This window comes from Bacillus sp. NMCC4 (assembly GCF_002998555.1).
Classification (GTDB): Bacteria; Bacillota; Bacilli; order Bacillales; family Bacillaceae; genus Bacillus.
Genome location: NZ_PVRA01000012.1, coordinates 1 through 57,671 on the forward strand (window position 1 = coordinate 1; position 57,671 = coordinate 57,671).

Annotated in this window: 49 protein-coding genes, 7 tRNA genes, 1 rRNA gene and 5 pseudogenes (1 of these 62 running past the window's edge); 48 read left to right on the forward strand and 14 right to left on the reverse strand. The window is 40.2% G+C overall.

Going from position 1 to position 57,671, the window contains the following annotated elements:
* Positions 1-139 precede the first annotated feature (139 nt).
* The 5 genes from rrf (at position 140) to C6Y02_RS17310 (ending at position 3,268) form a co-directional block, all read left to right on the forward strand.
* Positions 140-255: ribosomal RNA gene (gene rrf, locus C6Y02_RS17290) — 5S ribosomal RNA — on the forward strand.
* 42 nt (positions 256-297) lie between these two features.
* Positions 298-372: transfer RNA gene (locus C6Y02_RS17295), tRNA-Asn, on the forward strand.
* Position 373: 1 nt separating this feature from the next.
* Positions 374-446 (forward strand) — tRNA-Thr (locus C6Y02_RS17300).
* A gap of 355 nt (positions 447-801) precedes the next feature.
* Positions 802-2,241: a SulP family inorganic anion transporter gene (locus tag C6Y02_RS17305; protein ID WP_106031848.1), complete on the forward strand. Its 1,440-nt coding sequence runs from the start codon at positions 802-804 to the stop codon at positions 2,239-2,241.
* A 46-nt stretch (positions 2,242-2,287) separates the two neighbouring features.
* A complete protein-coding gene (locus C6Y02_RS17310) occupies positions 2,288-3,268 on the forward strand; it encodes a bile acid:sodium symporter family protein (protein ID WP_095285878.1) in 981 nt (326 codons plus the stop codon).
* 40 nt (positions 3,269-3,308) lie between these two features.
* On the opposite strand, the gene C6Y02_RS17315 is transcribed toward C6Y02_RS17310, so the two are convergent.
* The 6 genes from C6Y02_RS17315 to murQ are packed head-to-tail and all read right to left on the reverse strand — an operon-like array spanning position 3,309 to position 11,039.
* Positions 3,309-4,556 carry an exo-beta-N-acetylmuramidase NamZ family protein gene (locus C6Y02_RS17315; protein ID WP_106031849.1) on the reverse strand — a complete coding sequence of 416 codons (1,248 nt, stop codon included), beginning with the start codon at positions 4,554-4,556 and terminating at the stop codon, positions 3,309-3,311.
* An 11-nt stretch (positions 4,557-4,567) separates the two neighbouring features.
* Complete coding sequence (locus C6Y02_RS17320) at positions 4,568-6,487, reverse strand: glycoside hydrolase family 3 protein (RefSeq protein WP_106031850.1); 1,920 nt, start codon at positions 6,485-6,487, stop codon at positions 4,568-4,570.
* Between the two features lie 13 nt (positions 6,488-6,500).
* The gene (gene pbp4b / locus C6Y02_RS17325; RefSeq protein ID WP_106031851.1) at positions 6,501-7,856 is read right to left on the reverse strand and encodes a penicillin binding protein PBP4B; all 1,356 of its coding nucleotides are present in this window, start codon (positions 7,854-7,856) and stop codon (positions 6,501-6,503) included.
* Positions 7,857-7,875: 19 nt separating this feature from the next.
* On the reverse strand, positions 7,876-9,249 hold the full coding sequence (locus C6Y02_RS17330) for a PTS transporter subunit EIIC (protein ID WP_106031852.1): 1,374 nt from the start codon (positions 9,247-9,249) through the stop codon (positions 7,876-7,878).
* Positions 9,246-10,115 carry a MurR/RpiR family transcriptional regulator gene (locus tag C6Y02_RS17335; protein WP_060595393.1) on the reverse strand — a complete coding sequence of 290 codons (870 nt, stop codon included), beginning with the start codon at positions 10,113-10,115 and terminating at the stop codon, positions 9,246-9,248. Before C6Y02_RS17335 ends, C6Y02_RS17330 begins: the two co-directional genes overlap by 4 nt.
* A 12-nt stretch (positions 10,116-10,127) precedes the next feature.
* On the reverse strand, positions 10,128-11,039 hold the full coding sequence (gene murQ / locus C6Y02_RS17340; RefSeq protein WP_095285883.1) for an N-acetylmuramic acid 6-phosphate etherase: 912 nt from the start codon (positions 11,037-11,039) through the stop codon (positions 10,128-10,130).
* Positions 11,040-11,259: 220 nt separating this feature from the next.
* On the opposite strand from murQ, the gene C6Y02_RS17345 reads away from it, so the two are divergent.
* The 17 genes and pseudogenes from C6Y02_RS17345 to C6Y02_RS19820 all read left to right on the forward strand — a co-directional run bounded on the left by C6Y02_RS17345 (position 11,260) and on the right by C6Y02_RS19820 (position 23,676).
* Positions 11,260-11,334: transfer RNA gene (locus C6Y02_RS17345), tRNA-Glu, on the forward strand.
* 6 nt (positions 11,335-11,340) lie between these two features.
* Positions 11,341-11,416, forward strand: a tRNA-Val gene (locus tag C6Y02_RS17350).
* Positions 11,417-11,419: 3 nt separating this feature from the next.
* Positions 11,420-11,492: transfer RNA gene (locus C6Y02_RS17355), tRNA-Thr, on the forward strand.
* A gap of 28 nt (positions 11,493-11,520) precedes the next feature.
* A tRNA-Tyr gene (locus C6Y02_RS17360) sits at positions 11,521-11,605 on the forward strand.
* 4 nt (positions 11,606-11,609) lie between these two features.
* A tRNA-Gln gene (locus C6Y02_RS17365) sits at positions 11,610-11,681 on the forward strand.
* A 136-nt stretch (positions 11,682-11,817) separates the two neighbouring features.
* Positions 11,818-12,729: an arginase gene (gene rocF / locus C6Y02_RS17370; RefSeq protein WP_106031853.1), complete on the forward strand. Its 912-nt coding sequence runs from the start codon at positions 11,818-11,820 to the stop codon at positions 12,727-12,729.
* Positions 12,730-12,912: 183 nt separating this feature from the next.
* Entirely contained in the window at positions 12,913-13,476 is a 564-nt protein-coding gene (gene sigW / locus C6Y02_RS17375) for an RNA polymerase sigma factor SigW (protein ID WP_034664426.1), read from the forward strand.
* Between the two features lie 14 nt (positions 13,477-13,490).
* Positions 13,491-14,117, forward strand: coding sequence for an anti-sigma-W factor RsiW (gene rsiW / locus C6Y02_RS17380; protein ID WP_106031854.1), 627 nt, complete (start codon positions 13,491-13,493; stop codon positions 14,115-14,117).
* A gap of 217 nt (positions 14,118-14,334) precedes the next feature.
* Positions 14,335-15,156, forward strand: coding sequence for a diadenylate cyclase CdaA (cdaA, locus tag C6Y02_RS17385; protein ID WP_060595397.1), 822 nt, complete (start codon positions 14,335-14,337; stop codon positions 15,154-15,156).
* Positions 15,149-16,558 (forward strand): CdaR family protein, encoded by a 1,410-nt coding sequence (locus tag C6Y02_RS17390; RefSeq protein WP_060595398.1) that lies wholly within the window; start codon positions 15,149-15,151, stop codon positions 16,556-16,558. The genes cdaA and C6Y02_RS17390 overlap by 8 nt, the downstream gene beginning before the upstream one ends.
* A 25-nt stretch (positions 16,559-16,583) precedes the next feature.
* Positions 16,584-17,930, forward strand: coding sequence for a phosphoglucosamine mutase (glmM, locus tag C6Y02_RS17395; RefSeq protein WP_034664420.1), 1,347 nt, complete (start codon positions 16,584-16,586; stop codon positions 17,928-17,930).
* 570 nt (positions 17,931-18,500) lie between these two features.
* Complete coding sequence (glmS, locus tag C6Y02_RS17400; RefSeq protein WP_106031855.1) at positions 18,501-20,303, forward strand: glutamine--fructose-6-phosphate transaminase (isomerizing); 1,803 nt, start codon at positions 18,501-18,503, stop codon at positions 20,301-20,303.
* A gap of 61 nt (positions 20,304-20,364) precedes the next feature.
* Positions 20,365-20,652: a hypothetical protein gene (locus C6Y02_RS17405; RefSeq protein WP_106031856.1), complete on the forward strand. Its 288-nt coding sequence runs from the start codon at positions 20,365-20,367 to the stop codon at positions 20,650-20,652.
* 85 nt (positions 20,653-20,737) lie between these two features.
* Positions 20,738-22,321 (forward strand): annotated as a pseudogene (locus C6Y02_RS17410) (Mu transposase C-terminal domain-containing protein); the annotation flags it as partial.
* Positions 22,305-22,865: a hypothetical protein gene (locus C6Y02_RS19810; protein WP_189318279.1), complete on the forward strand. Its 561-nt coding sequence runs from the start codon at positions 22,305-22,307 to the stop codon at positions 22,863-22,865. The pseudogene C6Y02_RS17410 and the gene C6Y02_RS19810, both read left to right, overlap by 17 nt.
* Positions 22,793-23,005, forward strand: coding sequence for a hypothetical protein (locus tag C6Y02_RS19815; RefSeq protein ID WP_486187572.1), 213 nt, complete (start codon positions 22,793-22,795; stop codon positions 23,003-23,005). The genes C6Y02_RS19810 and C6Y02_RS19815 overlap by 73 nt, the downstream gene beginning before the upstream one ends.
* 137 nt (positions 23,006-23,142) lie before the next feature.
* Complete coding sequence (locus C6Y02_RS19820) at positions 23,143-23,676, forward strand: hypothetical protein (protein ID WP_486187573.1); 534 nt, start codon at positions 23,143-23,145, stop codon at positions 23,674-23,676.
* Between the two features lie 727 nt (positions 23,677-24,403).
* On the opposite strand, the gene C6Y02_RS17420 is transcribed toward C6Y02_RS19820, so the two are convergent.
* Positions 24,404-24,820: a MarR family winged helix-turn-helix transcriptional regulator gene (locus C6Y02_RS17420; RefSeq protein ID WP_106031857.1), complete on the reverse strand. Its 417-nt coding sequence runs from the start codon at positions 24,818-24,820 to the stop codon at positions 24,404-24,406.
* An 83-nt stretch (positions 24,821-24,903) separates the two neighbouring features.
* Positions 24,904-25,272 (reverse strand): winged helix-turn-helix transcriptional regulator, encoded by a 369-nt coding sequence (locus tag C6Y02_RS17425; protein ID WP_317615147.1) that lies wholly within the window; start codon positions 25,270-25,272, stop codon positions 24,904-24,906.
* A gap of 211 nt (positions 25,273-25,483) precedes the next feature.
* Here C6Y02_RS17425 and C6Y02_RS17430 point away from each other — a divergent pair, with 211 nt between their 5' ends.
* The 6 genes and pseudogenes from C6Y02_RS17430 to C6Y02_RS17455 form a co-directional block, all read left to right on the forward strand.
* Entirely contained in the window at positions 25,484-26,263 is a 780-nt protein-coding gene (locus tag C6Y02_RS17430; protein WP_223256613.1) for an MsnO8 family LLM class oxidoreductase, read from the forward strand.
* A 291-nt stretch (positions 26,264-26,554) separates the two neighbouring features.
* On the forward strand, positions 26,555-27,679 hold the full coding sequence (locus tag C6Y02_RS17435; protein ID WP_106031858.1) for an NtaA/DmoA family FMN-dependent monooxygenase: 1,125 nt from the start codon (positions 26,555-26,557) through the stop codon (positions 27,677-27,679).
* Between the two features lie 39 nt (positions 27,680-27,718).
* The gene (locus C6Y02_RS17440; protein WP_106031859.1) at positions 27,719-28,687 is read left to right on the forward strand and encodes an NAD(P)H-dependent flavin oxidoreductase; all 969 of its coding nucleotides are present in this window, start codon (positions 27,719-27,721) and stop codon (positions 28,685-28,687) included.
* A 43-nt stretch (positions 28,688-28,730) separates the two neighbouring features.
* Complete coding sequence (locus C6Y02_RS17445; protein ID WP_106031860.1) at positions 28,731-29,486, forward strand: SDR family NAD(P)-dependent oxidoreductase; 756 nt, start codon at positions 28,731-28,733, stop codon at positions 29,484-29,486.
* Positions 29,487-29,620: 134 nt separating this feature from the next.
* Positions 29,621-30,580 (forward strand): NAD(P)H-dependent flavin oxidoreductase, encoded by a 960-nt coding sequence (locus tag C6Y02_RS17450; protein ID WP_106031861.1) that lies wholly within the window; start codon positions 29,621-29,623, stop codon positions 30,578-30,580.
* A 417-nt stretch (positions 30,581-30,997) separates the two neighbouring features.
* A pseudogene (locus tag C6Y02_RS17455) lies at positions 30,998-32,962 on the forward strand (glycoside hydrolase family 3 C-terminal domain-containing protein); the annotation flags it as partial.
* A 456-nt stretch (positions 32,963-33,418) separates the two neighbouring features.
* Here C6Y02_RS17455 and C6Y02_RS19770 read toward each other — a convergent pair.
* Complete coding sequence (locus C6Y02_RS19770; RefSeq protein WP_106031862.1) at positions 33,419-33,646, reverse strand: HIRAN domain-containing protein; 228 nt, start codon at positions 33,644-33,646, stop codon at positions 33,419-33,421.
* A 748-nt stretch (positions 33,647-34,394) separates the two neighbouring features.
* Here C6Y02_RS19770 and C6Y02_RS17465 point away from each other — a divergent pair.
* The 20 genes and pseudogenes from C6Y02_RS17465 to C6Y02_RS17560 all read left to right on the forward strand — a co-directional run bounded on the left by C6Y02_RS17465 (position 34,395) and on the right by C6Y02_RS17560 (position 52,172).
* Entirely contained in the window at positions 34,395-36,404 is a 2,010-nt protein-coding gene (locus C6Y02_RS17465) for an ATP-dependent nuclease (RefSeq protein ID WP_106031863.1), read from the forward strand.
* A gap of 4 nt (positions 36,405-36,408) precedes the next feature.
* On the forward strand, positions 36,409-38,208 hold the full coding sequence (locus tag C6Y02_RS17470; protein WP_106031864.1) for an ATP-dependent helicase: 1,800 nt from the start codon (positions 36,409-36,411) through the stop codon (positions 38,206-38,208).
* A gap of 487 nt (positions 38,209-38,695) precedes the next feature.
* Positions 38,696-39,052 (forward strand): DUF2200 domain-containing protein, encoded by a 357-nt coding sequence (locus C6Y02_RS17475; protein ID WP_106031865.1) that lies wholly within the window; start codon positions 38,696-38,698, stop codon positions 39,050-39,052.
* Between the two features lie 161 nt (positions 39,053-39,213).
* Positions 39,214-39,405 carry a PLD nuclease N-terminal domain-containing protein gene (locus C6Y02_RS17480; protein WP_034664414.1) on the forward strand — a complete coding sequence of 64 codons (192 nt, stop codon included), beginning with the start codon at positions 39,214-39,216 and terminating at the stop codon, positions 39,403-39,405.
* 14 nt (positions 39,406-39,419) lie between these two features.
* The gene (locus tag C6Y02_RS17485; protein ID WP_106031866.1) at positions 39,420-40,337 is read left to right on the forward strand and encodes an ABC transporter ATP-binding protein; all 918 of its coding nucleotides are present in this window, start codon (positions 39,420-39,422) and stop codon (positions 40,335-40,337) included.
* Positions 40,334-41,098 (forward strand): ABC transporter permease, encoded by a 765-nt coding sequence (locus tag C6Y02_RS17490; RefSeq protein ID WP_106031867.1) that lies wholly within the window; start codon positions 40,334-40,336, stop codon positions 41,096-41,098. The genes C6Y02_RS17485 and C6Y02_RS17490 overlap by 4 nt, the downstream gene beginning before the upstream one ends.
* Before the next feature lie 10 nt (positions 41,099-41,108).
* Positions 41,109-41,374 (forward strand): annotated as a pseudogene (locus C6Y02_RS17495) (RidA family protein); the annotation flags it as partial.
* 239 nt (positions 41,375-41,613) lie between these two features.
* On the forward strand, positions 41,614-42,336 hold the full coding sequence (locus C6Y02_RS17500) for an ABC transporter ATP-binding protein (protein WP_106031868.1): 723 nt from the start codon (positions 41,614-41,616) through the stop codon (positions 42,334-42,336).
* On the forward strand, positions 42,329-43,750 hold the full coding sequence (gene skfF, locus C6Y02_RS17505; RefSeq protein ID WP_106031869.1) for a sporulation killing factor system integral membrane protein: 1,422 nt from the start codon (positions 42,329-42,331) through the stop codon (positions 43,748-43,750). Before C6Y02_RS17500 ends, skfF begins: the two co-directional genes overlap by 8 nt.
* A 19-nt stretch (positions 43,751-43,769) precedes the next feature.
* Positions 43,770-44,285 (forward strand): HEAT repeat domain-containing protein, encoded by a 516-nt coding sequence (locus C6Y02_RS17510; RefSeq protein WP_106031870.1) that lies wholly within the window; start codon positions 43,770-43,772, stop codon positions 44,283-44,285.
* A gap of 111 nt (positions 44,286-44,396) precedes the next feature.
* Positions 44,397-44,597 (forward strand): hypothetical protein, encoded by a 201-nt coding sequence (locus tag C6Y02_RS17515; RefSeq protein WP_223256615.1) that lies wholly within the window; start codon positions 44,397-44,399, stop codon positions 44,595-44,597.
* A gap of 148 nt (positions 44,598-44,745) precedes the next feature.
* Positions 44,746-45,873, forward strand: a complete 1,128-nt coding sequence (locus tag C6Y02_RS17520) for a DUF418 domain-containing protein (protein ID WP_106031872.1) — start codon at positions 44,746-44,748, stop codon at positions 45,871-45,873.
* A gap of 179 nt (positions 45,874-46,052) precedes the next feature.
* Positions 46,053-46,424, forward strand: a complete 372-nt coding sequence (locus C6Y02_RS17525; RefSeq protein ID WP_106031873.1) for a GntR family transcriptional regulator — start codon at positions 46,053-46,055, stop codon at positions 46,422-46,424.
* Between the two features lie 5 nt (positions 46,425-46,429).
* Entirely contained in the window at positions 46,430-47,311 is an 882-nt protein-coding gene (locus C6Y02_RS17530; protein WP_106031874.1) for an ABC transporter ATP-binding protein, read from the forward strand.
* Entirely contained in the window at positions 47,289-47,894 is a 606-nt protein-coding gene (locus tag C6Y02_RS17535) for an ABC-2 transporter permease (RefSeq protein ID WP_106031875.1), read from the forward strand. Before C6Y02_RS17530 ends, C6Y02_RS17535 begins: the two co-directional genes overlap by 23 nt.
* A gap of 177 nt (positions 47,895-48,071) precedes the next feature.
* Positions 48,072-48,275: pseudogene (locus C6Y02_RS17540) on the forward strand (AraC family transcriptional regulator); the annotation flags it as partial.
* A gap of 135 nt (positions 48,276-48,410) precedes the next feature.
* Entirely contained in the window at positions 48,411-49,043 is a 633-nt protein-coding gene (locus C6Y02_RS17545) for a TetR/AcrR family transcriptional regulator (protein WP_106031892.1), read from the forward strand.
* Positions 49,044-49,094: 51 nt separating this feature from the next.
* Positions 49,095-49,778 (forward strand): bacitracin ABC transporter permease, encoded by a 684-nt coding sequence (locus tag C6Y02_RS17550; RefSeq protein WP_106031876.1) that lies wholly within the window; start codon positions 49,095-49,097, stop codon positions 49,776-49,778.
* Positions 49,779-49,806: 28 nt separating this feature from the next.
* On the forward strand, positions 49,807-50,565 hold the full coding sequence (locus C6Y02_RS17555; protein ID WP_106031877.1) for a DUF4097 family beta strand repeat-containing protein: 759 nt from the start codon (positions 49,807-49,809) through the stop codon (positions 50,563-50,565).
* Positions 50,566-50,783: 218 nt separating this feature from the next.
* Positions 50,784-52,172 (forward strand): amino acid permease, encoded by a 1,389-nt coding sequence (locus C6Y02_RS17560; protein WP_058015168.1) that lies wholly within the window; start codon positions 50,784-50,786, stop codon positions 52,170-52,172.
* 39 nt (positions 52,173-52,211) lie between these two features.
* Here the strand turns inward: C6Y02_RS17560 and C6Y02_RS17565 are convergent, their stop codons facing one another.
* The 5 genes and pseudogenes from C6Y02_RS17565 to C6Y02_RS19570 form a co-directional block, all read right to left on the reverse strand.
* Positions 52,212-53,093 (reverse strand): glycerophosphodiester phosphodiesterase, encoded by an 882-nt coding sequence (locus C6Y02_RS17565; protein WP_060595417.1) that lies wholly within the window; start codon positions 53,091-53,093, stop codon positions 52,212-52,214.
* 92 nt (positions 53,094-53,185) lie between these two features.
* Positions 53,186-54,520, reverse strand: coding sequence for a glycerol-3-phosphate transporter (gene glpT, locus C6Y02_RS17570; RefSeq protein ID WP_034664381.1), 1,335 nt, complete (start codon positions 54,518-54,520; stop codon positions 53,186-53,188).
* Positions 54,521-54,745: 225 nt separating this feature from the next.
* Positions 54,746-55,516, reverse strand: a complete 771-nt coding sequence (locus C6Y02_RS17575; RefSeq protein WP_106031878.1) for a SurA N-terminal domain-containing protein — start codon at positions 55,514-55,516, stop codon at positions 54,746-54,748.
* Positions 55,517-55,668: 152 nt separating this feature from the next.
* On the reverse strand, positions 55,669-57,156 hold the full coding sequence (locus tag C6Y02_RS19670) for a thioredoxin domain-containing protein (RefSeq protein ID WP_317615148.1): 1,488 nt from the start codon (positions 57,154-57,156) through the stop codon (positions 55,669-55,671).
* Positions 57,157-57,240: 84 nt separating this feature from the next.
* Positions 57,241-57,671, reverse strand: a pseudogene (locus tag C6Y02_RS19570) (thioredoxin domain-containing protein); its annotated part runs 61 nt beyond the window's last position; the annotation flags it as partial.

Below are 57,671 nucleotides of genomic sequence, written 5' to 3' on the forward strand. Positions count from 1 at the left end.
ATCAGGTTGATAGGTCTGAGGTGGAAGCGTGGTGACACGTGGAGCTGACAGATACTAATAGATCGAGGACTTAACCTATATTCTAATGTGAAGCATGAACATTGTTATCTAGTTTTGAGAGAACATTCTCTCCATCAGGTTTGGTGGCGATAGCGAAGAGGTCACACCCGTTCCCATACCGAACACGGAAGTTAAGCTCTTCAGCGCCGATGGTAGTTGGGGGTCTCCCCCTGTGAGAGTAGGACGCCGCCAAGCTTTTTGTTTATATCCTTCCAATGGAAGAAGTTACTTTATCATTCCGCAGTAGCTCAGTGGTAGAGCTATCGGCTGTTAACCGATCGGTCGTAGGTTCGAGTCCTACCTGCGGAGCCATGCTTCCATAGCTCAGTAGGTAGAGCACTTCCATGGTAAGGAAGAGGTCAGCGGTTCGAGCCCGCTTGGAAGCTTTCCTCTAAATTATAATGATTAATGTTTAAGGTTTCTCGATGATGAGAAGGCTTTTTTTGTTTGTTTTAAAATGTTGAACTTGCTCAGTGACAAGTAGACTAATGAAAATGGAATAGATCGATTTATAAGGAAGCTTTGTATCAATTTTCTACACATTCCTTCTTTTTGTTCTTGATTCTTTAGTGCCTTTCTTATATTCTTACTAAAGTGATGATATCCTCTCTAACAAAAGACTCTGTACGTCCCTCTTCCCCCCCGAAAGTGAAGCATTATTTATTTTTCCTTTCTTCATCTCCAGGTTTGGTTGATCTTCTTTTTCCATGTTCGGTATGTATATAAAAAGGAGTAGATGGTTTGAAAGATTTATTTGTAAAGCAAGAATGGTTTGGGCATGTGCGTCAGGATGTGCTTGCGGGTATTTTAGTGGCTCTGGCTTTAATTCCTGAGGCGATTGCGTTTTCAATTATTGCGGGCGTTGATCCGAAGATCGGGTTGTATGCTTCGTTTTGTATTGCAATTGTGATTTCGTTTGTTGGTGGACGGCCAGGTATGATTTCGGCCGCTACAGGGGCTATGGCTCTGGTCATGGTTAATTTGGTTGCCGATCATGGATTGCAATATTTGTTTGCAGCTACGATTTTAACAGGTCTGATTCAAATAGTGTTTGGACTCTGCCGAGTGTCTCGTCTGATGAAATTTATTCCGAGGTCCGTGATGGTTGGTTTTGTGAATGCGTTGGCTATTATGATCTTCATGGCTCAGCTTCCACATTTCGTCGGAGAATCAATGGCCATGTATATCATGACAGGTGGCGCCTTGTTGATTATTTATTTATTGCCGATGGTGGTAAAAGTGATACCTTCCCCACTCATTGCTATTATTGTCATGACGATCATTGCTGTATTTGGACATATTGATGTTAGAACGGTTGGAGATATGGGAGAGCTTCCTAGTTCTTTGCCTGCTTTTCTGATTCCTCAAGTACCGTTTAGCTGGGAGACACTTACTATCATTTTTCCTTATTCTTTAGCACTTGCGATGGTTGGTTTACTTGAGTCTCTTTTAACTGCACAGATTGTCGATGATATGACGGAGACGTCTAGTCATAAGAACAAGGAAGCGAGAGGTCAAGGGATTGCTAATGTGGTTGCAGGATTCTTTGGTGGTATGGCTGGCTGTGCGATGATTGGTCAATCAGTGATTAATACGAAGGCAGGCGGGCGTGGCCGTCTTTCTACCTTTGTAGCGGGTGCATTTCTAATGGTGCTGATTTTTGTACTCGGAGATGTGGTGGTTCAAATTCCGATGGCTGCTCTTGTGGCTGTGATGATTATGGTCTCCGTTGGGACATTTGATTGGAGTTCCTTTCAGCAGCTAAAAAAGAATCCGAAAACAGATTCTATTGTCATGATTGTCACGGTCGTGACTGTGGTGTTGACTCATGATTTATCAAAAGGTGTGTTTGCAGGTGTGCTGCTTAGTGCGATATTCTTTGTAGCAAAAATATCAAAGCTTCATATTACCTCTACAGAAAGCCAAGCGGGTATTTGGGTGTATCGAATTAAAGGGCAAATTTTCTTTGCTTCTGTCACTGATTTCATCCAAGCGTTCCATCATGAGAAAGATCTCCAAGCCGTTGTGATTGATTTGTCTGAAGCGCGTATATGGGATGAATCAGGCGTGGCAGCGATAGAACGTGTAAAGGAAAAGTATCAAGCAGCTGGTGTACAGATAGACGTAGTTGGAATGGATACCTCGAGTCGAAAGCTTGTGAAACAGGTGAATGGTTCTTAAAAAGATCTTTCTGTTTGTTACAATAGAAAAGGTAAGAAAGTGAAGGATGGAGGTGGCCGGCATGCTTGTGCGTTTGAACCAAGTGCTCGGCCGGATGATGCCGCTTATTACGCCCATTAGTGTGTTACTCGGTGTACTATTGTCGGCCTATTTAAAGGATTATACGTTTATGGTGCCCTGGGTATTTGCTATGATGACATTTTCAGGGAGCTTGTCATCTACTTTTTCAGCTTTAAAGCATACGGTGATGCACCCATTGCCTTTGATTTTATCGTTTATGATTTTACATGTGCTGATGCCCCTTTATGCCTGGTCAGCGGGGCATTTGATATTTGCGGGTGATTCCATGACGATCACCGGTTTGACGCTTGCGATGGTGATTCCAACAGGTGTTTCTAGTTTAATATGGGCGGCGATGTATAAAGGGAATGTCGGGTTAACGTTATCCATCATTTTAATTGATACATTGCTTTCGCCATTGATTGTGCCAGCCAGCTTGTCACTCTTCGTCGGTACACAGGTCCATATGGACATGGTCGCAATCATGAAAGGGCTGTTTGGTATGGTGGTGCTGCCCTCTATTTTAGGGATGCTCGTTCGCCAGTATGCAAAGCCATCGGTGACGAAAACAATTGGTCAGACCCTGTCTCCTTTTTCAAAATTAGGCTTGTTTGTTGTCGTATCGATTAACAGTTCTGTTGTCGCCCCATATTTGCGTGAATTGGATGTTGCCTTTTTTAGCAAAGCAGCGACTGTCTTTTTCATTGCGATGAGTGGGTATGCTTTTGCATGGTTGATTGGAAAGGTGATGAAATGTACTCAAGGGGAGATTGTGGCCATTGTGTATACGGGCGGCATGAGAAATATTAGTGCCGGAGCTGTGCTTGCTATTAGCTTTTTCCCGCCTGCTGTTGCTGTCCCTGTTGTGATTGGCATGCTATTTCAGCAAGTGCTTGCTGCCTTGTTTGGTTTCTTACTCAATCGTTTTGAGCTGAAGGCGCCTGCTGTGACTAAATCTTTATCATGAAAAGACCTCCATCTTATGAGATGGAGGTCTTTTTTGCGAATTAATAGATGAGATATTTCTTCCGTTTCTTTTCGAACGATTTGAGGTCGTGATGATAGCGCTTCATGATGTGTTTGACGGAAGTACCTTGATTGATTTCTTCTTTCATCCAACCATTTCCGATGAGTTTATCAAAGCTGCCTGTTTGAAGGAACTGAAAGTCTTTTGGATATAAATCATGTATTGCTTTGATGATGGATAACCCTGTTTTTACCGCTTCGAATGAAGAGCGGTCTGTGACGTATAGCTGCACACCGTGTGATAGCTTACCTGCATGTTTAGAAAAAGTGGGGGTGAATGATACTGGTCTAAATTGTACACCCTTTAGTTTTAACTGATTTAAATGATCTGCTAGTTCGCTGCTATTGATATATGGAGCGCCAATGAGCTCGAACGGTTTTGTTGTTCCTCTGCCTTCAGAGACATTTGTTCCTTCAATTAATCCTGTGGCGGGATATACAAAGGTACTATCCACTGTCGGCATGTTAGGTGAAGGAAGGACGAACGGCAGCTTCGTGTCATCAAACGTCATGGAACGCTTCCAATTTTTCATTTTGATGACTGTGACATCAGCATTGATATGAAACTCTTTGTTAAAGAATTTTGCTAGTTCACCAGTGGTCATTCCATGTCTTAATGGTATTGGATAGAGCCCTACAAATGAAGCGTGCTCAGGTTCTAAGACAGGGCCTTCTACTTTTAGTCCGCCAATGGGGTTTGGACGGTCTAGGACAACAAAGGGAATGTTGTTTTCTTTAGCGGCCTCCATCGCATAAGCCATCGTGTAAATATAGGTGTAATAACGAGCACCAACATCTTGGATATCAAACAGCAAGACATCTACATTTTTGAGCATGTCAGGCGTGGGTTTTCTTGTTTTTCCATAGAGAGAGTAAACAGGGAGACCTGTTTTTTCATCAGTATAGGATTCGACGCCTTCTCCTGCTTGTGCATCGCCGCGCACACCATGTTCTGGTCCATATAGAGCAGTAAGCTTGATACTTGGATGCTCAAATAGGAGATCGACACTGCTTTTCATATTTGCATCAATACCAGTTGGGTTCGTAATGAGGCCGACCCTTTTCCCTTTTAACCATGCAAGGTTGCCTGAGAGTAGTGTTTCGATCCCTGTTTTGACCGCTGCTTTTTTTCCTTTTGTATCTGTTCGTTCTTGGTTTGCGGGGGAGGCGGCGGTCAATGTGCTCATAATGAGAATGCTTGCGAGTATCAAGCTTGCTGTTTTTTTCAAGAGAATCCCTCCTATTTGATCTGTTTCCCTTTCAAGTTGAGTCCATAGCCGAATGGATACAGGGTTTGATTTGGATGAGTGACAGATGGGATATCCACAGGCAATTTGCCCTTAGGTGATGCAGCGCCAAATATCACTTCTAATCCAGCAGGAATATTTGGCTGATTGAATTGCCCGTTTGAGTAGCCTTTAAAACCGTAAACGGCTAGTAAGGCATCAGCCTCCTCAAAATTTGCCGCATCGTAAGGATTTCTTAGACTCATAATGACCATTTTTTTGTTTTGTGCTGCTGCTTCTTTCATAACAGCACGAGGGAAGGCAGTAGCCCATTTTTTCGGGTCCTGTACATTGTCATCAATCACACCATCATTCACAGCTGGGTCATTTTGGACAACGTAAGAGCCGGTAATCACATAGTCAGCATCTTGAATCAGTTTGGCTGTTTCTTTAGTGAAGGTCTTATCCACAAAAGCATATGATTGGATACGTACAGGCTTGATCTTTTTTTGTTTGATCAGAGAGTCAATTGTGACAGACATGGCTTTTGTCTGATCTTCGTAAGGTGCCATGATCAAGATCTTGTCATTCTTTTTAGGCTGGAATGGTAAGGTCTTTTCGTTGTTTTTAAGCAGGGTGATCCCTTCACGTGCCATTTTTTGTTCTGCTTTCCGGTGCGACTTTTTCCCAACGACTTGAGTGGCTTTTTTGATTTTTTTCTCAAGGGTGATGGGTTTCTTGGAAGAAATGATGCCGCGTTTGATTTTCAATTGAAGAATTTTTTCGACAGATTGGTTGATTTGAGACATCGGAATTTCTTTCTTTACAATCGCCTTTTTTACAGCATTGAACACATTCTCTAGGTTTTTTTCTGTTTTTAGAGAGGTGACTGGTGCTGGCATAAGGGCGATGTCGACACCTGCCTTAATAGCCATCACCACGGCTTCTTCCTGCCCAAAGTTATCTGCAATCGCTTTCATATTTAGGGCGTCTGTTACCACAACACCTTGAAAGCCCATCTCTTCTTTTAATAAGTGTGTGATGACTTTTTTCGATAAGGTTGCTGGAACCATAATGTCCTCGCCATCTTTTTTGCTTTTGTACGTTGTGTGGTCAATGGCAGGGAATTGAACATGAGCGGTCATGACCATATCCGCACCAGCGTTGATGGCTTGTTGAAACGGATACAGCTCCACTTTTTTAAGACGTTCTAGGTCATGTTCTACGAGCGGCAAGCCATAGTGACTATCGATGGCTGTATCACCATGTCCCGGGAAATGCTTTAGTGTGGAAATGGTCTTTTCCTTTTGAAGTCCTTTCATGGTTTGAAGGCCAAGCCTAGTGACAAGAGCAGGATCAGAGCTAAAGGAACGGACACCAATGACGGGGTTGTTTGGGTTATTATTCACATCAAGCACAGGAGAGAAGTTTGTATTGATCCCTAGTGCGTTTAGTTCTTTGCCGATGATTTTACCTGTGTCGTATGCATTTTTCTTACTTCTAGAGGCACCAATCGACATATTTCCTGGGAAATGTGTTCCCTTTTGTAATCTTGTGACGATTCCACCTTCTTGATCAATTGAAATGAGTAATGGAATCTTTGGTGATGCTTTTTGAAATTCATGGGTGAGTTTGACGGTTTGTTTCGTATCAACGACATTCTCCGCAAATAAGATGACACCGCCTAGATGATATTTTTCAACAAGATGGGACACTTCTTTATTCATCTTTGTTAAGCCTGTAGGTGCAGATTCATCTTTTGTTTGCCAATTGCGAAAGTCTGGCATGAGCATTTGACCTATCTTTTCATCCAGGGACATGTCTTGCACCATTTGTTTTGCGGTTGGAAGAGGGGCAGAGCTAACCTTTTCCGTTGGAATGGAAGAGGTTAGCAGGGCCAAAACCAGAGTAGCGGGGAAAAGAGCTTTTAACATCGAATTCCTCCTTTTACTTAAAAGATTCGTAGATTGCGGTCATGATGCTTCCATAAGTACCAGTTGGGAAAAGGTCACCTTCAAATTGATTTGGGTTGGTTTCAGGTGAAACGACAGGCGAATGTTTCTTATTTGTCAGCAAGACGATACCTAGATTATGTTTTGGATCAATCAATGTCATGGTTCCGGTCCAGCCAGTATGTCCATAGGCTTCGTTACTTGCATATTTTCCAAACATCCATTCCATGTCAGTATGACCGTTTTTACGCCAGCCTAGCCCGTAAGTTGGGTTTGTATCAGAAGAGGCTGTAAAGAGATCGATAGAAGCTTGATCAAAGATGGTTTTTTTTCCATAGCCTCCTTTGTTCAGCATGAGCTGGAGCAGCACGCCCATATCTGACATGTTAGAGAAAAGTCCGGCATGACCAGAGATACCTGCCATTGAGTAATATGCTTTCTCATCGTGGACTTCGCCTAGCAGGGTGTACCTGCGAATGTTTTCAAAATCAATGACACCATCTCGCGAATTACCTAAACGTTCGGTTGCTGCAAAATGCTTCGGTTTAAATCCTTTTTGCAGTGGATTGAACATTGTATGTTTGAGACCTAGCGGCCGATAGATCGTCGACTCTACATATTGATCAAGAAGCATACCTGTTTTTTTCTCAATGATCATGCCTAACAGCATGTAATCAATGTCACTATAAATGTGCTGGGTGCCTGGTTTGTATTGCAGCGGCACCTTCGGCAGCCATTTCATCGTTGTCTTTCTATCTTGAGAGAAAAAAGAGCCGGCGGCTTCTTTGCTATAAAATAAGACACTGGAAGGGAGTCCGGCAGAATGGGTCAGAAGATCGTTTACACGAAGCTGATCTTTACCGGTTACCTTTGCATCTGGTTCATCTTTAAAATCTGGCAGGATGGCTTGTATTTTTTCGTTCACATCCAGTTTTTTCTCGTAGACGAGCTTTTGCAGGGCATAGTTGGTCGCATACATTTTGGTGTTGGATGCTAAGTCGAACAGTGTATTCTTTTTCATTTTCTTATATGATTTGAGTTCAGTTGTGCCTTCGTATTTTTGCCTGTAGCCATAGGCTTTTTGATGGACGATTTTTCCGTCTTTGATAATGATGAGTGCGCCTCCTGGAAATCCTGCTTTGATGTCGTTTTGAATCATGTGATCAACCTTCCTAAGCTGCCTGGAAGAAAAACCTGCTTGTTCCGGTCGTTTTGCCTTTTTTAAGACGGGATATTCTTCAGGTGCTGTTTTAGACAAAGACGATACAGGATGGGAGCTAGTTGCAAATGTTTGTACGGGTAATCCAAGGAGCATGAGCAGACTTGTTATTAAGAGAAAGTATTTCTTCAAGAGTTAGACCTCCTATTGCTTATTTTTCCTCAAATTCAACAGCCATATCATCATGAAAACCAAATAAGTATGTGAAAATAAATCCAGCGACATATGCAATAAAGAGTCCGATTAAGTAAAGAAGCATTTGATGTGTGTGAACAATAAAGGTTAATGGGAGACCTGATACACCAATCGCCTTCGTTGCAATTTGGAAGTAGGCTTGAAATGCGCCGCCGATTCCAGCGCCAAGACAAGCAGTGAGAAATGGTCGTCCCAGCGGGAGTGTAACACCGAAAATGAGTGGTTCACCAATGCCGAGCATCCCTGAAGGAAGTCCACCTGCGATGGCTCTTTTGAGTTTTTTCTTTTTTGTTTTCATATAAATGGCGAATGCCGCACCTACCTGTCCTGCACCGCCCATAGCGAGAATTGGCAAAAGCGGGTCATCTCCAATGGAATTAATGAGTTCCATATGAATTGGTGTCAGTCCTTGGTGAAGTCCTGTCACAACAAGTGGAAGGAAGGTCGCACCAAGAACAAATCCAGCGAAGATTCCGCCCATATTTAATAGATAAGTTAATCCTGAGGTGATGGCATCCGATATAAATCCGCCGACTGGCATGAAGACAACGTACGTAAAAATGCCTGTAATGAGTAGTGTGATGGTTGGTGTGACGATGATATCAAGTGATTGCGGGACGAAGCGTCTAATTCGGGTTTCCACAAGTGCCATAAAGATGGCGGCTAGAAGAACACCGATGAGCCCGCCTCTGCCTGGTAGAATATTTGTGCCAAATAACATAATGTCTGCGGAGGCTGGGTTAATAATGAGGATACCAGCTAATGCGCCTAATGCAGGAGAGCCTCCAAACTCCTTTGCGGCATTTGATCCGACTAAAATACCGAGATATGCGAACAAGCCTGAACCAATAACGGTTAAAATGATCGCTGCTTGAGACTTTTCATCGAGCCAGCCTGCTTGCACGATTGCTTTCGTAATCCCTGTAATAAGACCTGATGCAACGAGTGCCGGAATGATAGGAATAAAGATGCTGGCAATCCGTCGTAAGAACAGCTTGAACGGTGTGCGGTTCTTTTGTGAAATGGCTTGCTTGTTTTTTTGTGCTTCATTGTTTAAATCATAAGAGCCAGAGGCATTTAGCAGCTGTTCAAACGCACTTGATACTTGGTTGACAACACCTGTACCTAAAATGATTTGAAGCGTTTCTGCCTCGACGACACCTATGACGCCATCGAGTTCTTTGATTTTTGTGATGTGAACTTGTTCATTGTCAATCGGTGTAATTCGGAGACGCGTCATACAATGTGTATGGGAAGAGATGTTTTCAGAACCACCACAGAGAGAAAGAATGTCTTTCGCCAACTGCTGATATTTCGTTTGATGACTCATGTTGAATCCCCCTTTGATTTTCGTTTCATGGAGCGGATGGCATGTCTTGTCTTGTCAATATATTGCGCTGTCTCTTCATATTGACGGGAAGCTAAGCTGAGGAACAAGACATCAATTAAGTAGAGCTGTGCCATTCTAGAGGAAGTGGCTGCACTGCGAAAAGGTGCTTCATTGGAACCGGACGTCGATAGGTGAACATCACTTAAGGCAGAAACGCTTGTTTGACCAGGATGCGTTAAGGCAATGGTTTTCACTTGATTGTCTTTTGCGAGCTGAAGGGCTTGAATGATGTCTAACGTTTCTCCTGAAAAGGATATACCGAACACGATGTCATTCTTTCCTGCATTTGCGATGACGGTTGATGCGATGTGCATGTCAGTGAAGGCAGTCGCAGCATAATTGATTCTGAGAAATTTCTGCTGGGCATCCGCTGCCACGATGCCAGATGCACCGACGCCGATAAAATGGATTTGGTTTGCATGCAGCAGTAATTGAACAGCTTTTTCTAATGCTTCTGCATTTAAAATAGAAGCGGTGTCCTTAATCGATTGAATCGAGTTTCCTGCTGTTTTTTGAATAATGGATTGAAGCGGTTCATCTTGTTCGATATCACGATAGCCTTGTTTATCGTCGTGCATCAAGTCTCCAGCGATTCGCATTTTTAAATCGTGATAGCCATCTAGCCCGAGAGATTTACAAAGGCGGATGACAGCAGAGCTGCTTGCTCCGGCTGCCTGACTGATCTCGTGTACTGTGCTTTTAATGACTTTGTCAGGATGGGCAAGGATATAGTCTGCAATGATTTTTTCAGATTGGGGGAGCTTTGCTTTCATTGTGTGTAGTAGAGTGAGTCCACCTGCTGACATGAGCTGCCTCCTTTAGGATTGATGATGAGAGATGGCTTTGTCGATATGGCCATTCGCTTTGTTGAGTAAATCCTTGGCTGTTTTTTTGTCTGTGTTTGTTTGGAGCATGACGATGGCGGTTTTGACTTCTAAGTCTGCTGCTTCAAGAGTCTTCACGGCTTGTTCATAGGAAGCGTTTGTCACATGTTGAATGATGGTGATGGCGCGTTCTTTTAATTTATAATTGCTGACTTTTACATCAACCATCAGGTTTTCATATACTTTACCTTGTCTGATCATGACAGAGGTCGAAAGCATATTTAAAATCATTTTATGAGCGGATGCGGCTTTCATTCGTGTTGACCCAGTGATGGCTTCTGGTCCTACAATGACTTCAATGGCGCAGTCTGCCAGCTCGCTAATTTCTGCTTGTTCATTGCAGCTGAGGGCTACTGTTTTTGCGCCGATGGATTTAGCGTAGTTTAAAGCGCCGATGATGTAGGGTGTCCTGCCGCTGGCGGCGATACCGACGACCGTATCTTTTGATGTCAGGTGAATGTGTACTAAATCCTGTTTGCCGGCTTCTTCACTGTCTTCCACATCTTCGGCAGCATGTGAAAAAGCAGAGTCGCCGCCTGCCATGATACCGACAATCACATCAGGTGAGACGCTATAGGTAGGGGGACATTCAACAGCATCCATCACGCCAAGTCTGCCGCTTGTCCCGGCTCCTAAATAAACGAGTCTACCCCCATTTGAAATGGATTCATAGGCGAAGTCACTTGCTGTTTTGACATGTGGTAGGACACGGTTCACTGCTTGAGCGACCTTCATATCTTCTTCATTGATCAGCTGGAGTATTTCGAGCGGATCTGCTTGTGATATTCCCATTGTGTTAGGGTTTCTTGATTCTGTTGTCAAAGAGCGCAATTGAGATGGCTGCATGCGACATTCCTCCTTATTTCTTCATTTTCAGTATATTCAGTGTGATATGAAATTTCAACATTATATTTAAATATTGAAATTATATTTCACTCGAAACGTTGTGCTAACTGGAGGTAAATAATTAGAAAATAAAAAAAATAAAAATCCCCTTTACAAAAGGGGGACAACCTGTATATAATAACTTTTGTCAGCTTCACGGAAACAGCAAACTTGACAAACTGGCCCGTTGGTCAAGCGGTTAAGACACCGCCCTTTCACGGCGGTAACACGGGTTCGAATCCCGTACGGGTCACCATGATGTGGAGGATTAGCTCAGCTGGGAGAGCATCTGCCTTACAAGCAGAGGGTCGGCGGTTCGAGCCCGTCATCCTCCACCATATGCCGGTGTAGCTCAACTGGTAGAGCAACTGACTTGTAATCAGTAGGTTGGGGGTTCAAGTCCTCTTGCCGGCACTGTTTTTTCTTTATCAATTCCATATGTGGAGGGGTAGCGAAGTGGCTAAACGCGGCGGACTGTAAATCCGCTCCCTCCGGGTTCGGCGGTTCGAATCCGCCCCCCTCCACCATTTTTGGGCTATAGCCAAGCGGTAAGGCAACGGACTTTGACTCCGTCATGCGTTGGTTCGAATCCAGCTAGCCCAGTTAAGACACCTTTTTCAAAAAGGTGTCTTTTTTTATGTTGGCAGACGGAATGTATAACTATTCAAAATATTGTTGAGTTGAGTCAGAAGGCATTGAGAAAGTAAAATATAAGCATGAACGGAAAGGGGATGTACATATGGGAGATCAAAAGAAGGTCACGATTGTCGGAGTTCCGATGGATTTGGGTCAAATGAGAAGGGGCGTCGATATGGGACCGAGTGCGATTCGGTGTGCAGGTGTAAAAGAAAAATTGGAATCGCTTTCATTTGATGTGGAGGATCTCGGCGATATTTTGGTTGAACAAAGAGATGATGAGAAAGGTTTATATACAAGTGAAAAGCTAAAAAATTTAACGGAGAATGCTGGTGCGAATCAGCTGCTAGCTGAGAAGGTTGACAGTATTGTGCAATCAGGCTCATTCCCGCTCATTTTAGGCGGTGATCACAGCATTGCGATAGGAACACTTGCGGGGGTAGCCAAGCATTATGAAAACTTAGGTGCCATTTGGTATGATGCACACGGTGATTTAAATACAGAGGAAACCTCTCCTTCTGGAAATATACATGGTATGCCGCTTGCAGTCAGTCTCGGCCTTGGGCATGCTGATTTAACGAACATTGGTGGTTATTCCCCTAAATTGAAGCCTGAGAATGTTGTTATAATTGGTGCTCGATCCTTAGATGAAGGAGAGCGGGCATTGATTAGAGAGAAAGGCATTAAAGTGTATACGATGCATGAAATAGATCGTTTAGGGATGACAAGGGTGATGGAGGAAGCCATTTCATATTTAAAGGAAAGAACAGATGGTGTCCACCTGTCGCTTGATTTAGATGGACTAGATCCAGCGGAGTGCCCTGGTGTAGGAACTCCTGTGGCGGGTGGCATTAGCTACCGGGAGAGTCATCTTGCCATGGAGCTTTTAGAGGAAGCGGGTATTTTGACTTCAGCTGAATTTGTTGAGGTGAATCCGGTTTTGGATGAAAAAAATAAAACAGCCGAGGCAGCTGTTGCGTTGATTGGCTCGTTAATGGGCGAAAAGCTATTGTAGAGCGGGACTTGTTCCCGTTCTTTTTTGTTTTGGAGAAATTTAAGGATATATTAAGGTTTTTACCGGTGGATATGCGTAACACGCTGTCAAAAATTTGTTACACTATTTTTTAGAGGAGAATGAAACCTTTTGGAAAGAGATTCGTATACATAAAGACCGGTGAAGGCAGAGGTTGAATATACTATGGACACAATGATTAAAAAGAGAATTAAGCAAGTGAAAAAAGGCGACCAGAACGCATTTGCAGACATCGTAGACCTGTATAAAGACAAAATTTATCAGCTGTGCTACCGTATGCTTGGGAATGCACACGAAGCAGAGGATATTGCACAGGAGGCGTTTATTCGTGCCTATGTGAATATTGAAAGCTTTGATGTGAATCGTAAGTTTTCTACGTGGCTGTACCGCATTGCAACCAACCTGACCATCGACCGTATTCGCAAAAAAAAGCCGGATTATTATTTAGATGCAGAGGTGGCAGGAACAGAAGGACTGAATATGTATTCTCAAATTGCTGCTGATGGCATTTTGCCAGAGGAAGAGGTGGTGTCTCTTGAATTATCGAGTACCATTCAGCAAAAAATTCTAAGATTACCCGATAAATATCGTTCGGTCATCGTATTAAAGTATATTGATGAACTCTCGTTAAAAGAAATTAGTGAGATCCTAAATATACCCGTTGGTACGGTGAAAACGAGAATACACAGGGGTAGAGAGGCTCTCCGGAAACAGTTGAGAGACCTTTGAGTGAGGTGATTTTGATGAGCTGTCAGGAAAAAATCGTCCTGCTTATGCATCAGTATTTAGACGGGGACATTGAGCCCCAAGACGAAAAAGAATTAAAAAGTCACCTGCAATCGTGTGAGGAGTGCCGTACTCATTTTCAACAAATTGAGAAATCCATCGCGCTTGTGCAGAGTACATCTCATATAGAAGCACCAACTGATTTCACTGCAAAGGTGATGGCAGGTCTTCCAAAGGAAAAAAAGCGTGTGTCGATTCAAAGATGGATCAAAGCTCATCCGCTGATGGTGGCCGCTGCCCTCTTTCTCATTTTGATGGGAGGCAGTCTGTTTACAAGCTGGAATACCGATCATAATTTCAGTGTGTCAAAACAGTCGAATCTCGTCGTTGTAAATGATACAGTGACCGTACCTAAAGGGGAAACCGTAAAAGGTGATGTCACTGTCAAAAATGGCAAGCTGATTGTAGAAGGCAAGGTTGATGGAAATGTCACCGTCGTCAATGGGGAACAGCTGACTGCTTCTGCCGGACAAGTCACTGGTCAAATTAATGAAATTAATGAAGTGTTTGATTGGATTTGGTACAAAATGAAATCCACAGCACAAAATGTGATGCGGGTCATTGGACCAGAGGAGCAAAAGTAATCATACGGGTCGAGAGCAGTCTCTTTATGGGGCTGCTCTTTTTCTATATTATAGGTCAGAATGTATGCGAACTAGCACGCCAGCCATATATGGCAACTGTTTTCCTTGCTGAAACAAAATGTGGTATAATAGCCACGCTATGTATTTACACATAGTCTCTTTTTTTATTAAAAATGCATCAAACGAAGAATAACTGAAAATTCTGGAGGACGAGGAAATGGCTTTAGGGGATATTCCTTTTTTGCAGTACCTCGGTAATGCTGTTGATGTTCTCGTTGTTTGGTATGTGATATATAAATTAATGATGGTCATCCGCGGAACAAAAGCGGTTCAGCTTTTAAAGGGAATTGTGGTCATTGTTCTTGTCAGGATGGGAAGTGCGTATCTCGGTCTTAACACACTTCAATGGCTGATGGATCAAGCGATTACGTGGGGATTCCTTGCGATCATTATTATTTTTCAGCCAGAGCTAAGGAGAGCGCTTGAGCAGCTTGGGCGCGGCCGTTTCTTCTCAAGAAGCGGGACACCTATAGAGGAACAGCAGCAGAAAACGATCGAGGCAATTACAAAAGCAATTAAATATATGGCAAAACGCAGAATCGGCGCGCTGCTGACAATTGAGCGTGATACTGGGATGAATGATTACATAGAGACTGGAATTCCTTTGAATGCAAAGGTGAGTTCAGAGCTGCTCATTAATATTTTCATTCCAAATACACCGCTTCATGATGGTGCTGTCATTATGAAGCGTGATGAGATTGCAGCTGCGGCTTGTTATTTACCGCTGTCAGAAAGTCCTTTTATCTCTAAGGAATTAGGGACGCGTCACCGGGCGGCAGTCGGAATTAGCGAAGTGACAGACAGCTTGACCGTCATCGTTTCTGAGGAGACAGGCGGCATTTCTGTCGCAAGAAATGGTGATCTCCACCGAGAATTGACAGAAGAAGCGCTTGAAGAAATGCTGATTGCTGAATTTAGTAAGAACAGCAAAGATGCTTCCTCGACCAAATGGTATTGGAGGGGCAAGAAAAATGGATAAGATTTTGAATAATCGCTGGGCCGTAAAGCTTCTTGCATTGGTCTTCGCTTTATTGCTGTATGGTGCAGTCAATTCAGCGCAAGCGCCCACGCCGAAAAAAATCGGTGAATCCTTTTTCCCAACATCGACGACAGATGAAGCAACTTTAACCGACATTCCTGTTAAAGCGTATTATGACGACGAGAAGTACGTCGTCACTGGTGTGCCGCAGACAGTCAATGTGACGATTAAAGGGTCAACAAGTGCTGTGAAAACAGCAAGACAAACAAAGAATTTTGAAATATACGCAGATATGCAGAATTTATCGACAGGTACACATAAAGTGGAGCTGAAGGCAAGAGATGTATCAAAGGGACTCACACTATCGATTAATCCGTCTGTGACGACGGTGACGATACAAGAAAAAACAACAGCTGAATTTCCTGTTGAAACCGAATTTTATAATCAAAATAAAATCAAAGACGGCTATTCACCTGAACAGCCTATTGTGAATCCGAAAAAAGTCACAGTCACTGGTTCAAAGGACGTGATCGACAAAATTTCTGTCATTAAAGCATTTGTGAACCTAGAGGATGTCGATCAGCAAATTGAAAAGGAAGCGAAGCTCACTGTGTATGATAGCAGCGGGAACGAGCTGCCAGTCGAATTGAGTCCGTCTGTGGTGAATATTACAGTTCCCATCTCGAGTCCAAGCAAAAAGGTTCCGTTTAAAATTGAGCGGACGGGCAGCTTACCTGACGGGATCAGTATCTCAAGCATTGAGACAAGCCCGAGTGAGGTCACGGTGTACGGCTCTCAAAAAGTGCTGGATTCGCTTGATTTTATTGATGGCGTCAAGCTGGACCTAAGCAAGATCAAAGATGATACGGAGATTGATGCCGACATTCCTCTGCCAGATGGTGTGAAAAAGGTATCGCCCGAAACGGTGAAGATCAAGGTGAAGGTTGCAACAGCGCAAGAAAAAAAGATCGATAATGTACCGATTTCTGTCGTGGGTCTGAGCAAGGATCTCACCTCTGATTTTGTGAGCCCATCTTCTGGACGGCTCACGTTAACAGCAAAGGGATCAAAGAGTGCGATTGATAAACTAAAGGCTTCAGACGTTGAAGCCTATATCAATGTCGGGGACTTGAACGAAGGAACACATGAGGTCACAATTCAAGTGAACGGTCCTCAAAATGTGACGTGGACATTATCGAGATCAAAGGTCAAAGTGAAACTGACTTCTACTGAGACAGAAGATCAGCCAGCGTCTACGAATGATCGCAAGGATCCATCTTCTGATGACGATGATCAGGATGAGAAGAGTAAAGAAGAATCCACGCAAGATAAAGCAAAGAAAGAATCAAGTCAAAGACAGCGGATCAAAGAAGATAAAAAAGAGGACGAAGCGTCCTCTTGAATGGTAAAAAAGGAGCGATTGAAACATGGGCAAGTACTTTGGAACTGATGGTGTAAGGGGTGTGGCGAATAGCGAATTAACGCCAGAGCTCGCATTTAAAATTGGGAGATTTGGCGGCTATGTGCTCACGAAGGATAAAGAACGTCCAAAGGTACTCGTTGGACGAGACACACGTGTATCCGGTCATATGCTAGAAGGAGCGCTCGTTGCAGGCTTACTTTCAATTGGCGCTGAAGTGATGCGTCTAGGTGTAATCTCAACACCTGGTGTGTCTTATTTAACGAAGGCAATGGACGCAGAAGCGGGTGTCATGATTTCTGCTTCTCACAACCCAGTTCAAGACAACGGAATTAAATTCTTCGGCGGTGACGGCTTTAAGCTGTCTGATGAACAGGAGAATGAAATTGAGCAGCTGATGGATCAGCCGGTCGATCAATTGCCACGCCCAGTTGGAGCGGATCTTGGAACGATGAATGACTACTTTGAAGGTGGTCAGAAATACTTGCAATTCTTGAAGCAGACAGCGGACGAGGATTTCACAGGTATTCACGTGGCGCTTGACTGTGCTCACGGTGCAACCTCTTCTCTAGCGACACATTTATTTGCGGATTTAGATGCTGATGTGTCTACAATGGGAACATCACCAAACGGATTGAATATCAATGATGGTGTCGGCTCAACTCATCCAGAGGCACTTTCTGCTTTTGTGAAGGAGAAGGGTGCAGATATTGGTCTTGCGTTTGATGGTGACGGTGACCGTTTAATTGCTGTCGATGAAAAAGGTGATATTGTAGACGGCGATCAAATTATGTACATATGTGCACGTTATTTGAAGGGCGAAGGCCGATTAAAGGATGATACCGTCGTGTCCACGGTCATGAGTAACTTAGGTTTCTATAAAGCGCTGGAGAAACAAGGCATTAAGAGCATCCAAACCGCTGTTGGTGACCGGTATGTGGTCGAAGCGATGAAAAAGGATGGCTATAATGTCGGCGGTGAGCAATCAGGCCACTTGATTTTCCTTGATTACAATACGACAGGCGATGGCATGCTTTCTGCAATCATGCTTGTCAATACACTCAAAGCAACAGGAAAAACATTGTCAGAGCTTGCAGCTGAAATGGAAAAATTCCCGCAGCTTCTAGTAAATGTGAAAGTGTCTGATAAATATAAAGTGGAAGAAAATGAAAAAGTAAAAGCAGTGATTCAAGAGGTCGAAAAAGAGATGAACGGTGATGGCCGTATTCTTGTTCGTCCATCTGGAACAGAGCCGCTTGTACGCGTGATGGCAGAGGCGAAAACAAAAGAGCTGTGTGATGAATATGTGACTCGAATTACCGCTGTTGTGAAAGAGGAAATGGGTATCGAGTAATAGATGAAAGCAAATCGCCAGCGGCGGTTTGCTTTTTTTTTTCGAATAAACGTCATAAATGGATGGATTTGTACGAATCTTATAAGCGAGGGCAATTTGCTGCCTTCATACATAGGAGAGCACATCAAAGGTAGAACATGACAAGCCTCATCGCATATAGTGAATGGAGGTCTCACTTTCTTGAGCGGGATCACCCGCTAAATTGTGATTGACGGAGGTCAGACCTTATAGTACAATCATCCTTGTGTTACTGGATTTTTATTCTATCAGGAAAGGCAGGGTAGATGTTCAGCAACTCTCTTATAATTATAGCGCCCGAACTAAGCGATCGGACGAAAGATGCTTAGTTGACGAGGATGGAGGTTATCGAATTTTCGGCGGATGCCTCCCGGCTGATCAAAAAAGAGATCACAGCCGTAAGTGTTTCTTTAAAGCAAAGAGGTGACTCTTTGTACAAAGGGAATACACATGATCTCCCAAATTAAACATGTAGAGAGGGACGAAGAAATGTCCCTTCTATTTTAGTAGGCTTTCTTTGTCCCTTTCACATGAACGGGAGGAAGAATATTTATGTGTGGAATCGTAGGTTATATTGGTCAGAATGATGCGAAGGAAATCTTATTAAAGGGTTTAGAGAAGCTTGAGTACCGCGGGTATGACTCAGCAGGTATCGCTGTGGCAAACGAAGAAGGCGTGCATGTGTTCAAAGAAAAAGGACGTATTGCTGAGCTTCGTGAAGTTGTTGATGCAAACGTAGCATCTTCAGCAGGAATCGGACATACACGCTGGGCAACACACGGTGTACCAAGCCATCTAAATGCGCATCCGCATCAAAGTGCTTCTGGCCGTTTTACGCTTGTTCATAACGGTGTCATCGAGAACTATGTACAATTGACACGCGAATATTTACAAGACGTCACACTAAAAAGCGACACAGATACAGAGGTTGTTGTTCAAGTCATCGAACAATTTGTAAGCAGAGGTCTTGATATAGAGGAAGCTTTCCGTCAAACGCTTCTTCAATTAAAAGGCTCTTACGCAATTGCCCTTTTCGATAACGAAAACAAAGAAACAATCTATGTGGCGAAAAACAAAAGCCCATTATTGGTTGGTTTCGGAGAAGATTTCAACGTTGTAGCTTCTGACGCAATGGCAATGCTTCAAGTAACAAACGAATATGCGGAATTAATGGATAAAGAAATGGTCATTGTCACAAAAGACGAGGTGATCATCAAAAACCTTGACGGTGATATCATGACACGTCCTTCTTATATCGCTGAGCTAGATGCAAGCGACATTGAGAAAGGCACATATCCTCACTACATGTTAAAAGAAACGGATGAGCAGCCGCTTGTCATGCGCAAAATCATCCAAGAATATCAAGACGAAAACGGCAAGCTGTCAGTCGCTGGCGATATCGCAAGCGCAGTAGCAGAAGCAGACCGCATTTACATCGTGGCTTGTGGAACGAGCTACCATGCTGGACTTGTCGGTAAACAATATATTGAAGACTGGGCGAAAGTACCTGTAGAAGTCCATGTAGCAAGTGAATTCTCTTACAACATGCCGCTTCTATCGAAAAAGCCGTTGTTCATCTTCCTTTCTCAATCTGGGGAGACTGCGGACAGCCGTGCTGTACTCGTTCAAGTCAAAGAGCTTGGTCATAAAGCATTAACGATCACAAACGTACCAGGTTCAACGCTTTCTCGTGAAGCAGACTTCACATTGCTTCTTCATGCAGGACCAGAAATTGCAGTGGCTTCAACAAAAGCTTACACAGCACAAATTGCTGTTCTTGCGATACTTGCATCAGTTGCAGCCGAATTAAATGGTCAATCTCTTGACTTTGATCTTGTGAAAGAACTTGGGATTGTAGCAAATGCAATGGAAGCCCTTGTGGATCAAAAGGATGAAATGGAACAAATCGCTCGTGACTTCTTCACAGTGACACGTAACGCATTCTTTATCGGAAGAGGACTTGACTACTATGTGTGCCTTGAAGGTTCACTGAAACTAAAAGAGATCTCTTACATCCAAGCAGAAGGATTTGCTGGCGGAGAACTCAAACACGGCACGATTGCTTTAATTGAAGAAGGCACACCGGTCATTGCCCTTGCAACGCAAGAGCACGTGAACCTCAGCATTCGCGGTAACGTCAAAGAAGTCGTTGCACGCGGAGCAAACCCATGTGTCATCTCACTAAAAGGCCTAGAAGACGAAGGCGACCGATTCGTCCTTCCAGCTGTACACCCAGCACTTGCACCACTTGCATCTGTTGTCCCATTACAGCTGATCGCTTACTACGCAGCACTTCACCGCGGGTGTGATGTGGATAAACCACGTAACCTTGCGAAGAGTGTGACGGTGGAGTAGGGTTAAATTAAATTGGATTTTTGATACCCCTTTAGATATCATTTTCTAAAGGGGTATTTTTGTGTCTAAAGAGCTAATCAAAATGAAAGATAGATTCGATAAGATTGTACATTTTCAAGGGAGCGGAGTTATGAGCAAATATTTTAAAAAGGAAAAATGGGCAATTATTTTTTTCTTAATTGTTTATATCACATTATTGCTAAGCTCTTATTTGTTGATTGGTGGTCCTGCTACCGTCGAAGGACCGATTTGTGTATTTCTAGGATTCTGTTTCGTTCAATTTCTTAAATATAGATCTTTCAAAAATGATGCAGGTAATAAAAAGGGAATAGGTGTAGATTTTAAATAAAGTCGTACCGTTTTACCCCTTTGGATATAATCAAGATTAAAGAAATTGCTGAAGAGCTTAATGTAACACCAACTAAAGTAAAAAAAAATATTACCGAAAGACGAACAACTACTCGTTAAAGGATGTTTATCATTTCATATTGCGTGATTTTTATTCAGACCGATATAAAGAAAATGGTGAAATGAAATACAGGGTATGGGGAGCTAACCGAATTCCGTCTTACAACCAGTTTTATTTTTAGTTTAAGAAAATAGAAGATCCAAAGAAAGATATTCAGTTCCGTAAAAGTACTAAAGAATACGAACTAAAGCATCGTCCTATTTTAAGTGATTCAAAGTCGGAAACAAATGGTCCAGGTACTCGTTTTCAAATTGATGCTACAATTGCAGATATCTATTCAATAAGCTCGTTTGATGTAAATAAAGTCATTGGTCGTCCTGTTATATATACTGTTATTGATGTGTATTCCAGAATTATCACAGGACTACATGTTGGATTAGAAGGGCCTTCATGGGTTGGAGCGATGATGGCTTTAGATAATATGGTAGCTGACAAGGTGGAGTTTTGTAAACAATATGAAATCGAGATTATAGAGGAACAATGGCCAACAAAACATCTACCTGAAATTATTATTGCAGACCGAGGAGAGTTTGAAGGTTATTCCGTAGAAAATTTAATTAATAACTTAAATATTAAAATTGAAAATACCACTGCTTACCGAGGAGATTTAAAAGGAATTGTTGAACGTAAATTTCGTACGTTTAACGGCAAAGTAAAGCAGAAGGCTCCTGGAGCCATCCAAAAGGAGTATCGTGAACGCGGTGACCAAGTTTATCGTTTAGACGCTACGTTGAATCTTAAAGAATTTACAACATTAATTATTACTCTAGTACTTTACCATAATCTTAAAATCATTGATAAATATCCAATGGAAAAGGAAATGAATACAGACGATATAGTGCCAACACCGGTAAATTTATGGAACTGGGGCATTCAAAATCGTAAAGGGCGTTTAAGAACAGTTGATCGTAATATTCTACGCTTAAATGTGTTACCACGTGGGAAGGCAACAATCTCTAGAGCAGGTATTAAGTTTAAAAACTTGTTATATGGTTCACGGCAAGCAATTGAAGAACAGTGGTACTTGAAGCTAAAAAATTGCAGTCTTGAAATTGTTTATGACCCTCGTAATATCGAAAAGATATATATACCTCATGATAATGGCATGGAATATGAGGCGTGTATATTACTCGAACCAAGCCAACAGTACAGAAACGACTTTTTGGAGGAAATTGTTTTTCAGCAACATTTACATAGTGAGTTAGAAGAGGTTGAACATTCTAATCAAGTACAGTTAACAATTAATACTGATGTAATGATGGATGAAATTATAAAAAAGGCAGAGAAGAAGAAAAAGCAGTCCTTTAATCAACCTACAAGTAAGAAAGAAAAGATTGCATCTATAAGAGATAATAAACTTACGGAAAAACAGTTGAATCGAGAAGAGGAAAAGTTTGATCTATCACCAGCTGTAGTCAGTGAACAAGCAGATGTTATTGATTTTGTAACAAAAGAAAAAGTGCAAGATGACAAATCTGAAACATCTAGTTCACGTCTAATGGAAAAACTAAAAAGGAAGAGAGATGAGACGTTTGGAAAAGACGAATAGCCTTGTTCTTAAAGGAGATTTTGAGGAAGCTATGTACAAGGAACAAGCTTTATCAGAGTACAGTAAAAATCCATTCATCGAAGCTCTTCCCCCTATTTTCAGTGAAGACAATGTGCTAGAGCGATTTATGGTAACACCAAGAATTACTCAGCAGGAAAAGCAAAGTGAAACGAATATCCGATATCATGTGCTAAAACGTGTGAAAAACTTTATTCAGCCCTTACCCATCCATTTTGAAGTAGAACGAAGACTTTCTACGCTCATTCGTAGAGGATATTTAGCTCGAAATCCTTTGGATAAAACATTTTTAGAACGGATTCGTGTATTACACCAATTGCGTGAAGATGAGGAAGAATCTCATAAATACATTGATGAGCGCTTGAATTATCTTCGTTCTACAGCAGATAGTTTATCGATTTTATTGGTATCTCTGGTATTGGTAAAACAACAGCAATTGAGCGATTGTTGCTTATGTACCCTCAATTCATTAAACATGAAACATATGAAGGGCATCCTTTTAATCGTACACAAATTGTTTGGTTGAAAATAGATTGCCCGTATGATGGCAGCTTATCAACGCTTTTGCATATGACCTCTTTAGCTAGTATGTATGGTATTGGTGTGCTAGTCATCGATGAAATCCAGCACCTACTACATTCTAAAATGACCAAGAGGAAATGCTAAACTTCTTTGTAACTCTATCAAACACGGTTGGTATTCCTACAGTATTAATTGGTACTTCAAAGGCACAGTAACTATTTAAAGGGAACTTCCGACAAGCTCGTCGTGCAGCGAGTGAAGGAGCGATTATTTGGGAGCGGTTGGCTGCAGACAGTGAGGAGTGGGAGTTCTTCTTAGAAACTTTATGGGAATTACAATGTCTTAAAACACGTTCTGAACTTACTGAAGATGTTAAAAAGACCTTTTATGAGGAATGTCAGGGGATAACTTCAGTTGCTGTGAACATGTTCATATTATCTCAGGAACGAGCTTTGTTTGATGACTCAAATGAGGAAGAAAGACTTACTCCACGCGTTTTGAAGAAGACAGCTAAAGAGGATATGAAAATTCTTCAACCAATGCTCAATGCAATACGTAAAAACGATTTAAATGCGATGTATAAGTACGACCATAAGCAAAATACAGAGTATGAAGGTAAAATCAAAGAGGCGATGAAAGAACGACAAAATACTCTGGGATATAAGCGACAGGATACGATAGAAGGTTTAACTGTGGAGGTAGCTTCATTAGGTATTTTTGATAATCTTGAAATGAATGATATTAAGCGAATTATTATTAAAATTGTTGAGAATAACCCAATTGATACAGATATAAATGTATTAAAAACAGATTAATTCAACAAGCTATTGCCGTAAATCAACAAAAGAAAAAGCAAAAAGAACCCTCAAAGCAAAATGGAGAGTTATTGCCGTTGCTCACACTAAGAACAGCCGCAATTGAAAAAGCAACACCCTTACGAATTGTTGAAATCAAAAGGATTTATTAAAAATCCACTTCAAGAATTCTATAAATAAATTAGAAGTTAAGTCATGAGGTGTCTAAAAACCTAATTTGATCGACATGTAGAGGTAAGTCGATTAAAACTAGGAGAATTTTAGATGCTACCCTTTTTTACAAATCCATATCCAGATGAATTGGTATATTCACATTTAGCTGGTTGCAGGAAAAGGTTTTGAAATTCGGATGGAACTTCATCAAACCAATTACAATAACAGCTCGTGTAAAGGAGAAGAATGGCACATTTACAGTATTACAAATTATTAATGTAAATGATTGCTGACAAAGAGGAGGTTTAACCATTGTTAGACTCATCTTTTTGTTAAAGAGTTAGTTTGAGACAAGAAGATTGCCGTCCGCTAATTTAGACTATTTAGTAAATTATCTAATGTTTTGTGAAATGATTATACTACAATAAATAGTAGTAGCAAAGATACTGAGAATAGTAGAAGATAATATAGATTATTTAAAAAGGCAATACCATATAAGGTATTGCCTTTTTACATTTGAGTTGGATTAGTGAGTAAGATGATGAGGGAAACAATTAGAAGTATGAAACTTTGATTAGAAAAGATTTGCCTCCATTTGCTTTAGCAACCTTCTTAAAAGCATTCTCTCATCCAAAGTAATATCTGTTAATAGCCTATCTTGTTGTTTTCTCCATTTTTCATTAACAGGGGCTTCAAGGTTTCTGCCGGTGTCGGTAAGGAATATCCTGGTAATTCTTTTGTCGGTGCAATCTTTTCTTCGAATAATTAGACCTTTCTTCTCAAGAGCTTTAACCATATTAGTAACTGTGGGAGCCTCACAATTTAATTTGTTACAAAGTTCAATTTGAGTTAAGCCATCTTCTCTCCATAGTTTACATAAAAGGTTATCTTGTCCAACATGCAAGTTAAGATCATGTAGTAAATGATTGTATTTTCTTCTTGTCTGTGACGAAATTTTGTCTAAAAGCTCTCTTATTTCATCATTTAACATATAAAAACTCCCCGTCTAAAATTATTAATGACCTAACTATAAATTGGAGTGTATATTAAGTCAATTTAGGGGTCAAAACCCAATTAATCGTCTGTACTTTTTGCCTGTTCACCATACTCTTTACCAAAAGCCTCCATCATGTCTAGAACAGGAATTAATTTCATGCCTTTTTCTGTAAGTGAATACTCTACTTTAGGAGGAACTACAGGAAAGACTTCACGTGTAATGACACCATCGTTTTCTAATTCTCTTAGTTGCTTAGTGAGGGAACCTTGTGATAGGTCTCCTAGAAAATTCTTGATGTCGGAATAACGGCGTGTAGTTCCTTTTAAGTACCAAAGTATAAAATACTTCCATCGTCCAGATAAAATATTCTGAGTAAATGCTATCGCGTACATATCTTCTTTTTCGTCTATAAACCTTCTTTGAAAACCATCTTTACACACCTTCAATTTATTTCACTCCTATGCAAAAGTACAAAAATATGTACTATATCCATTTATATTGCCCTCTTTTCAACTACTCATAATGACTTTATGATTGTCTATATAAACCAAAGCAAATAAGTATTAGTTAATTACGAAAGATTAACATCTTATTTCTTTTTTTGATTTTATAGTTAGTAGGCTAACTAATTGTAACATAGAAAGGAGGTTTAGATTAGTGGATATAGGAAATTCAGGACTAAAATTATCGATTTTAGACTTTGTTCATATTTATAAAGAAAGTAATGCTAGAGAAAGTCTACAAAATACAACGGAAATGGTTCAATTAGCGGACCGTTTAGGGTTCACCAGGTATTGGTTCACTGAGCACCACAATACACCTACTATGATGAGTACCTCACCTGATATGTTAAGTATGCATGCAGCTGCACATACCAAAAACATTCGTGTAGGTTCTGGTGGGGTAATGTTACCAAATCACAGTCCTTTGAAAGTGGTGGAGAATTTCACACTTTTAGAAGGATTATATCCAGGTCGCATTGATCTTGGTATAGGAAGAGCCTCTGGAACTGATAGCTGGACTATGTGGGCTTTGCTGAGGTCCAAAGAATTATTAACAGTAAATGATTTTCCCGAGCAGTTAGAAAACTTGCTTTCCTTTTTTGACCGTAACTTCAAAATTACTCATCCTTTTAGTAAGATAAATCCCCCTGGGGACAAAACGATGGTACCTGATATGTATATGTTGGGTTCTAGCGAAGATGGATTACAGTTTGCACTCGAAAAAGGCTTAGGATTTGTATTTGCTGGACATCTGGCACCACAATTAGCTGTTCCGATGTTTAGAACTTACAATACTAGTTTTAAACCTTCGTCTTATTTAAGTGAACCGAAAAGTATGTTGGCGACTATTGTTATCACAGCCGAAACGGAAGAAGAGGCTAAGTATATTGCTGGACCGGTAGAATTACTTTGGGCGCGGATGAGTACAGGTTAGAAAAATTTTACATTTCCTACTCCGGAAGAAGCCAAAAATCACAACTATACACTGGAAGAAGAAAGAGCCAAGGAAAGAAATAAAAAACACTTTATTATTGGTAGTGTAGCAAACGTTGCTGACCAACTTACTAAGACTGCTAAGGTATGTTTAGTAAATGAAATTATGATTGCTGATTTCTATCCTGACCAAGAAAGTCGAAAAAGAGGTCATGAATTATTGGCAAAAGAACTAGGATTAATGTAAAAAAAATTAATGAACTCGGTAAGGAAGAAGGAGAATTCAATAGTAATGGAAAGAAAACTTAAACTTGGGGGCATCATCGATGGCGTTGGTTGGAGCTACTTTGGTTGGCGACATCCTGATATACCTGCAAATGCCAGTGAGAATATTAATTACTATGTTGAAAAAGCCCTTCAACTTGAGAATGCGAAATTTGATACGATTTTTTTAGCTGACGTCAGTCATATTGGACCTGGCATGATACCACATTATCTTAGCATGTTTGAAGGGATATCTATTTTGTCTGCATTGAGTATGGTAACGCACTCTATAGGATTAACTGCTACAATAGCTACTTCATATGCTGATCCATTTACAGTAGCTAGACAGATAGCTTCGCTAGATAAGATTAGTAACGGTCGAGCAGGATGGAATGCTATCACTTCTAATCCTGGAGGTTTAGCAAATTATAGCCGTACTCATTTAAGAAAATCAGACCTTTATCCACTAAAAGAAGAATTTTTAGAAATTGTGGAAGGTCTTTGGAATTCGTATGAAGATGATGCATTTATACGTGATAAAAAAAGTGGAGTATTTTATGACCCAAGTAAAATGCATTCATTAAATTATACAGGTAATTACTTTTCAGTAGATGGACCTTTAGATATTAGTCGTTCTAGACAAGGCAGACCAGTAATCTCTCAAGCTGGTACATCCTCAGCTTTTATGGATGTAGCTGCTAAGCATGCTGAAGTCATCATGATGCCTGGAGATAATTTTGATTATTTAAAGGGATTTACTGCTGAGCTGAAAAGAAGAGTGGAAAATCAAGGGCGTTCACCAAAGGACCTACTAATAATGCCTTCTCATAGCCCAATAGTTGGTAAAACAGAAAAAGAAGCACTAGCAAAATTGAGAGAAATAGAGTCATTAATGCCTATTGGTCATAGACTACCAAGGCCTCAATTGATGGGATCGGCGGAGAATGTGGCAGAGAAAATAGAACATTGGTATAGAGAAGGGGTAATGGATATCTTACTAATTAGACAAGATTACCCAGCGGGGTTTGAGGACTTTATTAAGTTAGTTGTCCCAATATTACAAGAAAAAGGCATATTCAAAAAGGAATATGAGGCTAATACACTTCGAGGGAATTTAGAGCTACCTTACCCTGAGATTATGTATAAAGAATAACAAAAATTAAACCAGACAACAGAAGGAGAAGTTAACAACATGAAAAGTAACCGAATTACAAATCTACTAGGTATAAAATATCCCGTTATTTCAGCTGCAATGACATGGGTGACATCAGCAGAGTTTGTTGCAGCAGTATCCAATGCAGGTGGGATGGGTGTATTGGGGCCAAATGCAGGTCAAAAAGAAAAAGCGAGTAGCGCAGAAGATATGGCAGACCGATTAACAAAAGAAATTCGTAAAGTGAGAGAATTAACGAACAAACCATTTGCAGTAAATTATATTTTTCCAATGGGTGGTGATTCAGAAGACCCATTTACTAATGCTGTTTTTGAAGTATTGGTTAAAGAGAATGTAAAGAATGTTATAGCAATTGGACATGGGGTCGTAGAACGTGAATTGAAACGACTTAAAGAACATAACATCAATGTCATTTACAGAGATTTAAGTCCTACTGTAGAAAGACTTGTAGAAGCTGAAAAAACAGGTGTAGATGCACTTATTGTTACGGGTTATGAAGCTGGTGGCCATATGAGTGATTTTAAAATTAGTACTCTTTCCCTTGTACCACAAGTAACATCACTTGTAAAAATCCCCGTAATTGCTGCTGGAGGGATCATAGATGGTCGTGGAGCGAAAGCTGCTTTTTCCATGGGAGCAGAAGGTGTATACATGGGTACTAGATTTATTGCGACTATCGAAAATCCGGCAAGTATAGAAACAAAAAAGGCAATTGTTAATGTAAAGAGCGAGGAGTTTATTGAATTTAAATCAGGTACGGGACATTTGAGAACGATACCGACAGAAGCTGGTAAAAAGGCTCTAGAATTAATCAATCAAGGCAAACCTCAGGAAGCATATAAATATTATGGAGAAGGATTCAAAATAGGGATGCTAGACGGAGACCTTGTAAATGGTACCGTAAGTGTATCTGAGTCGGCTGGAGGTATTAAGCAAATTCTATCATGCCAAGAAGTAATAGAAGAAATCGTTCAATCAATAGGATGAAGTTTTTAATAAAATTTTATTGGAATTTAGGAGGAAAAGGGAAATGGGAAGATTAGATAATAAAGTAGCAATTATTACAGGGGCTGGTGCCGGTCAAGGGGAGGCAGAAGCATATTTATTTGCTAAAGAAGGAGCAAAGGTTATTGCAACGGACATTCAGTATGAAAGTGTACAAGCTGTTGTGGATCGTATAAATGAGAAATTCCCTGAAAGTGCTACTGCTTTGAAGCAAGACGTGTCATCGGAGGAGGAATGGGCAAAGGTTGTAAAGACAAGCATCGAACTTTATGGGAAAGTTGATATTTTAGTTAATAATGCAGGAATTGCAGCTATTAAGCCTTTTAATGAAACTACAGTTGAATATTGGAATTTAGCACAAAATATCAATGCATGGAGTCAGTTTGTAGGAATTAAAACAATTGTACCTCATATGAAAGAAAACAAGGGTGGTTCAATTGTCAATATTGGTTCAATGGCAAGCGAGCGCCATTCAGCTGGTGGCTTCAATGCTTATACAGCAAGTAAAGGAGCCATTAAAGCTTTAACTCGTGCAGCTGCAGTAGAATTTGCTCCTGATCAAATTCGAATTAATTTAATTCAACCAGGACCGATACTAACTAATATTGTTTCAAATACTTTGAGTGAAAAACAAATTGAAGAAAGAGCGCAAGAAATTCCAATAAAAAGATTAGGGATTTCCGAAGAAATAGCTAATGTGGCATTGTTTTTAGCAAGTGACGATGCTTCTTATATAACAGGTGCTGATCACATAGTTGATGGCGGTTTATCTGTTAAGTAACAGCACTAAATAAATGAAATCACCATTAAGTGGTGAAACTTTATTACCAAGTTAAAATTAGACATATCAAGAAGATAGAAAAGTTTTTTTATTTTTTAAATTTCATTTTATAAATGGCTCAGGAGGATTTAATAATGAATAATAGAATATGCGAAATATTAAATATAGAAAAACCGATTATTCAGGGACCAATGTCTTGGATCACAAATGCAGAATTTGTTGCAGCAGTAAGTAATGCTGGTGGATTAGGATTTCTAGGACCGAATGCCGGTCAGGCTGATGTAACTCGTTCCCCCGAAGTAACTGCCGAAAGAATGAGAACTGAAATACAAAAAACAAAGGCTTTAACGAATAAACCATTTGGGACGACCTTAATTGTAAGTGGTGATTTAACTTACACATGGCCAATTCTAGAAGTAGTTATTGAGGAGAAGGTTCCAGTTGTCCTTGTAAATGGTATATTAGATGAGAAAATTTTTAAGCCACTGAAAGAAAACAATATTAAGATTGTTTTTAGACCAGGTACCCCTACTATTGAGAATGCAAAAGCCGCTGAAGAATTTGGTGTGGATGTTTATGTAGCAACTGGATTTGATGAAGGTGGTACCGTTCCAGAACGAGTAATTGGCACATTTTCGATTATCCCAATGATTGTCGATGCTATAAATATTCCTGTTATGGCAGCTGGGGGGATTGGGGATGTCAGAGGTGTACGTGCAGCATTTGCTTTAGGCGCTGAAGGTGTGTTTGCTGGTAGTGTCTTTATTCCAACAAAAGAAAATCCAGCAGCAGAAAACGTGAAACAAATGATTGTTGATGCTACAGCAGAAGATTTACTAATGTTCCGTACATTACCAGCTTACTATCGGTCTTTACCTACTGAATTATCGAAAAAGCTAGTAGAAATGGATGGAAATGGTTCCAGTCGTGAAGATATAGCAAAAGCAATGGGCGGAGCAGGTGGTCTGCGTATCGGTATGCTAGAGGGTAACAAAGTGGATGGCTATATTACTGTCGGCACAGGAATTACCCCAATTAAAGAAATCAGAACTGTAAAGGCAGTGATTGATGACTTGATGCAAGATTTTAATTAAAAATTGCAATACGAACAGCTGTTAACCGGATTAATCGAGATCATATTAAAGAGACATTTGACTGTACTGCATAATTCCGTTTATCGCTAAGAAGTAAGATAGATTTTAGTTTGAGCATCCAGCTCCATCATAAAAATCAGCAGGTTAGGCAGTTTTTATGATGGAGAAACGAATTAGTAGATTTCTCTCGGTATTAACTATTTAAGTGAATATCGCGAGAGGGGATGTACGTGAGAGAATGGTATATAAAATATAAAATCATTTTGTTTCATGATTTACCTCTCACTATAATAAGGTGAAAAAGATATTATAAAAATACCATAATCAATAATATTATACCATATATGAAATTGCATTAATTTTCTAATCAGAATAGAAAGCGTTACTAAATTACATACTAATTCTAGGAGGGATAATATGACTAAGAGAGACCTACAACAATTGGTATCACAAATGACGTTAGAAGAAAAAGCAGGACTTTGTTCAGGACTAGATTTTTGGAACTTAAAAGGGGTTGAACGACTAGGAATCCCATCCATTATGGTAACGGATGGACCACATGGTTTGAGAAAACAGCAAACAGGAGTCGAACATTTAGGTTTGTTTGATAGTGTTCCAGCAATATGTTTTCCATCAGCTGTTGGTTTGGCAAGTTCATGGAACAAAGATTTAATTCGCCAAGTTGGAGTAGCACTCGGAGAGGAATGCCAAACAGAAGATGTACATGTTCTCCTTGGACCTGGTGCTAATATTAAGTGATCACCTTTGTGTGGAAGAAACTTTGAATACTTTTCTGAAGCCCCTTACTTATCTTCAGAAATGGCAGCTAGTCATATAAATGGAGTTCAAAGTCAAGGTGTTGGGACATCTCTCAAACATTTTGCTACAAATAATCAAGAGCATCGTCGTATGTCAACCGATGCTGTTGTTGATGAAAGAACGTTCCGTGAAATTTATTTAGCTAGCTTTGAAATGCTGTGAAGAAAGCGCAACCTTGGACAGTCATGTGTGACTATAACAAAGTTAATGGTGACTATGATTCAGAGAGCAAAACATTGCTTACTGATGTTTTAAGAGATGAGTGGGGTTTTGAAGGGTTTGTTGTATCTGACTGGGGTGCAGGATTGGAGCTTGAAATGCCTCCTAGTGCTGACATTGGTGATAACAAGATCATAGAAGCTGTAAAGAGTGGTCAGTTATCAGAAGAGAAGCTTGATCTAGCTGTTGAAAGACTACTTAGAACCATCTTTATGGCAGTCGAACATAAAAAAGAGAATGCGACTTATGATCAAGACGAACACCATCAACTTGCAAGAAAAGTAGCAAGTGAGAGTATGGTTTTATTAAAAAATGAAGATAGCATTCTTCCATTTAAAAAAGAAGGAACCATTTCCGTTATTGGCGCTCTAGCAGAAACACCAAGATATCAAGGTGAAGGAAGCTCTCATATTAAACCGACGAAACTAGAAAGTATTATAGAGGAATTTAAAGTAATCGCAGGAAAAAAATGTGAATGTCCAATATACAGAAGGCTATCAACTTGATAATGATACCAACGATGAAAAGTTAATTGAGGAAGCAAAAGAGCAAGCAGCTAAATCAGATGTAGCCGTCTTATTTGTAGGCCTACCTGATCGTTATGAATCAGAAGGATATGATCGTACACATTTAAGAATTCCTGAAAATCAACGTACCTTAATTGAAGCAGTAGCAAAAGTACAAGAAAATACAGTGGTTGTTTTAAGTAATGGTGCACCAATCGAAATGCCTTGGCTTGATAAAATAAAAGGACTTCTTGAGGGCTACCTTGGTGGTCAGGCACTTGGTGGAGCGATTGCAGACCTTTTATTTGGAGAAGTGAATCCTAGTGGGAAACTAGCAGAGACATTCCCAGTACAGTTAAGTGATAACCCATCCTACTTACACTTCCCAGGTGAGGGTGATAAGGTTGAGTACAAAGAAGGTATTTTTGTTGGATACCGTTATTATGACACGAAAAAAGTAGAGCCGTTATTCCCATTTGGTTATGGACTAAGCTATACAACGTTTTAATATAGTAATCTAGTTATAGAAAATAAAAAAGTTTTTGATACCGATAAAGTAGCTGTTCATTTGAGTGTGAAAAATACTGGAAATGTTGCAGGGAAAGAAATTGTTCAGCTTTATGTAAAAGATCTAGAAAGCACTGTTGTCAGACCGGAAAAAGAGTTAAAAGGGTTTGAAAAGGTAGAATTACAACCGGCTGAAGAAAAGACGGTAACATTTACGTTAGATAAGCGGTCGTTTGCCTACTATAACGTTGGATTAAAAGACTGGCATGTCGAATCAGGGAAATTTGAGATCCTAATTGGTAAATCTTCAAAAGAGATCGTATTATCTGATCACCCAGTGCGATAAAGCAGTGCGGTAGCCAAGATTGTTGCTAACTGCATCAGGGAGATTGAAATAAAGGGTTAATGATTCCAATTCAACCAACCATTATAAAATCTAGTTAAAGACTGATAAAAAATAGTAAATGTTGTGAGGTCGCTGAATTATGGAATATTTATCCCCCTGTTAATGAACAATGCTTTAATATCAGCATTGGTTATAATAGGGATTGTGTGTTTGAATCACTTTATACTATAACCATAAAAGCAAAGAAGAGAATTCTTTTATTCTCTTATACGTAAAGAGGGAAGTGTGCTTCGTAACCGAGGGATACTCTTTTTGTATGGGGAAATACGTTATCTTGTCTTGAGGCAGTATAGTCAATCACATAACCGATATTAAGACCATAATGAGCACCTTGTTTTCCTCTGGTAATCCTTTCAATGTTGCTTGGATATAAGACCTTTTCTAAAGGAGTGCGTATATTTCAGCAAAGGCCTTCTTGATATAACCTATTTGATAACACTCTTTTCCGATAACTGTTACGATAACGGCTATAGCATTTTGATCATAGGGATTGGTTGGTTCATGTTGGAGAGTGACTTTAATTCGACGGCGATCATAGTGTTGTAGATGGTTGAGGGCGGTTTGACGTTTACCGAAACTGACACCAGTAACTTTCGAGATGACACTCATGCACAACTAATGAAAAAATCTGAAATTACCTATAGCCTTAATTTTCTTTTAAGGTGATTGAACCAGTGCTGCAAAGTACAACGATACTGTATAGCAGACAAGAAGAACGATAGACATAAAATTTGCCATCGGACTTCTTCAACTAATATAGGAGTTTTAGTGTAACAAGAGCAACAAATATAACAACTATTTACTGCAAAGTAAAACGATACCATTTAAAAAATGTGATAGTTCACAATTTGGTGCGAAGAAACAAAAGCTTAATTCCTCGGTATAAATAGAAGGATTAGGCTGTTTTATTTTAAAGTAAATTTTTTCTGTTGTTGTAAGCAAACAAAAGTCGATTTCTAAATTAAAATTCGGCTTTTTTGCTTAAAGTATTTTTCTTCCTTCCCTTAGTAGAGATATGTATAACCTTTGTAGTGTTTTCGGAATTTATTAATTGTTGAAAAAGGTATTATTTAGTAGAATAATATCATAATGCAATTTCCATAAATTGCAGGAGGTAATATTTACATTGTCTACGTCAAAAAAATCTCTTCACTGGACAGTAGCATAAAGAAATACCATTGGCTTCGATTCTCAATGTTACTATTTCTTGTAAAGCAATGGAGAGGTAAATAGGCATAGCATTTAATAAGTAAACTTCCTACTAATTACAGAAGTTTCAGACACCACTTAGAAAAATAAAGCATCACAACAATGAACAGGCAACCCATAGAAACGACTTAACTTTAGGGGGGGAAATATGAATGAACTAAGCGCTCCATACATTTCAAGGGTAAAAATTAAAAATTTCAGAAATTATAAAGATGTTGACGTGGTTTTGAGTCATAAACAGGTAATCATCGGGGAAAACAACGTCGGAAAAACAAACTTTTTAAGAGCAATTCAAATCATTTTAGATCCGAAGCTGTCTGATGAGGATCGTTATTTAAATGAATCTGATTTCTTCGATGGATTAGTTGATCCAATGAAAAATGGTGATGAGATTGAAATAATAATAGAAATCAAAGGATTTGAACACAATAAATCTCTTTTATCTATGTTAGCCGATGCAACGATAAGAGCTAGCGAACCAGTAATAAGACTTACATACCATTACTTTCCTATAACTAATATAAACGGGAAATATGAATATGAGTACACTATATATCAAGGAGAAAAGACAGAAGTTGCATTTAATCATTCACATAGAAAGTATCTAAATTTAAAAATTATAAATGCTATACGTGATGTTGAAGCTGAGATGAAAAATATTCGCAGATCCCCCATTAATCAATTATTAAAGCAATATAAAATTGATAAAGACGAATTGGCTGAAATCTCCAATAAACTAAAACAACAAAGTAATGATATTCTGACTATTGATGAATTAGTTGATCTCCAAACTCAAATAAATAAGAGATTCTCAAATGTTTTGGGCAACCAACCTTACTCAAAGATTGCATTAGAAACTGTAGACGTTGATCCAAATCGAATACTTAACACCTTGAAATTAATGATCGGCATAGAAAAACAACGACCAACTAGTGAAACGAGTCTGGGCTTAAATAATATTTTATACATTTCCTTAATTCTGTTATCTTTGGAAGATAAGACAATCCCTTCACTAATCAAAAAGGATACATACGATGAGCTTATTTTAGAAAAAGAAAGTGATATTTTAACACTGTGCTATGAAAAAACGGAAAAAGGAAACTATACTCTAAAACAAGATCTAAATGAACAGAATTTAATTGATTTATACAGTTTTATGGATACTAATCATTCTTCGACCGATGGGTTCACTATTCTAGCTATCGAAGAACCTGAAGCTCATTTGCACCCTACTTTTCAACGAATTATTTACAAGGATGTAATGAAGAAAAACACATCGGTTTTAATGACTACGCATTCTCCATATATTACATCTGTTGCTCCATTAGATTCAATTGTCCATTTACGAGCGACAAACCAAGGAACCGTAGTCCATTCAACCGCAACTTTAGAATTAACAGATGGTGAACGGAGAGACCTAGAAAGATATATTGATGTGAAAAAGGGTGAAATATACTTTGGTAAAGGTGTCATTTTGGTTGAAGGAATTGCTGAAGAATATTTAATTCCTGTCTTTGCTGATTTATTAGAAAAACCATTGGACTTAAAAGGGATTATATGTTGTAACATTAATTCAACAAATTTTAAACCATTTGTAAAATTCCTTGATTTATTAGGCATACCGTATGTCGCTCTCACTGACGGAGATTTTTATATTGAAGTCAAAGATGATGACGATAATGAACTCACAAGAAAATTTCATGTAATGTCCGAAGGTTCTAATAAGCAATATGGGTATCTTGGGAACGAACGAATTAGTAGCTTGTTAATTGATCTACAAAAGTTGAATGAGTCAAAAATACCTGATTCCTTTCAAGAACAAGATGAATTTTTTTCTAAATTAGGATTCTTTATCGGCAGATACACAATGGAAGTTGATATTATGGATACCTGCTCTACAAGTGAAGAAGGAAAGAAAGTTATTTTTGACATATTTAATGAGTTGACATCAGGTGGTTCAAGGCAACAAACTAATTTCAGAAAAGAGTTCGAGGAAAGTAAATATTGGGATTGTCTGAAAAAGATAGAGAGCAGTAATAATGGAATTGGAAAGGGGAGATTTTCCCAACGTCTTTCAACCAGTTGTAGGGTTGAACATATTCCTTCGTATATTGATGATGCAATAACAAATATTTACGTTAGAGTTGATGAGGTTTAAGTAAATGATTCCATATGAAAAAAAACTTGAGCAAATAAAAAAAGATGAATCTCAGTATGTAGCTTACAACTCAAATGTTAGTACAGTCGTTAAAGCAGGTCCAGGAAGCGGAAAAACAACCGTTTTATCTTTGAAAATTATGAAACTTTTGTACGAAAAAATAAAACCTCCAAGGGGTTTAGCTTGTATCACTTACAATAAAGAAGCAGTAAAAGAGTTTACTAATAGGTTGTATGATTTAGGTTATAAGAAAAGACAGAACGTTTTTTTAGGAACTGTACATGCATTTTGTATTGCAGAAGTTATTAGTCCCTATATTCATTTATATGAATACGATATCCCTCTTCCATTAACAATTATTTCAGAAAAAAATAGAAAACAAATTTATGATAATATTGTTTCTGAATTAGGTTATGATCCTAAAAAAATTAGAATTGAGGATATGGACAAAGAACGAACTCTAAGTATTGATGGAATTAGTTCTGTTGCTCTAGAACCTTTTGAAGTGGCATTGAGAATTGCTAAAGAGTATGAAATTCGTCTTCGTTCAAAGGGTATGGTTGATTTCATTGAAATTGTAAAAATGGCTACATTGTTAATTCAAAATCATTATTATGTTAGAAAATGTTTAGAGGCAAAGTTTCCTTGGATTTTAATTGATGAATACCAAGACTTAGGTAAACCCTTGCATGAAATGGTTTTAGCCCTTTTTCATAAGACAAATATTAAAATATTTGCAGTCGGAGATCCTGATCAATCCATATATAGCTTTAATGGAGCCATACCAGATTATCTAAACGAACTATATCAACACCCGAATATATTGCCAATCGAACTCTTAACCAATTATAGGAGTCATCAAGATATTATTGACGCTTCACTTGTAGGGTTAAACCAGGAAGGACGAAAATATATATCGGGTAAAGATTTTAAAAGTGAAGCCGAATTTCATTTTGTAACATGTGAAGAAGAACTAGATGATCAGTATAATGATGTCGTTAACAGCATTATACCCGAATGCATAGAAAAGGGTATTCCACTAGAAGAGGTTTGTATTTTAGTTCAAGGTGGTAAAGAAATTAAGGCTATAGGAAATTTATTAGCAAAAACAAATATTCCATTTTATGTCTCGAAGTTTGATTTTAAACGTAGCGATGTTGTGATGTGGTTAGAATCCTGTGCAGCTTGGGTAATCAATAATGAAAACGAGTCCTTCTCTAAACTTTTTGATTTTTGGGCAAGTTTGTACAACAGGCATATTAAAGTTCTAACACTCACCCAGTTAATGCAAGAAAGAAAAAAAGTCTATAAGATGCTCGCTGAAAGTCGAAGTTTAACTAACAACCTTGAAGAGTGGTTGAATTTTGTAATTGAGGAACTAAAATTGAATTCCGTTCTAGAGAGATCTAAGGTTTACCCTAATGAACTTGATAATTTATCATTATTATTTCAAGCAATTAAAGATCAGAACCAATCTAACTACGATTTAGAAAAATTTGTAAATATAGGGAAACCAGTTAACCAGGTTACTGTCTCAACAAGACACAGCTCAAAAGGCTTAGAATTTGAAGTGGTGATCATGCTTGGAATGGAAGATGGTACTTTTCCTTATTATTTGAATGTGAATGACCCAAAGAAACTAAGTGAAGATCGGAGAGTATTTTTTGTTTGTGTATCTAGGGCTAAAAGAATATGTTATTTATTACGTTCAAAAAAATATACACGAATGACTTGGAATGGTCTAAGGACGTTCTATCCAAAACCATCAATTTTTTGGAAGGAATTGTATCAGAGTGTAAAGTAGAACTTAAGCAAAATCATTTTATGAAGATCAAAATTGGCACTCAATTTTGATCTTCACTTCTTTTGTTCCTTGACTGATAAATTTTAAATTCTCCTTTGTTGTTGTCATTTCAAGTCTTTCATTTTTCCCTTTATTATTTAATTGGATTTCCTGGATCATATGGCTTGGCAAACACATATTTCAACAGATCAGTGTTTAACGTCACAAACTCTGTCGTATACAATTTGAACTAATGGGTTTAGTTTAAGATTGACAACAGAAAATGATCAAACTTTTTTACAAAAATTGTGCAGTGTTTCACAAGTGAATAACCCGTTTTGATTAATCTTTTTTTAAAAACGCGTTTTCTTATTTAACGTAAATATGCGGATTTGAGAGATTTTTTTGATTAAACTTTATTTCAAAGCTACAATAGGCATACTAAGAGAGCGGCACCTAGAGAAGACAATACAGGTTGAATATTTAACAAAGAAAGAGAGAAAAACACATGACCAAACATAAAATTTACACAATGAGCTTTGCAAAAGTCTATCCTCTCTACTTCGCAAAGGCGGAGAGAAAAGGACGAACAAAGGCTGAAGTCGATACGATTATTTGTTGGTTAACAGGGTACAGTCCAGAAGAGCTGCAGGAACAGGTAGAAAAACAGATAGATATTGAAAACTTCTTTGTCGAGGCTCCTGAGCTTCATCCTTCCCGCAGCTTAATCAAAGGAGTCATCTGTGGTGTTCGAGTAGAAGACATTGAGGAAGAAACCATGAAAAACATTCGGTATCTAGATAAGCTGATTGATGAGTTAGCGAAAGGAAAGACGATGGAAAAGATTTTGCGAGATTCGTTATGACCATCACAAGCAAGCCCAGTGAACAACTTTCACTGGGCTTTTTTATATCTTATAGACCATTCGATCAATAAAAATAAAATCCATTTGAACGAATCCCCTCTTCATGTCGTCAAAAGAAGTGATATCAAAACAAATTGGTGTATGAAAAAGGAGTGGCGTGGATGGATATGAAGATGATTTTACCTCTCGTTTTGCTGCAAGCCATTTTAATGGTGATTGGTTTGTTTGATTTGCTGAAAAGAGATCCATCTAGGGTCAGAGGAGAGGTGAAGTGGGTTTGGGCTTTGGTGATTGTGTTTGTGGCGAGTGCCGGTCCTATTGCGTATTTCATTTTTGGTCGTAAACAATCTTAGTAGGGGGGATTTGCTTGAATATGCTGGAGTGTCAAGGGCTGACGAAATCGTATGGTCGGCATGAAGTTTTAAAAAACGTTTCGTTTTCTGTTGGGGAGGTCGGATGTGTAGGGTTTTTAGGAGCCAATGGAGCAGGTAAGACAACGACGATTCGGATTTTGACGGGGCTTGCTCGTCCTACGTCTGGCGTCGTGAAGGTGGCGGGTATGGATGTGACAAAGGACATGGATGACATTAGTCATGTGATTGGCTATTGTCCGCAGCAGCCTGCATTTTATCAGGATATGACAGGTCAGGAGTGGATGCATTGGGTTGGCGGGTTATTTCAATTAGAGAAAAACATCATTCGCTCCAAAACTGAGGAGCTGTTGAAGCTTTGCCGTGTGTATGAGGCGAAGGATCGTGCCATTGGCAGCTATAGTGGAGGAATGAAGCAGAGGCTCGCCATTGCACAGGCGCTTATCAATAGCCCGAAGGTTCTTATTTTGGATGAGCCTGTGTCTGCACTTGATCCAATGGGAAGAAAAGACGTCCTGACTTTGATTGAGCGTTTAAAGCATGAGATGCTGATCTTTATGTCGACCCATATTTTAGATGACATTGAAAGAGTGGCGGATCATATTATCATGATCAACAGCGGGAAAATTGAAATGTCCTCTTCGATGAAACAGATCAAAGAAGACTATATCCAGCCAGTGATTGAATTTCAATTAGAACAAAAGAATACGAAATTAGTGGCTTTATTAAAAGAGCAGGATTGGATGGAGGAATGCATTGAGGCAGGGGACGGTTATCAGGTGCGAGTGAACGATCAACAAATGGCGTTGAAGGAGCTGCCTGGTCTCATCTCTGAAACTGGCGGTGTTCTCCTCCATTATCGACTATCTAAGCTGACGCTTGAAGATATTTTCATGAAGGTTGTGAATGCATGATGATGCTGAAAAAGGAATTTAGGGAGTTATTCACTAGTTATAAAATTTTATTTGTGCCGATCATTTTTACGATTTTAATGATCACACAGCCTATTACGCTCAAAATGCTGCCGGATCTTTTATCGAAATCAGCTAATTTACCTGAAGGGTCCACATTTTATATACCAGAGCCTAGCGCTGGTGAGGCTTTAGCGAGTGCATTGAGTAAGTTCGATTCGCTTGGCGTTTTTATTCTCATTATGATCGTGATGGGGACGATTGCGGGAGAGCGTGCCTCTGGGGTGACGGCGATGATTATGGTGAAGCCGATCAGTCGAATGAGTTATTATGTCTCAAAAATATGCGCCTATGCTGGTTTGACCTTGTTTAGTTTGGTGGTGGCAGTGCTTGCCTCCGTTTATTATGTGGACATCCAATTTGGGCATGTGGATTGGGTCAATGTGGTAAAAGGAACACTTCTTTATTATCCAAATTTATTGCTGATTGTGGTATCGACCATTTGTGCTTCGGCGTTCTTTCAACGTTCTGTCACAGCCGGCGGTGTATCGCTTGTGATCAACCTTATTCTATTTACCGTTCCTTCATTTTATGAGGATACATTAGGGAAGTTTGCGCCTAAAGGCGTGACAAGTGCGGCAGAGGAGATGATTCATAGAGGGACTTATTCGGATCAGACTCTTACAAGCTTTCTAGGTGTATCGGTATTGATTGTTATCTTTTTTCTCATTGGATGGTTTCTTTTTAGAAAACAAGAATTATAGGTTGCTGGACCCTTTGGAGCAGCTCGAATTAGCGTTAGAGAATGTGAAACGGAATGTAGAAGCGGCAGATATGGCCGTGGAAGATATAACGAAACTAGTATTTTATCTCGTGGGAGAGTTCGATGCTGCGAGCAGAAAACGAATCATGGGTCAGTTTTTAGGGGATCATCTGCCTTGACGATGGTTTATGTGGTGGCCCTGGCTTCTCCTGCTTTGAAGGTAGAGGTGGATGCTTGGGCGGGTCAGGAGATGGGTTTGGGTGATGGGGCGGTTTGAGGGAATAACTGTTTAATAGATAAAGGATTAGGATACTGTCGCCTAATCTTTTTTTATTTTGTACATGATATATTTTCTTAATCCGTTGTACATAGAATAGATTACCTCATTCCTATTACCTTGTTATTCTCTATATGGTAATATTAGGGTAAGTGGTTAGTGGGTCTAATGACATTCGCTTTTCATCTTATAACACACCATAGATAAGCAAAATCACTCTAATACAAGGGAGAGATTCGATGCCATTCATGGAGGTTCAGAATATAAGCAAACGATACAGTAATGGTGATGGGATAGAGGGCCTGTCATTTTCCATAGAAGCAGGAGAAGTTGTGGCGCTGCTTGGGCCGAATGGCGCCGGGAAGACGACAACGATTCGGTGTTTAACGGGTCTATATAAACCAGATGGAGGGGAAATTCTCATTGAGGGTTTCCCGCCTGGTCATTCCCATGTCCAAAAACAAGTAGCTCTTATTCCTGATCAGCCGTATTTGTATCCAGACTTAACGGCTGCTGAACATGTTCAATTCCGTGCGCGAGGATATCATAAAGGTTTAAAACAGATCAAGGAAAAGGTATATGGAGCGTTGAAAGAAGTACATATGGAAAAAAAGATGAACGAACTGTGCGGAAGGCTGTCAAGAGGTCAAAAGCAGCGTGTCGTCTTAGCAGGGGCCATTGTTCAAGATGCCTCCCTTTTTATATTAGATGAACCGACTGTCGGGTTAGATATTCCGTCAAAACAGTGGCTGTCGGATTGGCTGAGACAAAAAAGCAGTCAAGGTGGGTCGGTCTTTGTGTCGACTCATAGTCTGGAGTTCGTTCTTGATACGGCCAGCAGGGTGGTATTGATTCGAGACGGTGCCATCATGAAGAATATGGATGTTCCTCAATTAAAGGAAGAACAGATTGAGTGGAGTGCAGAAGTCATTCAACTTCTGGGGGAGTGGTCAAGTGAATAACACACTCTCCCTTTTATGGATGAAATCTCAAAGGCGCTTGATCAGTAAAAATCAAGAAAAGAAAATGCCTTTTGTGATCTTACTTCTTTTCATTGCGGCAATTGGTTTTCAGCTAAGCGCAGTTTCAAGTATGGGTGATTGGAATACGGTTGCAGCTGGATGGATCATTGTCTGCTTGTTTGTTCTCTATACGGGGTTTGGCTTGTTTACAAATCGGCTCCCTAGTCAAATGAACGATATCATTTGGTTATATGGAAATGGCGCTTCTCTATGGACAGTTGTCATCAGTGTATGGTTGTATCACATTTTTTGGCGAGGGGCTCTTCTCATTGTCTCTGCTGTGGCTGCGGATCTTCTTCTGTTTTTTATGACGCAGCAGTACCCGTTTCTGCTTGGAAAATCACTCATCCTGACAGGGCTGTTATGTTTGATCGAAACTTGGATGATTGCGATGTCTTGTGCTAGAACCATTCGAGTATACAAGCGCCTGCTCTTACTCGGTTTTGTATTGATGTTTGGCTTCTTTGCACTGCTTGTTTTGAATCAATTCATGATGAAACAGCCCTTCTTGATGAACATTGCTGATTCTTTGATGTTTCAAGCTGGACGTATGATCGAAGAGTTCTCCATTCTTTCTTTCTTCATCTTTATTGGAGTAATGTTCCTATCTTTCATGATGATGTACAAGGCTAGTCATCGTTTAGAGATGAAGGAGTCTTTAGTCAAGGAGGCAGTATTTTGGGAGGAATTTGAGGGGAAACATATTCAATCAAGTCCAATCGTTCAAAAAAAGGGCAAGACGTGGTGGGGGCTTCCGTCATTAACGGGCAGCTGGGCTTTTCTTTGGATTGAATTATTGCTGCTAAAAAAGTATGCGACCTTCCATTTGTTATCTACCATGCTGTTAATTGGTACTTACTATGTCGTCCTTACTTATTTTTCAGATTGGCTGAATCTATTCTTAATCGTCATCGCTGCATCCGTTCTTTTTAGTTCATATTATGCGGGGATTGTAAGACACGCACAAACAGGAGTGCTCTATCTTTTTCCAGGCGCTTTATATCAAAAAATCATTATGTTAGAAGTGTTTCAAACCTTTTGGCTGTATGCGTTCTACTTGATTTCACTTTATTTGGTTGAGATTCAGGATGTATTGTATTGGACCTTATTTGGTGGAGGAGTTTATATATGGTTTTTGGCCATACGGCTCTTTGCCTTTATGCAGCCTCTGAGACGAGAAAAGAGTTTTGCTTTGGCCGCCTATTATCGATCATTGCTATTTGCGTCTGTGATCAGTGCTATGGTCATTATTAGCATTCATCTAATCACTGATGGCTTGTTGACAACAATTGTATCCCTAGTGGCTGGAGCTGGATTTTATGTGCTTTGTTATCGATGCCGTGCGGTTCATTAAAAAGAGGAGTTGATTGTCAATGAAACCAGAAAATAAGCTGTCTCAATCAGTTCAACAATTGGCAAATACAAATGAAGTAACGATCGTTCAAGCAATAGGGGAATTGAGAAAGTTCGGAAAAGATGCAGTGCCCGTCCTTGTTGAGGCTTTAAAAGAAAGAGGATCTCTACGGAACATTGCAGCAGCTGTACTTGGTGAATTTGGAGCAGATGCGGGGGACGCAGCTGAGCCGCTAGCCCAGCTATTAGAAAGTGACGAAGAGGATACAAGAATGGCCGCTGCCATGTCACTCATGAGGATTGGACAGCCCAGCTTGCCATTCCTTCTGGCACTGGCTAAACGTTATGAGGGACCTACTTGTTTCTGGGCATCATGGTGTATCTCTTGGATTGATCCATCAAAAATTGAAAAAAACATGTACGAGTGCTTAAAACAAGAACAAGAAAATCCAACAGGCAGCGTCACTCCTTTTGCTGCAGAGGAAGCATTAGGGAAAATTATCGCTTTTCAGCTAAAGGAAAAGGAGGATGAATAGTGGAAAAGCAAAAACTCAATTGGCCTGAGCACCTTCCGTGGATTCATCCTTCAGATCAAAGGAAAAGTTAGAAAAACATTCAATTGGTTAGTAAGTGTAAGGGAGGAGAGAGTGTTGTTTCTATCAAACAAAGAATTAAAAAGAAACGCGGTTTTTTTCGCAGGGGTTGGAGCGGTTTTGTTGATTTTAATGATATTGAAATGGTTTTCGATTTCTGCAGACTGGGAGTTGGCGTTGATTTTTTTCGGATTGGGGATTTTGTTTTATTTGAAACGTGTGGTGCGGAAAGAAGAAGGAAATCATCATTCATAATTCATCAGTAAGATACCTAGAATGTATATTCTAGGTTTTTTTATTAAATTTACCTTAAAACACATGTTTTTACACGGGTGTAGAGACCAATTTTTTGAAAGTGTGGTAGGATAAATATGCTTTTATATTTTCCGAAGGAGCTGTCGTGTTGAAGGGATCTAGGGTTGAGTTCATTGATAGTTTGCGTGGTTTTAGTTTATTAGGTATTTTGATCGTGAATATGCTTAATTTTCAATATGATTATGATTTTGAGAAAATGTTTGATTCGAGTTTTTGGGGGCAGGAATTTGGTGTTTATGTAACGGAAATTTTGTTCCAGGGGTCATTTTATCCGATTTTCTCCTTTTTGTTTGGGTATTCTTTTATCAAGCTGATTGAATCGACGAAGGCCAAGGGGCTGAATACGAATGCCATTGTCGTCCGCCGTGGTTTTGGTCTGATTGTGCTTGGAATGCTGCATTTAATCTTCATTTGGAATGGCGACATTCTTCTCTATTATGGAGCTTGTACGTTTTTCCTAATGATGTTTATAAACAGCCGAATCAAAACAGTGTTTATATGGTCGGGTATTTTAGGTGCCTTATCTTTAGTGATTTATCCATCTCTAATGAATTTTATTTACGGAAATCCTGATTTATTAACGAATGTATATGGGACTGGTACATATGGCGATATTGTATTGAGCCGGATTACAATTGAAGATGATATGGTAATCGTCTCCATCATTATGGCAATTGTGACACTTACTATGACACCAATTTTAAGTCTTCTCTATGCTCCTATCATGATCGGTCCATTTGCACTGCTTGGCATGGCAATCGGGAAAAAAGGTCATTTGACAGAAGAAGATCGAGGCATGGCTTATCGTAAAGGCTGGGTTTGGATGATTATCATCGGGCTTGCTTTAAAATGTGCGACGTTTATCGATGCTCCTTGGAGTGAAATGGTGTTGACGTTAGGAGCCTATGTCCTGACGATCGGTTATATTCAAGCCTTTATTGTTTTTTACTATTCAAAGGCTGCTCAAGGGTTGAAACGTCTGCTTGCAGGGCTTGGCCGTTTGTCTCTATCAAACTATTTGGCACAGTCGATTATTTGTACAACGATTTTCTATTCTTATGGACTTGGTCTATTTGGACAATTGGGGTCAATGTTTGGGCTGCTGCTAGCTATCGGGCTGTACACAGCACAGCTGTTCATCAGCTATCTCTATTTGAAAAAATGGAGAAGAGGTCCTGTGGAGTGGCTTATGGGAAAATGGGTATATTGGAAATAAAGCATTTTGTTAAAGAACCGCATGGCTTAAGGGCTGTGCGGTTTTTTAATTGCATTTTACTTTAAAAAATGAGGAGAACATTTTTTAAAATAGTTGAATATTCTTTTAGTGTGTATATAATGTATATATAGTATATATACATTATTTTGTTCCAACTATCTGAAAAAAGAGGTTTTTATATGCAGATTACGATTTCAAACCACTCTAAGGAGCCCATTTATGAGCAAATTACGAATCAAATCAAATCGATGATTTTAACGGGGGAGCTGGCGGAAGGCTCGGCACTGCCGTCTATTCGAAAGCTGGCGAAGGATTTGCAAATTAGCGTCATCACAACAAAGCGAGCATATGAAGAGTTAGAGAAGGCAGGATTTATTTATTCGATTGTAGGCAAGGGATCATTTGTTGCGGAACAAAACCTAGAGGTCATGAGAGAGAAAAAATTGAAGGTGATTGAGGATCAGCTTGGAGCGGTTGTCATAAACGGCAAGGAATTAGGCTTATCTTTTGATGAATTGCAGCAGTTATTAAAGTTCTTGTATGAGGAGTGAGAAGAGTGGAGCATGTGATTGAATTCAAAGGAGTATCAAAACGATTCAAGGACTTTTCAGTTAAGAGTCTCGATTTGCAGGTCAAGAAAGGCTTTGTTACAGGGTTTATTGGAGAAAATGGAGCTGGTAAGTCGACCACCATTAAAATGATCATGAATTTGTTAAAACCAGATTCAGGTGAGGTCAAGATTTTCGGATTAGATTATCACACCCATGAAAAAGAGATTAAGGAACGAATCGGCTTTGTTTACGATGCCAACGTTTTTTTCCCAGGTTTGAATTTAAAAGACATTAAAAGGATTGTGGCACCAGCTTATAAACGCTGGGATGACCGTCTTTTTCATCAATATATTGAACAGTTTGGCCTGCCCCTGCATAAAGCAATCAAAACATTCTCAAAAGGGATGCAGATGAAGGCGTCACTTGCGATTGCGCTATCACATCATGCAGAGCTGATTATTATGGATGAGCCAACAGCCGGTTTAGACCCAGTTTTTAGAAGAGAGCTGTTAGGAACGTTACAAGAGTTAATGATTGATGAGAACCGGACCATATTTTTCTCAACACATATGACAACAGATTTAGACCGGATTGCGGATTATATTGCGTTTATACAAAATGGACAATTGGTCTTTCAACAGTCGGTTCATGATGTAGCGGAGAATTATGCGCTGGTGAAGGGAAGCCTGGATTTGTTGGATCGAGACACAGAAAAGGCTTTTGTCCATATTCAGCGTACAGCAGCAGGGTTTGAAGCATTAACAGATCGGATCGGTGAAGTGAATCATATTTTTGGAGACGCTGTTGTGATCGAACCGGCGTCGCTTGAGGATATCATGTTTTATTTGAAAGGCGGGGTGGCGCATGTTTCATTTAATGAAGCGTGATGTGATTTTGCAGAAAAAGCAGCTGATTATTTTTCTTCCGTTTATCTTATTTTTTATTCTCATGGATGCGCATCCGGCATTGATTTTTCTAGTCGCTAGTTTCTTCATACCTTTTAACACATATGCGTACGATGAGAAGGCAGAAACGAATATTCTATTAAACTCTTTGCCTTATACACGTAAAGAAATTATCGCATCACGTTATCTTGGTGCCGTTTTCTATATGATTATCGCAATCGGGCTGACAAGTGCTGCTTTATTTGTTTTTGGGAAGCTGTTTTCGCTGACGGATATTGCGATTGGCAGCGGGCTGTTTTTATTGTTTGCGGCGTGTACGTTTCCATTGTTTTATATCTTGAAGCCTGGCTATATCACAACGACAGTGATTATTGGCTTTATCCTTTTATCTGGTATAGGACCGCCATTTGTTGCCTATTTAGCGGAGCAATTCAGTGGGATCACAGATTTTATCATGAAATTATCGATACCTATTTTATATACTGGGTCAGCTGTGCTGATTATGCTTATCTACCTGCTGTCTTGGGGGCTTTCTACTGCTATTTATCAGAGGAAAGTGTTCTAGGAAAAATAGCTGAATCTATTCAAAGTAGATCATGACCGCAATTATGATCAAGTAGAGGTGAGCGAGATGATGTATAGTCTGTCACGCAAGAGGCGATTTTCTATTTTGAGTCGCATTTGATGGATGAGCTGTATTAAGGCAGGTGCCTGAAATAGTGGGATATTCTCATTTTCATTTCAATATGCGATTGTTTTAGATATCCCTTCTCACAGTGAATCCATTCATTTTGGTGTCTTGCTCAGCGGCAAGGGAACGGTATGGGCAGATGGGTTTCGATTTGAGGAAGTGAATGAGAAGACACCTACAACCAATATGGTGGAGGATTCTGCATTGCCAGATGTTCCAGTGAATTTACAGTTTGAGCTTGAGGAGACCGTGTGAGCGGTCTTTTTTATTTATTTTATATAAAGAACCTATATTGACAGTTTATCATGAAGTAGATTAAAATACATACCAATGGTCGGTATGTAAGAGGAGGCGTTTTATTTGGCCAGAAATAAATATCCAGAAAAGACAATCCAGCAAATTTTAGATGTGTCGACGAAGCTGTTTCAGGAAAAAGGATTTGAAAAGACGAGTTTGCAGGATATCATCCATGAATTGAACATGTCTAAGGGTGCTATTTATCATCATTTCAAATCGAAGGAAGAAATATTACGTGCCGTGATGGATCGGCAATTTCGTCATGCGACAGAGAAGCTTGAAGATCTGATTGAGCATACAGAGGCAGTTCATGCAAAAGAGAAGCTGCAGCTTATTTTAGAGAAGCTTGTGGCAGATCCACAGTCTCACTCAATTGATGGAATCTTAGTTGATCAGATCAAAAACCCGCAGTTTGTGGTGGAAGGGATGAAGGCAGGAGTAAATCAGGATGCGCTTAAAATTAAAAGGCTCATTCTAGAAGGAATTGATGATGGTTCGATGAAGACTGCTTTTCCTGGTGAAGTGGCAGAAGTGTTTATGCTTCTCGTGAATATATGGCTGAATCCAACACTATTTGCCCGTGATGAGCAGGAAACTAGTCAGCGTTTGCTGTTTTTACAACAGATGATGAAAGGGCTTGGAGTGGATGTAGTGAGTGATCTATTTATTCAAAAGGTCACAGCGCATTATGCTGGAATTGGTGGATATGATCAGCCTGGAACCTAAATGTTCAGATAAGAGACAAAAAGAAAAATTCATTTCATAGGAGGATGCCTTATGCTTCACTACATAAAACTTGAGCTAAGAAAAAGCCATATGAAACATTATATTCAAGCTAGTATGATTGCAAGCATTGTACTGCTGGTGTTTATTTATTTTGTCGCGTTTGTTGCACAGGTTGAACAGGAAATAGGTTTTCAGCAATATCCGAATATCTATTTGTTGACCAGTATAGTATGGATGATCTTTTTTTCGATCGTCACAGCCTTGATGTATTGTCGAGTGATGGTGACTGTATTGAAAGAGCATGAACCTCATTCATCAAGTCTGAAAGCATCACTCCTTTCGAGAATGGTCTGGATGCTGTGCTTTTCTACGATTGCAATGCTGTGTAGCATCATTCCCTCATTTGTTGTGTTTAGTGTCACTGAAACGTTCTTCCCCCTTGTTCAGGATGCGCTGACAGCTGATGTGATGTTCACTGTGATCAAAACGTACCTAGTGTTTACTTGTTGTATCAACGGTATTGGCATGATTGCGATGAGAGTGGGGTTAATGAAGAAATCTACCTCCATGACCATTCTGACTGCGATTGTTCTATGTGCTGTTTTAGGAAACCTATTAATTGCTTTTTATGGAAATGATCAAATGAATTTCATTCTGTCAGGAGTCATGATCGCAGCCGTTCTCATTGTGATCTTGGAATTATGGGGCAGTATCATCCGGCTTCAAGAGAGATGAGCCGCGTTGAAAAAAGGAGGGAGACATTGTGGAGCATACGGTTCGAATTGAAGAATCGGTCGTAGAATTATCGCTGGATTGGCTATTGGGAGAGGTGCGTATTCATCATCATGATCATCCTTATCTATTCATTCGTCAAACGACCAATCAAGCTTTTCCCCAACGTTATTTGCTGCATCATCAGGTAAGAGATGGACGGCTGGTCATTCAAGATAGACGAAAAAAAATACTCAGCTTAGGGCTTCACCTTTATAAAACCGATGTAGCTATTTATCTTCCTAAACAACAATTACAGTCCATATCTCTTCGTTGTAAAGGAACAAATCTTCAGGCAGAGAGGCTGAAGGTGGAAAATGTCTCTTGTCATTTAACTTCTGGAAAGACGATGCTATCAGGTGAAATCAAGCATCTCCATTTAGAGACAGTAGGTGGACTTATTTCTAGTCGGCAGCTGGTCGCGCAGAGATTATTACTGCACGCCACATCGTCAAAAGTTGAGTTGACGGGTGCTTTTTTGGACGTTGATCTGCATGTAACAGGTAGAAGGATACAGATTCATTCTACAAACATGCTAAATTCACTTAAATCTACTTCAACAGGAGCAAATGTCAAAGTGGCGATACCGGAAAATGATGGGTTTACTTGTTATGTAAAGAAAAGATCCGGCGCTTTCCGGAATGACTTTTCTTGTCATCTAGAGAAGGGCAAAATGGTGCATAAAAATGGACTACGATCCTTTGAGATTGATATAAGAGGCGGTCAGTTTCTAATAAGTCATAAGCATTGAAGTGACTTTCACTCGTTGATTCAATATATCAATATAAAACAATTTGAATCTCTTTTATCGTCGGAATATTTTGATAATAGTGTTTTCCTCAAAAAAACAATTGTTTTTTAAGGGTAGATTTATTATGATAATATACATCGAAAGATTGATGTTTCTCAATCAGAATGAACATTCTGATTTTTATTTTTTATGTTGTTTGTTGATGAGGGGGAAGAAAAGTGGCTCAAAAGGAATTAAAGAGAGGGTTAAGTGCCCGCCATATTCAAATGATTGCACTCGGCGGCACGATTGGTGTTGGCTTATTTATGGGATCAGCCAAGGCCATTCAATGGACAGGTCCATCGGTTCTTCTAGCGTACGCAGTATGTGGTATCTTTATTTTTTTTATTATGCGTGCGATGGGAGAAATGTTATACGTTGAACCGAGTACAGGTTCATTTGCTACATTTGGTCATCAATATATTCATCCGCTTGCGGGGTATATGACGGCTTGGAGTAACTGGTTCCAGTGGGTCATTGTCGGGATGTCGGAAATTATTGCTGTAGGCGCTTATATGAAATATTGGTTCCCAGACCTGCCAGCGTGGATTCCAGGTTTAATCGCGATGATTATTTTGGGAGCGGCCAACTTGATTTCGGTTAAATCGTTCGGTGAGTTCGAATTTTGGTTTGCAATGATCAAGATTGTGACGATTATTTTGATGATCATTGCAGGTCTAGGCATTATTTTCTTTGGATTTGGAAATGGCGGGACGCCTATTGGCTTGTCTAATCTGTGGGCGCACGGCGGGTTCTTTACAGGTGGATTTACCGGATTCTTGTTTGCGTTGTCGCTCGTCATTGCTGCCTATCAGGGGGTAGAGCTGATTGGGATTACAGCAGGTGAAGCACAAAATCCAGAAAAGACGCTGACCAATGCCATCAAAAGTATCATCTGGCGTATTTTGATTTTCTATATCGGTGCGATCTTTGTCATTGTGACAGTGTATCCTTGGGATCAGCTGAATACCCTTGGCAGTCCATTTGTGGCGACGTTTGCGAAAATTGGGATTACAGCAGCAGCTGGTATTATTAACTTCGTCGTGATTACAGCAGCTATGTCTGGTTGTAACAGTGGTATTTTCAGTGCGGGTCGTATGCTTTATACATTAGGTGTGAATGGGCAGGCGCCTGCTTTCTTCACCAAGATTTCGAAGAATGGTGTACCGTATTTTGGGACATTCGCTGTGCTGATTGGCTTAGCGATAGGAGTTGTCCTCAATTATGTTGCTCCACCAAACATTTTCGTCTATGTGTATAGTGCGAGTGTACTTCCTGGTATGGTGCCTTGGTTTGTGATTTTGATTAGTCATATCGGCTTTAGAAAGGCGAAGGGAGCTGCGCTTGATCAGCATCCATTCAAAATGCCGCTAGCGCCGTTTTCTAATTATCTTACAATCGGTTTCTTATTGATGGTGCTTGTATTTATGCTCATTAATCAGGATACGCGTATTTCTCTGATTGTGGCAATTGGGTTCTTAATTGTAGTAGCGCTTAGCTTCTATGTTTTTGGGATCGGGAAACGGAAGCCGATCGAAACAGCTTCTTCTGATCAAACGGTAAAATAATCAAAGGCCTTGCGGGATGGACCGCAAGGCTTTTTTTATTTAGAGTGAAGCTTTCACACGTTGAAAGACATCTGGAAAGTTGGTGAAAAGACCGGTGACGCCGTATTGCAGTAGACGGGTCATATCTGCTTCGTTGTTGACCGTATATGGGTGGAGGAGGAGTCCGTGGCTTCTGACCTGCTGTACGTTTTCAAGTGTCAATGCTCTAAAATTCGGTCCGACACCCACTGCATAAGATTTGATGAAATCGAGCTGATCATCTGTGATGGACGTCATTTGGGTTCTGTCTAAAAGCTGTACTTTGGGAAGGCGTGGATCTAATTTCTGTAGTTTTAGCAGGCTGTCTTGGCTAAAGGATTGGATAATGACCTGCCCTTTTCTTGTGTGTTTCCCGAGAAGATGATGTTTTTTAAGGGTAGCCAATAGCTTTTCTTCCATTTGCGGATAGATGTCTGGTTTTTTTGTTTCAATATAATAATTCTCTCGTTTGCCGAAATAGCGCAGCACCTCATCTAATGTGAGTACTCGCTGTCCGATATAGTTGGCATTTTGTCTGTCGGGATTGACTTCGTTAAACCATGTACCGGCATCAAGCTGTTTGATTTCGGCAAGTGTGAGGTCTTTGACCCAGCCTGTTCCGTTTGTGGTCCGGTCAACGGTTTCATCGTGCATGACGATGAGGTGTCCATCCTTTGTCATTTGAAGGTCGAGTTCGAGGTAATCCACATTCATCTTTGTAGCGAGTTTGTAGGAAGCCAGGGTATGCTCTGGTGCATACCCTGATGCTCCGCGGTGTGCAACGGTTAGAATACGATCTGGAGATAAAAGATGTTCATGTGCCGATATGGTGGTCGGCACCCACGCAAAAGACAGTAAAGCAAAAGAGAGCAACACGAAAGCAAGTAATCTACTTTTCTTCATATTTTATCCTCCTTTTACGGTAACTGCCTTCATCATAAGAAATAGATGTAAAGGGCATGTTGGGTGGATATGAATCTTTTATGTGATTTTCATTAAGCTTGCTCTACGCGCTTCCCTGTATTCCATGTCATCGCCAGGAAGACAATCGCAAGCACACAAGAACCAACCAGTAAAATGAAGCCTCCTGTCCAGTCATAGTGATCTACGACGACGCCCATCATCGCATTGGCAAAGGCAGAGCCGCCAATATAGCCAAAGAAGCCAGTGAGTCCGGCCGCAGTGCCAGCCGCTTTTTTAGGAGCAAGGTCAATGGCTTGAAGTCCAATGAGCATGACAGGTCCGTAAATCAAAAAGCCGATGCTGATAAGGGCGATGTTATCGACCATTGGATTGCCAGCAGGGTTTAACCAGTAAACGAGCACCGCAATTAACACCCCAGCCATAAAGAGGACGCCCGCTGGTGCACGGCGGCTTCTAAAGAATCGGTCGCTGATCCAGCCGCACAACAATGTCCCCGGAATGCCTGCATATTCATAAAGAAAATAAGACCAGCGTGAATGCTCTGGTGAAAAGCCCTTTGCTTCTGTTAAGTAGGTCGGCGCCCAGTCCACGACACCGTAACGGACGAAGTACACAAAGACATTGGCAATGGCGATATACCAAAGGAATTTATTGTTGAGTACATACTTAAATAAAATCTCTTTCACTGTTAATTCTTTTTCTTGATCTTCATACTGCTGTGCCGGATAGTCATTGCGATATTCCTCGATTGGCGGAAGGCCAGCGGATTGCGGGGTATCCCGGACGAGTAGAATGATCACGATGGAGACGATAATGGCAATGATGGCAGGGAAGAAAAAGATACTTTTCCATGTCGCAAACAGCACGATCCCTAAGGTGATGAGCGGTGCAAGAATCCCCCCGCCGATATTGTGAGCGACGTTCCAAATGGACATTTTCGTTCCACGTTCACTAACCGAAAACCAATGTGCCATCGTCCGTCCGCATGGCGGCCACCCCATGCCTTGGAACCAGCCGTTTAAAAACATGAATAAGAACATGATCCATACACTGGATGTCACCCATGGAAATGAGACAAATAGGATATTGATAAGGGCTGATAGAAAGAGTCCGGTGGCTAAAAAGTATCTTGGGTTACAGCGGTCTGAAATCATCCCCATGATGAATTTACTAAAGCCATAGGCGATGGAGACAGCTGCGAGTACAAAGCCTAATTCACTTTTCGTGAACCCTTCTTCCTGTAGATAAGGAATAGCAAAAGCGAAATTTTTGCGCAGCAAATAGTAGCCCGCATACCCGATAAAAATGCCTAAAAAGACTTGCAGCCGCAGCCGCTTATACGTCTCATCTGTTTTGGCATCATCGAGCCTGTCGATATGCGGAGCGGGTTTAAACCATTTGAACATAAAGATCCTCCTCCTGTAGTTGTCCGATTGACTGAAGCAAAAGTACGAGATCGGCGTTTGATCTTGTACTTTTTAAGAGACAAAAGAATTGATAACGCTTTCTTTTGTACTCCCATCATATCGGATGGAAGAGATGTTTATGATGAGGCTTTTGTCATTATTTTGGAAAAACAGTTCGTCAAGTAACGAAAAAAATCCGCACAATGGCGGATTTTTTCTTAGCTGTTACATAGACACATTAATTTTCGCAGATTTCTTTAGTTTTTCAATTTCTTTTTGTACTTCTTTTTGCTTTTCTTGAGATTCTAGCTGTTTTTTAATTTGTGATTTAACCTCTTTGTATTCAGGTGCTTTTTGCTTTTGTTTTTTCATTTCATCTGCGTATTGATCATAGTACGCTTTGACATCCTTTTCAGAGACGGACGCTGATTTGATTTCTTTGTCGACATACTGGCTGTATTTGATGCTGTCGGCAATGTCACTTTTCAGCTGATCCATTGTGAGTCCGCTTTTCTTAAGAGCTTCTTCAAATTGAGCGTTGTCTTTGAATTGTTTCTTTTCTTCTTTTAGCTGTTTATCTACCTGCTTGTCAGAGGCTTTGATGCCCTTCTTCTCAGCATCTTGCAGGATGAGCTCTTGACCTACGAGCGCATCAATGGTTTGTTTCTTGACTGCTTTTGCGCCTTCTTTAGAAGTTGGGTCTTGCCCTGATTGTTGAAGCTGGCCTTGAATGGTCGATAAAGCACTATTATATTCATTACCTGTGATTTTGTCTTGGTTGACGGTCGCCACGACCTTTTGATCATCGATTTTTTGTGCGTCTAATTTCTTTTGCATCTCTTCCATTTGCTTTTGCTGCTCTTTTTGGTCAGCCTGTGTTGTTTCTTTGCTTTTGGCTGAATCGTTTTGCTTATCTTGTTTCGCATCGTTTGACGAGCAAGCTGCAAGTCCCACTGATAACAGACAAGCGATGAGTGTATATGATATCTTTTTCATCATTTTCTCTCCCTTCGGTATGAGAACGTCTAGTGCGCATTCTAACCGTTTTTTAGGAAAAATAAAACCTTACAGCCGATTTGTTAGCGGATTGACATGTTTTTTATCTGTTTGTCCTCATTTTGTCTTCTCATAGTCATCTTATGACAAACTCAATCGTGGAATAATTGTTCCATCGCCTCGTCGATATTGGTAATGGGCTGGCGGCAGCTGTAGTTTTCACAAATATACACAGTGGTTCTGCCATCGATTGTTTTGTAATCTTTTGTAAAGGGCGCGAGCTGCGCTAATTCCTGCCCTGTTTCGGCAGTCAATATGATATCAAATGGCATGAAGCGTTTCCGAAGCGCCTGTAAAAGCCGTTCTTTTTGAGGATCGCCGTTTTTCCCGAGAATGATGATCTCTCTTTTTATTGCATATTGACTCAAGAGTCCTTGCAGAAACGCTGTGTGCCCGCTTGGATAGGAAGAGACATCGACATAAAACGCTTTGAACATCTGCTCTAATGTGTCCAGCCAATCCTGACGTCCGGTCAGTCTGCTTAGCATGAGAAGCTGCTTGAGTGCGGTGCTGTTACCAGAAGGCATGGCGCCGTCGTACACTTCTTTTTCTCGAACGATGAGCGCTTCCGCATCTGATCCTGAGAAGAAAAAGCCCCCTTTTTCCTTGTCCCAAAACAGCTCAAACATGTTCTCAGCTACTGTTGTGGCTTTTTCCAGCCATTCTTGTTCAAAGGTTGCTTCGTATAAGGACATATAGGCAGAAAGCATATGCGCATAATCCTCGATAAAGCCTAGATGCTTCACATCCCCTTCTCTATAGCGGACCATGAGCCGCTCGTGTTGGACGAGGTGTGTTTCTAGAAAAGACATCGCCTGTTTCGCCATACGGATGGCTTCCTCTTCACCGAATCCCCTTCCTGCTTTGGCGAGAGCAGAGATCATCAGCGCATTCCAGGATGTGAGCACCTTGTCATCGACAAGCGGTGCGGGACGCTGCTGTCTGACAGATTGTAAAATGTGCCGGGCTTCTTGCAGTTTAGACTGAAGCATATGGTCATCAATTGAAAAAGAGGCTTTGATGTCATCAAAAGAGGTGGAAATAGTATGAGGGATGTTCGCCCCTTCAAAGTTCCCCTCTTCTGTGATGTGATAGACAGCGCAGAATAAAGCGCCAAGGTCCTCGCCTAAATGAGCCATGATTTCGTCTTTTGACCAAACGTAATATTGCCCTTCTTTCCCCTCAGAATCTGCATCTATCGCTGAATAAAAGGAGCCGCCCGGATTCATCATATCTCGTTTAATAAAGTGGATCAGGTGTTGGACAAGCTTTTCATACTCAGGCTGTTGAGTAAGCTGATATGCTTCTGTGTAAGCTTCCATCAGCAAGGCGTTATCATACAGCATTTTTTCAAAATGAGGCACAAGCCATTTTTCATCCGTCGAATAACGAGAAAAGCCTGAACCAATATGGTCATAAATACCGCCATTTGCCATACCGTCTAACGTTTTCGTGACCGCATATAACGCATTTTCTTGCCCTGTCCATTCGTAATAGCGCATAAGGAACGTGAGCATATGAGGTGCAGGAAATTTTGGTGCGGAGCCGAATCCGCCATACAGCGTATCAAAGCTGCTCATGAGCTGATAATAGGCTTTGTGGATCGCCTCTTGAGACAAGGTATTTTCTGTCTGTCCTGCTGCTTTGATCCGCAAATTATTTGTCGCCTTCTCTGCTAATGAATCGATATGATCGCGGTCGTTGTGGTACGCATCCAGCAGTTGCGTCAGTGCTTCAATGAAGCCAGGACGTCCGTAAGCACTTCTCTTTGGAAAATAAGTCCCCGCATAAAAAGGCTTTTGATCAGGCGTGACAAATACGTTCAACGGCCAGCCGCCTTGCCCCGTCATCATCTGACAAACAGACATATACATAGAATCGATGTCTGGACGCTCCTCACGATCGACTTTAATCGAAATGAAATGCTCATTTAAGATGTCAGCGACTTGCTGATCTTCGAAGCTTTCGTGTGCCATGACGTGGCACCAGTGACAAGTGGCGTAGCCGATGCTGACAAGCACTGGTTTATTTTCACGCTTGGCTTTGTCGAAGGCTTCTTGCCCCCACGGGTACCAGTGAACTGGGTTGTGGGCGT

What these genes read in the sequence shown, in the direction of transcription:
- C6Y02_RS17310 (WP_095285878.1), top strand. Translation starts at nt 2,288, where the DNA reads ATGGAGGTGGCCGGCATGCTTGTGCGTTTGAACCAAGTGCTCGGCCGG.
- C6Y02_RS17320 (WP_106031850.1), bottom strand. Translation starts at nt 6,487, where the DNA reads ATGTTAAAAGCTCTTTTCCCCGCTACTCTGGTTTTGGCCCTGCTAACC.
- C6Y02_RS17330 (WP_106031852.1), bottom strand. Translation starts at nt 9,249, where the DNA reads ATGAGTCATCAAACGAAATATCAGCAGTTGGCGAAAGACATTCTTTCT.
- C6Y02_RS17335 (WP_060595393.1), bottom strand. Translation starts at nt 10,115, where the DNA reads ATGTCAGCAGGTGGACTCACTCTACTACACACAATGAAAGCAAAGCTC.
- murQ (WP_095285883.1), bottom strand. Translation starts at nt 11,039, where the DNA reads ATGCAGCCATCTCAATTGCGCTCTTTGACAACAGAATCAAGAAACCCT.
- rocF (WP_106031853.1), top strand. Translation starts at nt 11,818, where the DNA reads ATGGGAGATCAAAAGAAGGTCACGATTGTCGGAGTTCCGATGGATTTG.
- sigW (WP_034664426.1), top strand. Translation starts at nt 12,913, where the DNA reads ATGGACACAATGATTAAAAAGAGAATTAAGCAAGTGAAAAAAGGCGAC.
- rsiW (WP_106031854.1), top strand. Translation starts at nt 13,491, where the DNA reads ATGAGCTGTCAGGAAAAAATCGTCCTGCTTATGCATCAGTATTTAGAC.
- cdaA (WP_060595397.1), top strand. Translation starts at nt 14,335, where the DNA reads ATGGCTTTAGGGGATATTCCTTTTTTGCAGTACCTCGGTAATGCTGTT.
- C6Y02_RS17390 (WP_060595398.1), top strand. Translation starts at nt 15,149, where the DNA reads ATGGATAAGATTTTGAATAATCGCTGGGCCGTAAAGCTTCTTGCATTG.
- glmM (WP_034664420.1), top strand. Translation starts at nt 16,584, where the DNA reads ATGGGCAAGTACTTTGGAACTGATGGTGTAAGGGGTGTGGCGAATAGC.
- glmS (WP_106031855.1), top strand. Translation starts at nt 18,501, where the DNA reads ATGTGTGGAATCGTAGGTTATATTGGTCAGAATGATGCGAAGGAAATC.
- C6Y02_RS19815 (WP_486187572.1), top strand. Translation starts at nt 22,793, where the DNA reads ATGTACCCTCAATTCATTAAACATGAAACATATGAAGGGCATCCTTTT.
- C6Y02_RS17420 (WP_106031857.1), bottom strand. Translation starts at nt 24,820, where the DNA reads ATGTTAAATGATGAAATAAGAGAGCTTTTAGACAAAATTTCGTCACAG.
- C6Y02_RS17435 (WP_106031858.1), top strand. Translation starts at nt 26,555, where the DNA reads ATGGAAAGAAAACTTAAACTTGGGGGCATCATCGATGGCGTTGGTTGG.
- C6Y02_RS17440 (WP_106031859.1), top strand. Translation starts at nt 27,719, where the DNA reads ATGAAAAGTAACCGAATTACAAATCTACTAGGTATAAAATATCCCGTT.
- C6Y02_RS17445 (WP_106031860.1), top strand. Translation starts at nt 28,731, where the DNA reads ATGGGAAGATTAGATAATAAAGTAGCAATTATTACAGGGGCTGGTGCC.
- C6Y02_RS17450 (WP_106031861.1), top strand. Translation starts at nt 29,621, where the DNA reads ATGAATAATAGAATATGCGAAATATTAAATATAGAAAAACCGATTATT.
- C6Y02_RS19770 (WP_106031862.1), bottom strand. Translation starts at nt 33,646, where the DNA reads ATGAGTGTCATCTCGAAAGTTACTGGTGTCAGTTTCGGTAAACGTCAA.
- C6Y02_RS17465 (WP_106031863.1), top strand. Translation starts at nt 34,395, where the DNA reads ATGAATGAACTAAGCGCTCCATACATTTCAAGGGTAAAAATTAAAAAT.
- C6Y02_RS17470 (WP_106031864.1), top strand. Translation starts at nt 36,409, where the DNA reads ATGATTCCATATGAAAAAAAACTTGAGCAAATAAAAAAAGATGAATCT.
- C6Y02_RS17475 (WP_106031865.1), top strand. Translation starts at nt 38,696, where the DNA reads ATGACCAAACATAAAATTTACACAATGAGCTTTGCAAAAGTCTATCCT.
- C6Y02_RS17480 (WP_034664414.1), top strand. Translation starts at nt 39,214, where the DNA reads ATGGATATGAAGATGATTTTACCTCTCGTTTTGCTGCAAGCCATTTTA.
- C6Y02_RS17490 (WP_106031867.1), top strand. Translation starts at nt 40,334, where the DNA reads ATGATGATGCTGAAAAAGGAATTTAGGGAGTTATTCACTAGTTATAAA.
- C6Y02_RS17500 (WP_106031868.1), top strand. Translation starts at nt 41,614, where the DNA reads ATGCCATTCATGGAGGTTCAGAATATAAGCAAACGATACAGTAATGGT.
- C6Y02_RS17510 (WP_106031870.1), top strand. Translation starts at nt 43,770, where the DNA reads ATGAAACCAGAAAATAAGCTGTCTCAATCAGTTCAACAATTGGCAAAT.
- C6Y02_RS17525 (WP_106031873.1), top strand. Translation starts at nt 46,053, where the DNA reads ATGCAGATTACGATTTCAAACCACTCTAAGGAGCCCATTTATGAGCAA.
- C6Y02_RS17535 (WP_106031875.1), top strand. Translation starts at nt 47,289, where the DNA reads ATGTTTCATTTAATGAAGCGTGATGTGATTTTGCAGAAAAAGCAGCTG.
- C6Y02_RS17550 (WP_106031876.1), top strand. Translation starts at nt 49,095, where the DNA reads ATGCTTCACTACATAAAACTTGAGCTAAGAAAAAGCCATATGAAACAT.
- C6Y02_RS17565 (WP_060595417.1), bottom strand. Translation starts at nt 53,093, where the DNA reads ATGAAGAAAAGTAGATTACTTGCTTTCGTGTTGCTCTCTTTTGCTTTA.
- glpT (WP_034664381.1), bottom strand. Translation starts at nt 54,520, where the DNA reads ATGTTCAAATGGTTTAAACCCGCTCCGCATATCGACAGGCTCGATGAT.
- C6Y02_RS17575 (WP_106031878.1), bottom strand. Translation starts at nt 55,516, where the DNA reads ATGAAAAAGATATCATATACACTCATCGCTTGTCTGTTATCAGTGGGA.
- C6Y02_RS19670 (WP_317615148.1), bottom strand. Translation starts at nt 57,156, where the DNA reads ATGAGCAGCTTTGATACGCTGTATGGCGGATTCGGCTCCGCACCAAAA.